At 71.1% G+C, this 55,561-nt stretch carries 58 protein-coding genes (2 of these 58 running past the window's edge); 14 read left to right on the top strand and 44 right to left on the bottom strand.

Going from position 1 to position 55,561, the window contains the following annotated elements; translation table 11 throughout:
- Both FLP10_RS12950 and FLP10_RS12945 read left to right on the top strand, forming a co-directional pair.
- On the top strand, positions 1-439 hold the final stretch of the coding sequence (locus tag FLP10_RS12950) for an MFS transporter (RefSeq protein ID WP_149161243.1). 971 nt of this gene lie to the left of the window's left edge; 439 of the gene's 1,410 nt are visible here — the last part of the coding sequence; the start codon falls outside the window, past its left edge; it ends in the stop codon at positions 437-439.
- Positions 436-1,287: a ChbG/HpnK family deacetylase gene (locus FLP10_RS12945; protein ID WP_168209197.1), complete on the top strand. Its 852-nt coding sequence runs from the start codon at positions 436-438 to the stop codon at positions 1,285-1,287. Before FLP10_RS12950 ends, FLP10_RS12945 begins: the two co-directional genes overlap by 4 nt.
- A 7-nt stretch (positions 1,288-1,294) precedes the next feature.
- Here the strand turns inward: FLP10_RS12945 and FLP10_RS12940 are convergent, their stop codons facing one another.
- The gene (locus FLP10_RS12940) at positions 1,295-4,318 is read right to left on the bottom strand and encodes a hypothetical protein (protein ID WP_149161241.1); all 3,024 of its coding nucleotides are present in this window, start codon (positions 4,316-4,318) and stop codon (positions 1,295-1,297) included.
- A 64-nt stretch (positions 4,319-4,382) separates the two neighbouring features.
- Here FLP10_RS12940 and FLP10_RS12935 point away from each other — a divergent pair, with 64 nt between their 5' ends.
- The gene (locus FLP10_RS12935) at positions 4,383-5,876 is read left to right on the top strand and encodes a pyruvate kinase (protein ID WP_149161240.1); all 1,494 of its coding nucleotides are present in this window, start codon (positions 4,383-4,385) and stop codon (positions 5,874-5,876) included.
- Here FLP10_RS12935 and FLP10_RS12930 read toward each other — a convergent pair.
- Positions 5,873-6,925 (bottom strand): glycerophosphodiester phosphodiesterase family protein, encoded by a 1,053-nt coding sequence (locus tag FLP10_RS12930; protein ID WP_149161239.1) that lies wholly within the window; start codon positions 6,923-6,925, stop codon positions 5,873-5,875. The two genes, FLP10_RS12935 and FLP10_RS12930, sit on opposite strands and share 4 nt — an antisense overlap.
- 182 nt (positions 6,926-7,107) lie before the next feature.
- On the opposite strand from FLP10_RS12930, the gene FLP10_RS12925 reads away from it, so the two are divergent.
- Complete coding sequence (locus FLP10_RS12925) at positions 7,108-7,914, top strand: Bax inhibitor-1/YccA family protein (protein WP_149161238.1); 807 nt, start codon at positions 7,108-7,110, stop codon at positions 7,912-7,914.
- Between the two features lie 236 nt (positions 7,915-8,150).
- On the opposite strand, the gene FLP10_RS12920 is transcribed toward FLP10_RS12925, so the two are convergent.
- The 6 genes from FLP10_RS12920 to FLP10_RS12895 all read right to left on the bottom strand — a co-directional run bounded on the left by FLP10_RS12920 (position 8,151) and on the right by FLP10_RS12895 (position 13,862).
- Positions 8,151-9,485 (bottom strand): RNA polymerase sigma factor, encoded by a 1,335-nt coding sequence (locus FLP10_RS12920; protein WP_149161237.1) that lies wholly within the window; start codon positions 9,483-9,485, stop codon positions 8,151-8,153.
- 19 nt (positions 9,486-9,504) lie between these two features.
- Positions 9,505-9,936: a YciI family protein gene (locus tag FLP10_RS12915; RefSeq protein WP_149161236.1), complete on the bottom strand. Its 432-nt coding sequence runs from the start codon at positions 9,934-9,936 to the stop codon at positions 9,505-9,507.
- 141 nt (positions 9,937-10,077) lie between these two features.
- Positions 10,078-11,028: an L-lactate dehydrogenase gene (locus tag FLP10_RS12910; protein ID WP_246150020.1), complete on the bottom strand. Its 951-nt coding sequence runs from the start codon at positions 11,026-11,028 to the stop codon at positions 10,078-10,080.
- Between the two features lie 51 nt (positions 11,029-11,079).
- Entirely contained in the window at positions 11,080-11,532 is a 453-nt protein-coding gene (locus FLP10_RS12905; RefSeq protein WP_149161234.1) for a nitroreductase/quinone reductase family protein, read from the bottom strand.
- Between the two features lie 207 nt (positions 11,533-11,739).
- Entirely contained in the window at positions 11,740-13,353 is a 1,614-nt protein-coding gene (gene guaA / locus FLP10_RS12900; protein WP_149161233.1) for a glutamine-hydrolyzing GMP synthase, read from the bottom strand.
- Positions 13,350-13,862 (bottom strand): DUF3817 domain-containing protein, encoded by a 513-nt coding sequence (locus FLP10_RS12895; protein ID WP_149161232.1) that lies wholly within the window; start codon positions 13,860-13,862, stop codon positions 13,350-13,352. Before FLP10_RS12895 ends, guaA begins: the two co-directional genes overlap by 4 nt.
- A gap of 144 nt (positions 13,863-14,006) precedes the next feature.
- Here FLP10_RS12895 and FLP10_RS12890 point away from each other — a divergent pair, with 144 nt between their 5' ends.
- Positions 14,007-15,416, top strand: coding sequence for a metallopeptidase domain-containing protein (locus tag FLP10_RS12890; RefSeq protein ID WP_149161231.1), 1,410 nt, complete (start codon positions 14,007-14,009; stop codon positions 15,414-15,416).
- On the opposite strand, the gene FLP10_RS12885 is transcribed toward FLP10_RS12890, so the two are convergent.
- Entirely contained in the window at positions 15,410-16,012 is a 603-nt protein-coding gene (locus FLP10_RS12885) for a TetR/AcrR family transcriptional regulator (RefSeq protein ID WP_149161230.1), read from the bottom strand. The genes FLP10_RS12890 and FLP10_RS12885 overlap by 7 nt on opposite strands.
- Positions 16,013-16,149: 137 nt before the next feature.
- Between FLP10_RS12885 and FLP10_RS12880 the strand changes: the two genes are divergently transcribed.
- On the top strand, positions 16,150-16,563 hold the full coding sequence (locus FLP10_RS12880; protein WP_149161229.1) for a VOC family protein: 414 nt from the start codon (positions 16,150-16,152) through the stop codon (positions 16,561-16,563).
- Here FLP10_RS12880 and FLP10_RS12875 read toward each other — a convergent pair.
- The 5 genes from FLP10_RS12875 to FLP10_RS12855 form a co-directional block, all read right to left on the bottom strand.
- The gene (locus FLP10_RS12875) at positions 16,544-17,323 is read right to left on the bottom strand and encodes an SURF1 family protein (RefSeq protein WP_168209196.1); all 780 of its coding nucleotides are present in this window, start codon (positions 17,321-17,323) and stop codon (positions 16,544-16,546) included. The genes FLP10_RS12880 and FLP10_RS12875 overlap by 20 nt on opposite strands.
- An 11-nt stretch (positions 17,324-17,334) precedes the next feature.
- Positions 17,335-17,823 (bottom strand): cation:proton antiporter regulatory subunit, encoded by a 489-nt coding sequence (locus FLP10_RS12870; RefSeq protein WP_149161227.1) that lies wholly within the window; start codon positions 17,821-17,823, stop codon positions 17,335-17,337.
- 88 nt (positions 17,824-17,911) lie between these two features.
- Positions 17,912-19,642: a glycerol-3-phosphate dehydrogenase/oxidase gene (locus FLP10_RS12865; RefSeq protein ID WP_210418402.1), complete on the bottom strand. Its 1,731-nt coding sequence runs from the start codon at positions 19,640-19,642 to the stop codon at positions 17,912-17,914.
- A 113-nt stretch (positions 19,643-19,755) separates the two neighbouring features.
- Complete coding sequence (locus tag FLP10_RS12860) at positions 19,756-20,880, bottom strand: GuaB3 family IMP dehydrogenase-related protein (RefSeq protein WP_149161226.1); 1,125 nt, start codon at positions 20,878-20,880, stop codon at positions 19,756-19,758.
- Between the two features lie 9 nt (positions 20,881-20,889).
- Positions 20,890-21,471, bottom strand: coding sequence for a TetR/AcrR family transcriptional regulator (locus FLP10_RS12855; RefSeq protein ID WP_149161225.1), 582 nt, complete (start codon positions 21,469-21,471; stop codon positions 20,890-20,892).
- Between the two features lie 113 nt (positions 21,472-21,584).
- Here FLP10_RS12855 and FLP10_RS12850 point away from each other — a divergent pair, with 113 nt between their 5' ends.
- On the top strand, positions 21,585-22,106 hold the full coding sequence (locus tag FLP10_RS12850) for a DoxX family protein (protein WP_149161224.1): 522 nt from the start codon (positions 21,585-21,587) through the stop codon (positions 22,104-22,106).
- A gap of 36 nt (positions 22,107-22,142) precedes the next feature.
- On the opposite strand, the gene FLP10_RS12845 is transcribed toward FLP10_RS12850, so the two are convergent.
- Positions 22,143-23,843 carry an ABC-F family ATP-binding cassette domain-containing protein gene (locus FLP10_RS12845; RefSeq protein ID WP_149161223.1) on the bottom strand — a complete coding sequence of 567 codons (1,701 nt, stop codon included), beginning with the start codon at positions 23,841-23,843 and terminating at the stop codon, positions 22,143-22,145.
- 126 nt (positions 23,844-23,969) lie between these two features.
- On the opposite strand from FLP10_RS12845, the gene FLP10_RS12840 reads away from it, so the two are divergent.
- The gene (locus FLP10_RS12840; protein WP_149161222.1) at positions 23,970-25,121 is read left to right on the top strand and encodes a MalY/PatB family protein; all 1,152 of its coding nucleotides are present in this window, start codon (positions 23,970-23,972) and stop codon (positions 25,119-25,121) included.
- A gap of 179 nt (positions 25,122-25,300) precedes the next feature.
- Here FLP10_RS12840 and FLP10_RS12835 read toward each other — a convergent pair whose 3' ends face one another.
- The 5 genes from FLP10_RS12835 to guaB form a co-directional block, all read right to left on the bottom strand.
- Positions 25,301-25,714, bottom strand: coding sequence for a DUF7878 domain-containing protein (locus FLP10_RS12835; RefSeq protein WP_149161221.1), 414 nt, complete (start codon positions 25,712-25,714; stop codon positions 25,301-25,303).
- Positions 25,715-25,763: 49 nt separating this feature from the next.
- Complete coding sequence (locus tag FLP10_RS12830) at positions 25,764-26,267, bottom strand: DDE-type integrase/transposase/recombinase (protein WP_425457645.1); 504 nt, start codon at positions 26,265-26,267, stop codon at positions 25,764-25,766.
- A gap of 550 nt (positions 26,268-26,817) precedes the next feature.
- Positions 26,818-27,228, bottom strand: a complete 411-nt coding sequence (locus tag FLP10_RS12825) for a hypothetical protein (protein WP_149161219.1) — start codon at positions 27,226-27,228, stop codon at positions 26,818-26,820.
- Positions 27,229-27,262: 34 nt separating this feature from the next.
- Positions 27,263-27,850, bottom strand: coding sequence for an ECF transporter S component (locus FLP10_RS12820; protein ID WP_149161218.1), 588 nt, complete (start codon positions 27,848-27,850; stop codon positions 27,263-27,265).
- Positions 27,847-29,349 carry an IMP dehydrogenase gene (guaB, locus tag FLP10_RS12815; protein WP_149161217.1) on the bottom strand — a complete coding sequence of 501 codons (1,503 nt, stop codon included), beginning with the start codon at positions 29,347-29,349 and terminating at the stop codon, positions 27,847-27,849. The genes FLP10_RS12820 and guaB overlap by 4 nt, the downstream gene beginning before the upstream one ends.
- 373 nt (positions 29,350-29,722) lie before the next feature.
- On the opposite strand from guaB, the gene FLP10_RS12810 reads away from it, so the two are divergent.
- The 4 genes from FLP10_RS12810 (at position 29,723) to FLP10_RS12795 (ending at position 33,705) form a co-directional block, all read left to right on the top strand.
- Positions 29,723-30,961, top strand: coding sequence for a branched-chain amino acid ABC transporter permease (locus tag FLP10_RS12810; RefSeq protein WP_149162249.1), 1,239 nt, complete (start codon positions 29,723-29,725; stop codon positions 30,959-30,961).
- A 5-nt stretch (positions 30,962-30,966) separates the two neighbouring features.
- Positions 30,967-31,947, top strand: a complete 981-nt coding sequence (locus FLP10_RS12805) for a branched-chain amino acid ABC transporter permease (protein WP_149161216.1) — start codon at positions 30,967-30,969, stop codon at positions 31,945-31,947.
- Between the two features lie 106 nt (positions 31,948-32,053).
- Positions 32,054-32,968, top strand: a complete 915-nt coding sequence (locus FLP10_RS12800; RefSeq protein WP_246150386.1) for an ABC transporter ATP-binding protein — start codon at positions 32,054-32,056, stop codon at positions 32,966-32,968.
- The gene (locus FLP10_RS12795; RefSeq protein ID WP_149161215.1) at positions 32,965-33,705 is read left to right on the top strand and encodes an ABC transporter ATP-binding protein; all 741 of its coding nucleotides are present in this window, start codon (positions 32,965-32,967) and stop codon (positions 33,703-33,705) included. The genes FLP10_RS12800 and FLP10_RS12795 overlap by 4 nt, the downstream gene beginning before the upstream one ends.
- A gap of 400 nt (positions 33,706-34,105) precedes the next feature.
- Here FLP10_RS12795 and FLP10_RS12790 read toward each other — a convergent pair whose 3' ends face one another.
- The 3 genes from FLP10_RS12790 to groES all read right to left on the bottom strand — a co-directional run bounded on the left by FLP10_RS12790 (position 34,106) and on the right by groES (position 37,032).
- A complete protein-coding gene (locus FLP10_RS12790) occupies positions 34,106-35,389 on the bottom strand; it encodes an ABC transporter substrate-binding protein (protein WP_149161214.1) in 1,284 nt (427 codons plus the stop codon).
- Between the two features lie 228 nt (positions 35,390-35,617).
- The gene (rarD, locus tag FLP10_RS12785) at positions 35,618-36,565 is read right to left on the bottom strand and encodes an EamA family transporter RarD (protein WP_149161213.1); all 948 of its coding nucleotides are present in this window, start codon (positions 36,563-36,565) and stop codon (positions 35,618-35,620) included.
- A 170-nt stretch (positions 36,566-36,735) separates the two neighbouring features.
- Complete coding sequence (gene groES / locus FLP10_RS12780) at positions 36,736-37,032, bottom strand: co-chaperone GroES (protein ID WP_149161212.1); 297 nt, start codon at positions 37,030-37,032, stop codon at positions 36,736-36,738.
- A 138-nt stretch (positions 37,033-37,170) separates the two neighbouring features.
- On the opposite strand from groES, the gene FLP10_RS12775 reads away from it, so the two are divergent.
- Positions 37,171-38,358 (top strand): class I SAM-dependent methyltransferase, encoded by a 1,188-nt coding sequence (locus tag FLP10_RS12775; protein WP_149161211.1) that lies wholly within the window; start codon positions 37,171-37,173, stop codon positions 38,356-38,358.
- Positions 38,359-38,373: 15 nt separating this feature from the next.
- On the opposite strand, the gene FLP10_RS12770 is transcribed toward FLP10_RS12775, so the two are convergent.
- From FLP10_RS12770 to glmS, 10 genes are all read right to left on the bottom strand, one after another.
- A complete protein-coding gene (locus FLP10_RS12770; protein WP_149161210.1) occupies positions 38,374-38,880 on the bottom strand; it encodes a Bax inhibitor 1 family protein in 507 nt (168 codons plus the stop codon).
- 154 nt (positions 38,881-39,034) lie between these two features.
- Positions 39,035-39,784, bottom strand: coding sequence for a DUF4190 domain-containing protein (locus FLP10_RS12765; RefSeq protein WP_149161209.1), 750 nt, complete (start codon positions 39,782-39,784; stop codon positions 39,035-39,037).
- A 34-nt stretch (positions 39,785-39,818) separates the two neighbouring features.
- Positions 39,819-40,259 (bottom strand): DUF4190 domain-containing protein, encoded by a 441-nt coding sequence (locus tag FLP10_RS12760; RefSeq protein WP_149161208.1) that lies wholly within the window; start codon positions 40,257-40,259, stop codon positions 39,819-39,821.
- Between the two features lie 162 nt (positions 40,260-40,421).
- Positions 40,422-41,474, bottom strand: coding sequence for a tRNA (adenosine(37)-N6)-threonylcarbamoyltransferase complex transferase subunit TsaD (gene tsaD, locus FLP10_RS12755; RefSeq protein ID WP_149161207.1), 1,053 nt, complete (start codon positions 41,472-41,474; stop codon positions 40,422-40,424).
- Positions 41,471-42,043 (bottom strand): ribosomal protein S18-alanine N-acetyltransferase, encoded by a 573-nt coding sequence (gene rimI, locus FLP10_RS12750; protein ID WP_149161206.1) that lies wholly within the window; start codon positions 42,041-42,043, stop codon positions 41,471-41,473. The genes tsaD and rimI overlap by 4 nt, the downstream gene beginning before the upstream one ends.
- A complete protein-coding gene (gene tsaB, locus FLP10_RS12745; protein WP_149161205.1) occupies positions 42,040-42,660 on the bottom strand; it encodes a tRNA (adenosine(37)-N6)-threonylcarbamoyltransferase complex dimerization subunit type 1 TsaB in 621 nt (206 codons plus the stop codon). The genes rimI and tsaB overlap by 4 nt, the downstream gene beginning before the upstream one ends.
- Positions 42,661-42,683: 23 nt before the next feature.
- Positions 42,684-43,223 (bottom strand): tRNA (adenosine(37)-N6)-threonylcarbamoyltransferase complex ATPase subunit type 1 TsaE, encoded by a 540-nt coding sequence (gene tsaE / locus FLP10_RS12740; RefSeq protein WP_149161204.1) that lies wholly within the window; start codon positions 43,221-43,223, stop codon positions 42,684-42,686.
- A complete protein-coding gene (gene alr, locus FLP10_RS12735; protein WP_149161203.1) occupies positions 43,220-44,422 on the bottom strand; it encodes an alanine racemase in 1,203 nt (400 codons plus the stop codon). Before alr ends, tsaE begins: the two co-directional genes overlap by 4 nt.
- Positions 44,419-44,793 (bottom strand): holo-ACP synthase, encoded by a 375-nt coding sequence (locus tag FLP10_RS12730; RefSeq protein WP_149161202.1) that lies wholly within the window; start codon positions 44,791-44,793, stop codon positions 44,419-44,421. Before FLP10_RS12730 ends, alr begins: the two co-directional genes overlap by 4 nt.
- 77 nt (positions 44,794-44,870) lie before the next feature.
- The gene (gene glmS, locus FLP10_RS12725) at positions 44,871-46,724 is read right to left on the bottom strand and encodes a glutamine--fructose-6-phosphate transaminase (isomerizing) (RefSeq protein WP_149161201.1); all 1,854 of its coding nucleotides are present in this window, start codon (positions 46,722-46,724) and stop codon (positions 44,871-44,873) included.
- Positions 46,725-46,801: 77 nt separating this feature from the next.
- Between glmS and coaA the strand changes: the two genes are divergently transcribed.
- On the top strand, positions 46,802-47,752 hold the full coding sequence (gene coaA, locus FLP10_RS12720; RefSeq protein ID WP_246150019.1) for a type I pantothenate kinase: 951 nt from the start codon (positions 46,802-46,804) through the stop codon (positions 47,750-47,752).
- Positions 47,753-47,880: 128 nt separating this feature from the next.
- On the opposite strand, the gene glmM is transcribed toward coaA, so the two are convergent.
- From glmM to FLP10_RS12665, 11 genes are all read right to left on the bottom strand, one after another.
- A complete protein-coding gene (gene glmM / locus FLP10_RS12715) occupies positions 47,881-49,242 on the bottom strand; it encodes a phosphoglucosamine mutase (RefSeq protein WP_149161200.1) in 1,362 nt (453 codons plus the stop codon).
- A 15-nt stretch (positions 49,243-49,257) separates the two neighbouring features.
- A complete protein-coding gene (rpsI, locus tag FLP10_RS12710; protein WP_149161199.1) occupies positions 49,258-49,743 on the bottom strand; it encodes a 30S ribosomal protein S9 in 486 nt (161 codons plus the stop codon).
- 35 nt (positions 49,744-49,778) lie between these two features.
- Complete coding sequence (gene rplM / locus FLP10_RS12705) at positions 49,779-50,225, bottom strand: 50S ribosomal protein L13 (RefSeq protein WP_149161198.1); 447 nt, start codon at positions 50,223-50,225, stop codon at positions 49,779-49,781.
- Between the two features lie 135 nt (positions 50,226-50,360).
- Positions 50,361-51,311 (bottom strand): tRNA pseudouridine synthase A, encoded by a 951-nt coding sequence (locus FLP10_RS12700; RefSeq protein ID WP_149161197.1) that lies wholly within the window; start codon positions 51,309-51,311, stop codon positions 50,361-50,363.
- A gap of 252 nt (positions 51,312-51,563) precedes the next feature.
- Positions 51,564-52,124, bottom strand: coding sequence for a 50S ribosomal protein L17 (rplQ, locus tag FLP10_RS12695; protein ID WP_149161196.1), 561 nt, complete (start codon positions 52,122-52,124; stop codon positions 51,564-51,566).
- Between the two features lie 43 nt (positions 52,125-52,167).
- Positions 52,168-53,154: a DNA-directed RNA polymerase subunit alpha gene (locus tag FLP10_RS12690; RefSeq protein WP_149161195.1), complete on the bottom strand. Its 987-nt coding sequence runs from the start codon at positions 53,152-53,154 to the stop codon at positions 52,168-52,170.
- A 129-nt stretch (positions 53,155-53,283) separates the two neighbouring features.
- Complete coding sequence (gene rpsK / locus FLP10_RS12685) at positions 53,284-53,682, bottom strand: 30S ribosomal protein S11 (RefSeq protein ID WP_022889749.1); 399 nt, start codon at positions 53,680-53,682, stop codon at positions 53,284-53,286.
- A gap of 32 nt (positions 53,683-53,714) precedes the next feature.
- Positions 53,715-54,095, bottom strand: coding sequence for a 30S ribosomal protein S13 (rpsM, locus tag FLP10_RS12680; protein ID WP_149161194.1), 381 nt, complete (start codon positions 54,093-54,095; stop codon positions 53,715-53,717).
- Positions 54,096-54,270: 175 nt separating this feature from the next.
- The gene (gene rpmJ / locus FLP10_RS12675) at positions 54,271-54,384 is read right to left on the bottom strand and encodes a 50S ribosomal protein L36 (protein ID WP_056734976.1); all 114 of its coding nucleotides are present in this window, start codon (positions 54,382-54,384) and stop codon (positions 54,271-54,273) included.
- Between the two features lie 71 nt (positions 54,385-54,455).
- Positions 54,456-54,677, bottom strand: a complete 222-nt coding sequence (infA, locus tag FLP10_RS12670; protein ID WP_149161193.1) for a translation initiation factor IF-1 — start codon at positions 54,675-54,677, stop codon at positions 54,456-54,458.
- A gap of 217 nt (positions 54,678-54,894) precedes the next feature.
- Positions 54,895-55,561: the 3' portion of a mannitol-1-phosphate 5-dehydrogenase gene (locus FLP10_RS12665; RefSeq protein WP_149161192.1), read on the bottom strand. It continues 491 nt past the right edge of the window; the window shows 667 of its 1,158 coding nt (coding positions 492-1,158); the start codon falls outside the window, past its right edge — the gene reads right to left on this strand; the stop codon is at positions 54,895-54,897.

The following is a 55,561-nucleotide window of genomic DNA, read 5'->3' as shown; positions in this document are numbered from 1 at the left end:
GCTGTTCTTCGCGAACAGCCTGCTCACCGCGATCCTGGCGGGCGCGCTCGTGGGCGTCGGATACTCGGGCATGCTCGCGACGAACGACCTCATCGTCGCGCGCGTGCTCGACGACGACGCGCGCCGCCATGGCGAGCACCGCGAGGGACTGTTCCTCTCGGCGTTCGGGTTCTTCGGCCGGCTCAACGCGATCGTCACCGGCCTCGCCCTCGCCTCGCTCGGCGTGTTCTTCGGGTATTGGTCGGGCGACGACCCCGGCACGGCGCCCGACCTCGCGTTCCGCGTGTTCCTCTGCGTCTACCCGTTCGTGCTCACGGTGATCGGCGCGGTGCTCGCCCGGTTCATCCGGGTGCCCGACGGACTCGACGAACGGCGCGCCGACACGAGCACCGACCTCGCCGAGACCGCGGCCCGCGCCGCCGAGGAGGTCGACGGGTGACGCGTCGCCTCGTGCTCACGGCCGACGACCTCGGCCGGGACGGGCCGACGAGCGCCGCGATCGCCGAGCTCGCCGCCGAGGGGGCGATCACCGCCACGACCGCGATCGTGGTCTCGCCGTTCGCCCGCGGAGCGGTCGACGCGGTGCGCGCCGCGGGCCTCGAACCGCGCCTGCACGCCACCCTGTCGAGCGAGCGCGGCGTGCCCCCGTGGCATCCGCTCACCTCCGGCCGCTCGCTCGGCGACGCCGACGACGCATCCCTGCCCGAGGACGCCCGGCGGGTGGGCGAGCGCGCCGAGCCCGACGAGGTCGCGGCCGAACTCGCCGCGCAGCTCGACCGGCTGCGCGCGCTCGGTGCCCGGCCCGCGGCGATCGACTCGCACGCGGGCACCCTGTACGGCCTCACCGGGCGCTCGTTCCTGCCCGAGGCGCTCGCGCTGTGCGCGCGCGAGGGGCTCGGGTTGCGACTGCCGCGTTCGCTCGCGCCGTACCTCGCCGCAGGCGGCGGGCGCCCCACCGAGGTCTCCGCGGAGGTCGCGCACGCCCACGCCCGCGCCGTCGAAGCGGCGGATGCCTCGGGCGTGCCGATCCCCGACGCAATGATCACCAACCGCCGCGACGCCAGCGACCTCGGCGGCTATCCCGCCCTGTTCGACGAGGCACGCCGGATGCTCGCCGACCTGCCCGAGGGCACGAGCGAGCTGTTCCTGCATCCCGCGCCCGGCGGCGCGGTCGCGGGCGACGCGGGCATCGTGCGCTCGTGGGAGCTTCGGCTGCTGCGCGATCCCGCCTTCCTCGCCGCGATCCACGCCGAGGGGTTCGAGCTCGTAGCGGGCTGGGGATCCTGAGCGATGCTCAGTCCGCGATCGCGCGGGGCCGCCGCCACCGCACCGCGAGCAGCGCGCCGACGAGCGCGACGAGCGCCCCGAAACCGGCCGCGTACCAGGCCGACTCCTCGGGGATCTCGAGGAAGGTCGTGATGCCGAGGATCCGTGACATGCCCCACGGCAGCAGCCCCATCTCGTCGTTCCACAGCGTCAGCGCCTGCTCGAGCCCGACGATCGCGACCACCAGCGACGGCAACGCGAGACCCGCGCCGACCGCGGCCAGCACCGACCCGGTCGCCCGGCGCACCCCGATCTGGGTCGACAGCGCCCACCCTGCCGCGACGAACACCCACACGAACAACGCGAAGGCGATCGCGATGTACGCCACCCGCTGCACGGGGTCGGTCCAGAACGCGTACCAGTAGCCCCCGGGGCCCGTGAACGACAGTGCGACGAGCGTCACGACGCAGCGCAGCACCACCACGCCGCCGACCGCGGCGATGACCGGCCACGGCGAGCGCCGCCAGACGAACAGCCGCACGACGATCGCGAACACCACCCACGCGCCGAGCACCACCGCGAGATGGGTCCACGACAGGAACGAGGTCTGCACCGCTCGAGTCGCGACGAGCAGCGCCACCGGCACGAGGAACAGCAGCCAGAGGTCGAGCGAATCCAGGCCCAGGGTCGCCTCCCGCGCCCGCCACGGGCGGGTCGCCGCGAGCCACGACGCCCGGGCGCCGGCGGCACCGGGCCTGCGGACGAGCCGAGTGCGCACCGATGCGGCGCCGACCACGACCCACACGAGCGCCAGGACCAGCAGCACGCGGGCCGCCCAGGCCATCGCGAGGTCGCGGTCGCCGCGGTCCACGCCGAGCTGCGCGGCAGTGAGGTTCCACGCGGGGTGGTCGACGTCGCCCTCGTACGCCGCGAGGTGCGCCGCGGCAGCGGCGACGTAGTCGTCGCGAGCGGCGCGCCACGCGCCGTGGGCCTCGTCCGACTCGGTGTCGTGCCAGCGCGCCTGCTCGAGGAACATCTCACGGTACGCGCCGAGCAGGCCGAGCGTGTCGACCTCGTAGCCGATCGCCCCGATGAACGCCGAGCGCTCAGCGGGATCACGCCAGCTCGCGGCATCCGTCGCTTCGATCGCCGACCGCATCCGCTCGGCGGCCGCGACCGCCTCGTCGGCCTCGCGGATCGACTCCTCGCGCCGATCCCCCACGATGGTCGCGATCACGTCGAGCGTCGCGGTGTCGCCCGTCAGGATGTCCCACTGGAAGAGCAGCATCTGGGGCGGAGGCTGCAGGCCGAGCGCCGTCGTGTGCTGCTCGGCGAACGCGCTGAGGTAGAGGCCGTGCTCGATCGGCTCGCGCGAGATCGCCATGGCCTCGGCGATCGCCGAGACGGTGGCCGGGTCATCCGAGAACTGCTTCGCCCAGTCGATCGTGACCTGCGAGACATGCGTGCCGGGGTCGCGCGCGAGCGCGAGCGAGAGCCGCGTGTTCAGGTCGGCGAGCTGCCAGAACCCGGCCTTCAGGTGCAGGGTCATGGGGCCGGCGCGCCACGGACCGCCGTCCTGTGTCCAGGTCCAGACGCCCTCGATGTTCGGGTTCGCCGCGAGCAGCTCGCCGAGCGCCCACTGGAACTCTGGCCCGAGGTCGTTCGGGAACGCCCCGAACCCCTCGAACTCGCGCCGGCTCTGGAACTCGACGATACGTCGCTGGTCGCCGATCTTCAGTGTCTCGTTCAGCGGGTGCCAGCTGAAGAAGTCGCCCGCCATGTACTTGGTCGACACGATGAGCGCCGGCGACGAGATGCCGTCGAGCACCCGCTGGTACGACGCGGGATCGGTGTGCATGTCGCCGACGTCGCCGATGCCGACGCTCCAGGTGCGGAAGATCACCTCGCGATCGGATGCCTCGGCCTGCGTCGTGAGCGCGGTGAGCATCGCCCGCACGGCGGCGACCGAGCGCACCGCGAGCTCGGATGTGAAGTCCCAGCCGGGCGTCGCGTAGATGTCGCCGCCCTCGCCGATGCGGATCATCACGCCCGACAGCGACGGCTGCTCGGCGTACAGCGCATCGAGCGCGTCGGCGTAGACCTGCCAGAGTTCGGGATCCTCGGTGTCGGCGCCGCCGAACCGGCGGTCGAAGTACGCGTCGAGCTCGGGGCTGAGGGCCAGCATGTCGGTGCGCAGGTAGACCTTCGCACCGAGCTCGGCGGCGCGATCCCAGAACGGCCCGAACGCCTCGCGCAGCGCCGCCGCTCGGGCGGGATGCGGGTCGCCGTCGGCGTAGACCGGTCCGTCTTCGGCGTCGGCGAAGTCGACGTACTCGATGAATCCCGGCCACGCGACCGCGTTCGCGCCCTCGGCGACCGACCGGCGCAGGAACGCGTCCCAGTCGTCGTACGCCTCGGCGAGCGCGGCCTCGTCGACATACGGCGCGTCGGCGAGGTACACGTCGCGGAACGCATCGGACACGTGCGAGTAGTCGTCGCCCCGCTCCCATTCGGTGGGGTCGGCCTCGACGCCGACGGCGCCGAGATCGACGAGGCGCACGGGCAGTGCGGATGCGTCGTGCTCGCCGAGCTCGGCGGCCACTGAGCGCCCCGCCCGCACGTGCGCGGCGAGGTCGTAGATCGCCCGTGTCGCGCCGGACTCGGTCGCGGCGATCACCCGGAGGCTCGAGGCGTCGCCCTCGAGGCGGTAGGCGTCGTCGGCGTCGGTTCCCGTCGGGGTCGCGGTGGCCTCGACCTCGACGGCGAGCGCGAGCTCGCCCTCGCGGGTCGGCGCGGCGGCGACGGCATCGAGCAGCTCGTCGACCGCGACCCCCACGCGCGCAGTGGTGGGCACATCGAGCGACGCGATCGCGGGCGGCGGAACGGCCGCCTCGACGGGCGACACGTCCGGCTCGGCCGGATGCATCCGATCGGATCCCTCGACGCTGATGCCGAGCGCGTCGCCCACGACGACACCGATGCCGGCGCCGAGGGCCAGCAGCGTCGCCGCGACCACCACAGCGAGGATGCCGCGCCGGGTCGCCTTCGTCATCCGCACATCCTATTCGCGCGGCTGACGCGTCTGCGTCGGCGCTAGGCTCGGCCTCGGGGGCTGCATGGACCACGACGCCATCACCGCACTGCTCGGCGAGATCCGCGCGCTGCGCGCCTCGATGCTCGACGCCGAGCTCCGCGCCGCGTGGCGCATCGACCGCGTGCGCGAGCGCCACCGGGCGAGTGCGCGAAATCTCGTGCACTACGTCGAGCTGCGCCGCCACGACCTCGGCGACATCCAGACCGGGCTCGCTCGGCTCGCGCTCAGCTCGCTCGGCCGCGCCGAGTCCGACGTGCTCGGCTCGGTCGACCGGCTCATCCGGGTGCTCTCGGCCATCGCGGGCGAGGGCGCCTACGAGCCGGATGCCTCGGGCGAGGCATCCGGCGGCGACGCGCGCTCCGAACTCGACGACAACGCCGAGCGCATCTTCGGCCCGCCCCGCCCGAAGCGACGCACCCGCATCATGGTGACCATGCCGCGCGAGGCGGCGACCGATGCCGACCTCGTCCGCACGATGGCCGAACGCGGCATGGACGTGGCACGCATCAACTGCGCGCACGACGGCCCCGAGGCGTGGTCGGCGATGATCGACCGCCTGCGCGCGGCCGGGCGGGCGACCGGTCGACCCGTCGTCGTGACGATGGACCTCGCGGGGCCCAAGCTGCGCACGGGCGAGTTCGAGGCGGACGCGGCGACGCTGCGCGTGCATGTCGGCGACACCATCCGGCTGGTGCCCGACGATGTGCCGCAGCCCGTCGGCCCCGGCCCCGAGCACCTCGTCGGGTGCACGCTGCCCGAGGTGTTCGCCGACGTTCGGCCGGGCCACCGGGTGTGGTTCGACGACGGCAAGATCGGCGGCGTCGCGACCGAGGCATCCGAAGCATCCGTCACCGTGCGCATCGACCGGGCCGCTCCCGATGGAACCAAGCTGCGCGCGCAGAAGGGCATCAACCTGCCCGACAGCGAGCTGCGGGTGAGCGCGCTCACCGACGACGACCTCGCCGCGCTCGCGTTCGTCGACGCGCACGCCGACGCGGTCTCGCTGTCGTTCGTGCGCACGCCCGACGACGTGCGCGCCCTCAGCGACCGCCTGGCCCGCGACGACCTCGACCTCATCCTGAAGATCGAGACCGTGGCCGCGTTCCGCGCGCTGCCGCAGATCCTGCTCGAGGCGATGCGGTGGGAGGACGTCGGGGTCATGATCGCCCGCGGCGACCTCGCCGTCGAGGCCGGGTTCGAGCGCATGGGCGAACTGCAGGAGGAGATCCTCTGGCTCTGCGAGGCCGGGCACGTACCCGTCATCTGGGCGACGCAGGTGCTCGACACGCTCGCGAAGACCGGCGTGCCGTCGCGTGCCGAGGTCACCGACGCCGCGATGGGCGAGCGCGCCGAGTGCGTGATGCTCAACAAGGGCCCCTACATCGTCGACGCCATCACGACCCTCGATGACATCCTCACCCGCATGCAGCGCCACGCCCGGAAGAAGCGCAGCCTGCTGCGACGACTGAAATCGTGGGACCTCGCGGGCGACGCGCCCGCTGCGCTGCCTGGCTAGGCCTGCGACTCCTCGCGGGCGATGACGCCGAGGTCGGGATGGTCGACGAACACCCCGTCGACGCCGGTGTCGATGACGTCGCCGAACTCCCCCGCCCAGTCGCCCCACGCCGCACGCACCGAACCGCGACGGCTCGCCGGCGCGAGGAACCGGTTCTCGGGCCGCAGCGTCCAGGTGAACACCGCGAGCCCGGCGCCGTGCGCGGCATCGACGAGTTCAGCACCGGTGAGCACGCCGTCGACGCCCGACCTGCGTCGCGGCATCGGACCGACGAGCCGTGCCTTGCCCACGCTCACCCCGTCGAACCGGCCGGCCAAGCCGAGCAGCCCGGCCTCGGTCGCGAACATGTCGTACGGCAGAGCGGGCTCGGCGCCCGGCGCGGCCGCAGCGACGAGGTCGGCCGGCGCGCCCGTGCCCTCGATGAGGAACACCCGCTGCCCGCGGACTCCCAGATCGCGAAGACGGTCGAGCACGGTCGGCTCGAATGCCTCCATGATGAGCCGCTCATCGCCGCGGCCCCACCCGGCCGCATCGAGCTCGGCCGCGAACAGCTCGTCGAGCGGCAGGCCCAGACCGTCGAAGTAGGTCACGTGCTTGAACTCGGCGACCATGCGGAGCATCCGCCCCTGCTCCTCGGACGCCCGCTCGATCACCTCGAACAGGTCGCGCAACCGCATGAGGGGGTATCGCCCGTCGAACGACGCGCTCGCCTGGCGCAGCGGGCCGAGACGCTCGCGTGCGCGCAGCGTCGCGAGCTCGGCCCACGTGAAGTCCTCGGTGAACCAGCCCGTCAACTCGACGCCGTCGATCACGCGCGTCGTGCGGCGGCTCTGGAACTCGGCGCGGGTCGCGACATCCGTGGTGCCCGAGATCTCGTTCTCGTGCCGAAGCACGATCACGCCGTCGCGCGTGGCGACCAGGTCGGGCTCGACCGCGTCGGCGCCGAGCGCGAACGCCAGCTCGTAGCTCGAACGCGTGTGCTCGGGCCGGTACCCCGGCGCGCCGCGATGCCCGATGACGAGCGGATGCTCCGCATGGTCGCGCTCCATCCTCCGAGCGTAGCGATCGCGCGGCGAGGCGCGCCGACGGGAACAGCGCGGGGATTCTCGGCGTTGTCACGGGTTGAGACGGGCGGGCGAGGCACCCTGCCCGGTAGATTGGAGCCTGCGGATGCTCCATCCGCGGGGATTCCCCTCCAACCGACGATCGCCGAAAGCAGAGGAACCATCCGATGGCACTCGACAACCCCGCCTTCTCACGCAACGAGGCGTTCTCGAGGCAGGGCGCCGTGGCCACCGCGCAGGACATGTCCGCGCAGGACCTGAAAGAGCTGTTCGACCAGCCCGCCACGCTTCCCGACCGCGAGGTCATGACCTACGACGACGCCGTGATGAAGTCGGCGCTCTCCTTCGGGCTGCTGCTCGTCGGCGCGGCGATCGGCTGGTTCACGGCCGCGACGCTTCCCGGGCTCTGGATCGGCGCCGGCATCGTCGGCTTCGTGCTGGCGCTCGTCAACATCTTCAAGAAAGAGCCGTCGCCCGCGCTGATCCTCGCGTACGCGGGTGTGCAGGGCATCTTCCTCGGCGCGATCTCGGCCTGGTACGAGGCGGCGTTCGGCGGCGGCATCGTCGGCCAGGCGGTCATCGCCACGCTGGTGGTCGTCGGCGTGACGCTCGCGCTGTTCGCATCGGGCAAGATCCGAGCGTCGAAGAAGGCGACCAAGGTCTTCCTCATCGCGATGGTCGGGTACCTCGTGTTCTCGCTCGTGAACATCGGCCTCATCATCTTCGGTGCGACCGACGACCCGTGGGGCCTGCGCGGCGCCGACATCGCCGGCATTCCGCTGGGCCTGATCATCGGCGTGCTCGTGGTGATCATGGCCGCGTACTCGCTGGTGCTCGACTTCGACTTCATCCAGCAGGGCGTGCGCAACCGCGCCCCCAAGAAGTACAGCTGGACGGGCGCCTTCGGCATCATGGTCACCGTCATCTGGCTCTACCTCGAGATCCTGCGGATGCTCGCGATCGCGCGCGACTAGCCGCAGCCGCTCGTTCGAACGGGCCGTCGTCCTCAGGGGCGGCGGCCCGTTCTCGTGCCCCGTGCCCGTGCCCCCCTCCCCGCCCCGCCCCGCCCGAGTGTTTCCGTTCGCGCCGACTGTTTCCGCCCGCCCGGAAACGCGGGGCACGAACGGAAACACTCGGGCGGTCGAGCGGTCGGGCGGTCGGGCGGTCGAGCGGTCGGGCACGCGCGGGGAGACCGCACGGGCGGCGTGCGTCAGGAGCCCCGGGACGCGGCCTTGGCGAGCAGCACCGCGCGCTCGCGGGCGTTCTGCGCGAGCTGCGCGGCGCGCTCGAACTCGGCGCGGGCCTCGTCGTCGCGGCCGAGGCGGGCGAGCAGCTCGCCGCGCACGCTCGGCAGCAAGTGGGATGCCGCGAGCCGGCGATCGCCCGCGAGGTCGTCGACGATCGCCAGCGCCGCCGACGCTCCGCCCTCGGGCTCGGGCGCCATCGACACCGCGACCGCGCGGTTCAGCGCGACGACCGGTGACGGCGCGAGCCGCGCCAGCCCGTCGTACGCCGCGACGATGCGCGGCCAATCGGTCGCGTCGACCGATGGCGCGACCGCGTGGCACTCGGCGATCGTCGCCTGCAGCGCGTACGCGCCCCGTCCGGTGCCGCGTCGCTCGGCGAGGGCGCTCGCGCGGGCGAGCGCCGCGCGGCCGTGGGCGATGAGCGTGCGGTCCCATCGGGCGCGGTCCTGGGCGTCGAGCGGGATCGGCTGCCCCGAGGCATCCGTTCGGGCCGGGAACCGCGCCGCGGTGAGCTCCATCAGCGCGACGAGACCCTGCGCCTCGGGCTCGTCGGGCACGAGCGCCGCGAGCACCCGGCCGAGCCGCATCGCCTCGCGGGCGAGGTCGGGGCGCATCCACTCGTCGCCGCTCGTCGCGGCGTGCCCCTCGGTGAAGACGAGGTACACCACGGCGAGCACGCCCGCGAGCCGGGCCGCGAACTCGTCGCGCTCGGGCACCTCGAACGGCACGTCCGCGGCCGCCAGGGTCTTCTTCGCGCGCACGATGCGCTGCTGCACGGTCGACGTGGGCACCAGGAACGCCCGTGCCACCTCGTCGGTCGTGAGTCCGCCGACGACACGGAGCGTGAGCGCGACCTGCGCCTCGCGCGACAGCACCGGATGGCACGCCGTGAACACCAGCCGCAGCACGTCGTCGTCGATGCGATCGGGATCCCACGGAGGGGCATCCGTCGCCTGGTGCTGTTCGGCCTCGAGGTCGTGCGCGATCGCGGCGAGCCGTTCGTCGTAGCGCTCGCGACGGCGCCAGCCGTCGATTGCGCGGCGCTTGGCGACCGCGGTCAGCCAGGCACCGGGGTTGCGGGGCACGCCGGTCGACGGCCATTGCTCGAGCGCCTCGGCGAGCGCCTCCTGCGCCAAGTCCTCGGCCAGGCCGAAGTCACGCGTCAACCGGGTGAGCGTCGCGACGATGCGCGCCGACTCGATGCGCCACACCGCCGCGACGGCGCGCCGCGCGGCCTGGTCGTCGGTCGATCCCGACGATGAGGCATCCGCGCGGCGCGCGCCCGTGACATCCGTCATGCGATGCGGTGACCCGCGCTCAGCCCTTGGCCGCCCGCTCGGCCTGCTCCTCGCGCCAGCCCTCTTCCTTCTGGATCCACTCGTTGTCCTGGGGGAAGTCCTCGGGGCCGTTGACGCGGCGCACCTCGAGGTAGGCGCCGGGCCCGAGCGGAGCGCGCGACGCCCACTCGGCCGCCTCCTCCTTCGAGGCGACCTCGATGATCCAGAAGCCGTTGAACAGCTCCCTGATCTCGCCGTAGGGTCCGTCGGTGACGAGCGGCTCCTCGCCCGAGAAGTCGACGACGAAGCCCTCGCTCGCGTCGCTCAGCCCCTCGCCGGCGATCAGCACGCCCGCGTTCATCATCTGCTCGTTGTAGCGGCCCATCGCCTCGATGACCTGCTCGAACGGGATCTGCTCGTACGCCCGCACGCCGGTCTCGTCAGCGCGCATGATGAGCATGTACTTCGACATGGTGTCGTCTCCTCGTGTGTTCGGGTCGCGTTTCGACCCTCTCACCCGATGCGTCGAACGGGAAGGGCCCAGATCGACACGCGCGCGAAGTTTTCTTCCGCGCCCCTCGCCGCTGTCGGGCGGGCGAGCGCGGACCCCGCCTCAGGCGCCAGCGCCGACCGACGCGAGCGTCGCGCGGATCGCGTGCGCCGACGCGCGCAGCTTCTGGTCTTCGGCGTACGAGAACGACGTGCCGACGACCGGGGTCGGCCCCTGCGCGCCGACCAGGCACGGCACACTGAGCGCGACGCCCGAGATGCCGCGGTAATCGTCGAGCACCGTCGAGACCGGCATCACGACCTGCTCATCGTCGAGCACCGCCTCGACGATGCGGGCGACGGCGAGCCCGATCGCGTAGTTCGTCGCGCCTTTGCCGGCGATCACCCGGTAGGCCGCGTCGCGCACCTCGGCGGCGATCTCGTCGAGGTCGCCGCTCGAGAGCTGGTTCGGCCCCTCCCATTCGAGCAGCGGCACCGGGCCGATCATGGCAGTCGACCACAGCGCGAACTCGGTGTCGCCGTGCTCGCCCACGATGTCGGCGTGCACGCTCGCGGTGCCGACCCCGAGTCGGCGCCCGAGCAGCCACCGCAGTCGCGACGTGTCGAGCACGGTGCCCGAGCCGAACACGCGGCCGCTCGGCAGCCCGGTGATCTGGTGGGCCGCGACGGTGAGCACGTCGACCGGGTTGGTGACGAGCATGATGGTGGCCTCGGGCGCCCGCTGCTGGATCTGCGGCAGCAGCTGTTCGAGGATGCGGATGTTCGTGCCGGCGAGCTCCATTCGGGTCTGGCCGGGTTGCTGCTTCGCGCCCGCCGTGACGACGACGAGGTCGCTGCCTTCGAGGACGACTGGGTCGGCTCCGCCCGTGACGGATGCCCCGGTGAACTGCGTGCCGTGCGCGAGGTCGAGCACCTCCGCCTCGACCTTCTCGGCCGCGATGTCGTACAACGCGACCTCGCGCGCCGACCCGCGGATGAGCGAGGCGTAGGCGATGCTCGTGCCGACCGCTCCGGCGCCGATGACCGCGACCTTCGAACCCTTGTGTTCCGTCACGGTCTCATCCTCTCGCATGCGCGGGCGTGGCGGGTCGGCGAACGCTGCGGGTCAGTCTCCGGAGACGGTCGTGATGCGAAAGACGGGAAAGCCGGATGCCGCATCGAGCAGCCGTTCGTCGGGCGAATGCTGGTCGAGGTCCTCGAAGAACCGGCCGACCTCCCACGCCCACACCCGCAGGTACTCGCGAAGCACGGGCGGCTTCTCGGCGTCGGCGATCTCGACCGCGGTGAACTCCTCGATCCGTCGCCCGTGCTGCAGGCGGCCCGCGCCTGCGGCGCGCAGATTGCGCACCCACTGCGTCGTGCCGCGCGGCGCCACGAGGTACCGGTCGCCGCCGAGGTGCAAGGGGTTCACGGGCGTGGTACGCCACTCGCCGCTCGTGCTACCGCGCACCGCCAGCACCCGGCTGCCGGCGAGCGGCAGGCCGACTCGCGTCGAGAGCGCCACGAGCCCGTTGACCACGCCGTCGACGCGGGTGGGCCGAATGTACGTGGCGCGCATGCGGTCACCCTACTGCTCCACCGCCGGGCCACGTCGCCCCGACGAGACGTCGGATCCGCCGCGCGACACGCCACCGCGCGCACCGCTGTCACGGCGTGTCGCGCGAAGCATCCTACGTTCTGCCCGCACCGCGAGCCAGGGCCGCGGCGAAAGCCGCTCCGAAAGCCGCTCCGAACGACGAAGGGCGCCGATCCGGCGCCCTTCGACTCACTCCCACTCGATCGTGCCCGGCGGCTTCGACGTGACGTCGAGCACGACTCGGTTCACCTCGGCGACCTCGTTCGTGATGCGGTTGCTGATGCGGGCGAGCACGTCGTACGGCAGGCGGGTCCAGTCGGCGGTCATCGCATCCTCGGATGACACGGGCCGCAGCACGATCGGGTGGCCGTAGGTGCGGCCGTCGCCCTGCACGCCCACCGAGCGCACGTCGGCGAGCAGCACGACCGGGCACTGCCAGATCTCGCCGTCGAGGCCGGCCGCGCTCAGCTCTTCGCGCGCGATCGCATCGGCCTCACGGAGCAGAGCGAGACGATCACGGGTGACCTCGCCCACGATGCGGATGCCGAGGCCTGGCCCCGGAAACGGCTGGCGGCCGACGATCGCCTCGGGCAGCCCGAGCTCGCGGCCGATCGCACGCACCTCGTCCTTGAACAGGGTGCGCAGCGGCTCGACGAGTTCGAACTGCAGGTCTTCGGGCAGGCCGCCCACGTTGTGGTGGCTCTTGATGTTCGCGGTGCCCGTGCCGCCGCCCGACTCGACGACGTCGGGGTAGAGCGTGCCCTGCACGAGGAACTTCACCTTCTCGCCCGACGCAGCCGCCGACGCGATCACGTCGAGCTCGGCCTGCTCGAACGCGCGGATGAACTCGCGGCCGATGATCTTGCGCTTCTGCTCGGGGTCGCTGACGCCCTCGAGCGCGTCGAGGAACGTGTCGGCGGCGTCGACCGTGACCAGGTTCACGCCGGTCGCGGCCACATAGTCGTTCTGCACCTGCTCACGCTCGCCCTTGCGCAGCAGCCCGTGGTCGACGAAGACCGCGGTGAGCTGGTCGCCCACGGCGCGCTGCACGAGCGCCGTCGAGACGGCCGAGTCGACCCCGCCCGACAGCGCCGAGATCACGCGCGCCGAGCCGACCTGCTCGCGGATCCGCTCGATCTGCTCGGCGATGACGTTGCCCGGGTTCCAGTCGGCGGCGATGCCGGCGGCGCGGTGCAGGAAGTTCTCGAGCACCCTCTGGCCGAACTGCGAGTGCTTCACCTCGGGGTGCCACTGCACGCCGTAGAACTTCTTCTCGTCGTTCGCGAATGCGGCCACCGGCGTCGACGCCGTCGAGGCGAGCACCTCGAACCCCTCGGGCGCGACCGAGACCGAGTCGCCGTGGCTCATCCACGTCACCTGGTGCTCGGGCTGCCCGCCGAGCAGCACATTGCCGTCGTCGGCGCGCACGGTCGTCTCGGTCGACCCGTACTCGCGCAGGCCGGTGTGCGCGACCTCGCCGCCGAGCTGGCGCGCCATCACCTGGAAGCCGTAGCAGATGCCGAGGGTCGGCACGCCGAGCTCGAGGATCCCCTCGTCGAGCGACGGCGCCCCCTCCTCGTACACCGACGACGGCCCGCCCGACAGCACGATGCCGATCGGGTTCTTCGCCGCGACCTCTTCGGCGGTGATCGTGTGCGGCACGATCTCGGAATAGACGGATGCCTCGCGAACGCGCCGCGCGATGAGCTGCGCGTACTGGGCGCCGAAGTCGACGACGAGCACCGGCCGGTGGCCGGTACCCTGCTCGGGGCCGGTGCCCTGCTCGGTCTGGGGTTCGCTCACTGGGCTGCCTCCACGGACGGCTGGTCGGAATCGGATGCCTCGGCGCCGGCGTTCGGCGCGGGCGCCGCCGAGGCATCCGCCTCACGACGCTCGAGGTAGGTGCGCACCTCGCGGCCGATGCGCGCCTCGAGGATGAACGACAGGAACGGGATGATGCCGCCGAGCGCGATGAGGATGAACCGGCCGAACGGCCAGCGCATGAGGCTCCAGAGCCGGAAGTCGCTGAACAGGTACACGACGTAGAACCAGCCGTGCACGATGAGGATGCCGGTCGAGAGGTTGACCCCGTCGCCGGTCGACTCGAGACCGTTCGCCGTCTCGAGCACCGGCTGGAAGCTCAGGAACCCGCCCGACCCGAACGCGAACAGCTCGAGGTGGAAGGCGTACTTCAGGATCATCTCGGCGCAGAGCAGCAGCAGGAGCACGCCGGTGATCACCGACGCGACCTGGTAGAGCTTCAGCGCCCCGCGGATGCGCGGCAGATCGGCGGTTTTCGGCTCGAGGGGCATGGATCCATCCTACGTGCCCGATCCGAGAGCCTGCCGAGCCCGGGCGCGGGCCGGGAGACCCCCGATCGCCCGCCGTCCCCCGCGTTGGGGGTGCCGCCCGAGCCGGCCCCGGCTCTACGCTGGCGGGAGTCTGGGGGGACGCCGATGATGGGTCGATTCGCGATGCGCATCGCCGTCGGCGTCGTCGTGGGCGTGATGCTCGCGTTCGCCCCCGCGCTGCCGGTGCTCGCGGTCGGGCCTGACGAGACCGCAGCGCGCACGCTCGAGGACTGCCGCATCGGCGCGTTCGGCGACTTCACCGAGGGGTTCCCCCGCCCGCCGACCGCCGCGCCGTCGACCGGTGCCCTCACGGTCGACATCGTCTTCGTCGACTTCCCCGACAGCTCGGGCGGCGAGGCGATCGAGCGACTCGTGCCCCAGCTGCCCTCGGTCCAGGCTCGCTTCGCGGCGCTGTCGTCGGGTCGCTTCGAGCTGCGGATCCGCACGCACGCCGAGTGGCTGCACCTGCCCGACTCGATCACGACGTTTCCGGCCGAACCGAACGGCACCATGTCGGCGGCGGGATTCGACGACCTGATCGGAGCCGCGGTCGCCGCGGCCGACCCGTCGGTCGACTTCGGCGAGACCGGTGTCGTCTGGGTCGTGTACGGCACGTCGGGAGCGCCCGAGATCAGCCGGGCCGCCGCGAACAACACGCTCGCGATCCCGACCGATGAGGGGACGCTCACCCGGGCGGTCGGCGTTCCGAGCATCGGCGCCGACGCGTTGATGAGCCCCGTGCTGGTGCACGAGACCTTGCACACCCTCGGGCTGCCCGACCTGTACGACTCCGACGCCGCCGACGGCGGCCGATATGACGCGATCCACGCCGGGTCGTGGGATCCGATGAGCGACGCGAACGTCGGCCTCGACCGAGACCTGCTCGGCTGGCATCTCTGGCTGCTCGGATGGCTCGACGACGACGCCGTGCGCTGCCTCGACCCCACGTCGTCGACCGAGCTCGCGCTGCGCCGGCTCGACGCGCGCGCCGGTCCGGCGATCGCCGTCGTGCGCGTCGACCTCAACGAGGTGGTCGTGGTGGAGTCACGCCGACCGGGCGCGTTCGACGAGTACCTCGGCCGTTCGGGCGCCCTGGTCTCCACCGTCCGCGGCTTCCAGGGCAGCGCAGGCCCGGTGACGGTGATGCCGGCCGAGGGTCGCCCGGCTCCCGTCGACCGCGACGGATTCGAGCAGATCGCCCTGCAACCCGGGGAACGGCTGGTCTGGAGCGGCGACCACCCGGGCGCGCCCGCTCCGTTCGCGGTGACGGTACGAGCGGCCGACGACGCCGGAGACACCGTGCTGGTCGCGCCGCTCGCCGACGAGCCCGTCGACCCCGGGCCTGGGCCGGGCCCCGGGCCAGTGCCCGATGGGTCGAGCGGCGCCGGAGTCGACACGGCCCGAGCCCCCGCGATGCTGCCGCCGACCGGCGCACCCGTCACCGTGCTCGGGTTCGGCATCGGCGCGCTCGTGCTCGGCGTGGTGCTCGTGGCCGGCCGCAAGCCCGCTCACTGAGCTGCGGCGGGTGCGAGTCCGACCAGCATGCGGCGGAGCGTCGCGATCGCGGCATCGGTGCCGGCGTCGGGGTCGGACGCCTCGGCGCTCACGAGTGCGGCCTCGTTCAGGGCGCCCGACAGCATCGCGGTCACGATGCCGAGGTCGAGCCCGTCGCCGTCGACGACGCCCGCGGCGGCGAGCTCGGCGACGCCCGCGTCGAGCAGGCGCACGCTCGTCTCGAGATCGCCCTCCCGCCACTCGCCCCAGCCGAGCACCGCCGGGCCCTCGACGAGCAGGATGCGCCGCACGGCGGGCGCGAGGCTCGCCTCGAGAAAGGCCCGGCAGCCGGCGAGGAATCCCTCGAGCGTGTCGTCGTGCGCGTCGGCGGCGGCTTCGACGGCTTCGGCCACTCCGCGCTGCGCGGCGTCGACGACCCCCTGGAAGAGCCCGAGCTTGCTGCCGAAGTGGTGGTACAGCGCACCGCGGGTGAGGCCCGCCTCGGCCACGAGGTCTTCGAGGGCGACGCCCGCGTACCCCGACTCGGCGAACCTCCTGGTGGCGATGCGCACGATCTCGGCACGCGTGCGGTCGCGTTGCTCGGCCTTCGTCGCCATACGTCCTCCATCGGGGCGGAACGGGACATCCGCACTTGACATACAGACTGTATGTCATTCACGCTGAAGATACATACACACTGTATGTATCTCAAGCGGAATGCATCTCAGCCCATCGACCATCCCGAGGAGGACTCATGCTCACCAGCAGCTATCCCGTGCTCTGCACGACCGACGTGGCCGCGAGGGCCGCCTTCTACCGCGAGCACTTCGGGTTCGAGGCCGTGTTCGCGGCCGACTGGTACGTCAGCCTGCGGCATCCCGCGTCGTCGACCGAGCTCGCGCTCCTCGACGCGGCGCATCCGTCGATCCCCGCGGGCTACGGCCGACCGGCCGCGGGCGTGCTCGTCAACCTCGAGCTCGACGACGTGGACGCCGCGGCCGAACGGCTCGCCGCGGCCGGGGTTCCGGTCGTGCAGCCGCTGCGCGACGAGCCGTTCGGCCAGCGGCACGTGATCGTGCGCGATCCCGGCGGAGTGCTCGTCGACGTCATCACCGAGATCGAGCCCTCGCCCGAGTTCGCGGCGGCGTTCAGCGGCTCGGCGGAGTAGCCGCCTCGGCCGCGAGCTCGGCCTCTTCGCGCTCGCGCTGCACGGCATCGCGCACGAGCCGATACCAGAGGAAGATCGCGAAGCCCGCGAACACCACCCACTCGACCGCGTAGAAGACGTTCAGCCAGTTCAGCTCGGCCTGCTCCTCGGGCGGCGGCGACGAGATCGCCTCGAGCCCTGGCGCTGGCTCGGCCGCGGTGACGTAGCCGAAGTAGACCGGCCGGTCGTCGAAGTCGGCCCACAGGTTGATGAGCGCCGCGACCGACACGGTCGACATCGCGTGCGGGTCGCCGTCGTGGTCGGGGTCGGTCGGCGGTTCGCTGGGCAGGAACCGCCCGATCACGCGCACCGGTTCGTCAGGGTCGACGGATGCCTCGAACCGATCCAGTGCCGACTGCGCCGCTACGATGTCGGGCGCCCACCCGAGTGCGATCGGCAGGCCGCCCGGCGGAGCATCCGTCACCTCGAGGTGTGCGACCACCCACGTGCCGAGCACGCCGTCGTTGAGCCGGCCGTCGACGAGCACCGTGTCGCCGGGCACGAAGGCGCCCTGCACCTCGACGCGTTGCCCCGTCGCGACCTGCAGGGTCGGCCCGTCGGGCTCGGCGACCCCGTCGAAGGGCCGCACCTCCTCGGTGGGGCGCTCGATCACGGTCGCCTGCTCGACGGCTCGATCGAGCTGCCACTGCCCGAGCAACGCGAACCCGGCGGCCACGGCGAGCGCGGCGATGAGCGCGAGCACCCATCGCGGGCGCAGCATCATTCGGAGCATCAGACTTCGGCGTCCTCACCGGAGCCGTGCATGATCGCGTGGAACACCTGCTGGATGCCCTCGTCGGGCCCGACCGCGACGAGGATGTCGCCGGGCTCGACGACGAAGTCGACGGGCGGTGCCGGAATGGCCCGGCGGCCCCGGACTACGGCGACGAGCGACACTCCGTCGACCGTCGGCAGCGAGGCGATCGGCTTGCCGCCGAGCACGTCGTCGTCGTCGATGATCGCCCACGCGATCGGGACTCCGGGAACGTCATCGAGTTCGGCGATCGACTCGACGATGCGGGTGCCGCCCAGCAGGTCGGCGACGGTGCGCGCCTCGCTCTCTTCGAGTCGCACGTTGGCGATCGCGTTGCCCGCGACCTTCGCGATGAGGTCGCGCGCGCCCATGCGGTGCGCGATCACCGAGAGCTCGACGCCGTCGAGCGTCGTGAACGAGTGCAGCATCCCGACCCCGGGGAGCACGACCCGCCGCACCTCGACCATGCGTCGAGTCTAGTCGCGACGAACGCCCGCGCCGTCGCGCCCGCCGAGTCAGTCGAGGTCAGTCGAGGTCAGTCGAGGTCAGTCGAGGTCAGTCGACCTTCACGATATCGGGCGCCTCGAGCCGTACCCGGTCGGCGGACTCGTCGTCGGGCTGCAGCTGCGATTCGCGCTCAGCGGCGACCCGCTGCAGGTACCGTTCGACCTCGAGTTGCTCGCGCTCGGCGTCCCAGCCGAGCGACTTCGCCATGAGCTTCGCCGCGACCGGCGCGGCCGAGACGCCGCGATCCCACGCCTCGATCGAGATGCGGGTGCGACGCGCGAGCACGTCGTCGAGGTGCAGCGCGCCCTCGTGCGTGCAGGCGTACACCACCTCGGCTGCGAGGTAGTCGTCGGCGCCCGGCAGCGGTTCGCCGAGCTTCGGGTCGTTGCGGATGAGGTCGAGCAGATCGTCGGTCAGGGTGCCGTAGCGGTTCAGCAGATGCTCGATCCGCACCTTGTGCACCCCGAACGCGCGCGCGATCTTGCCGCGCTTGTTCCACGCCGCCTGGTAGCCCTCGGCCCCGAGCAGGGGGATGTCCTCGGTGGTCGACGCCGGCACGCGCCCGTCGAGCGCGTCCGCGGCCGCGTCGATCGCGTCCTTCGCCATGACCCGGTACGTCGTCCACTTGCCGCCGGCGACGACGACGAGGCCCGGCACGGTGTGCGCGACGATGTGCTCGCGCGACAACTTCGACGTCTGGTCGCTCTCGCCGGCGAGCAGCGGACGCAGGCCGGCGTACACGCCCTCGACGTCCTCGCGCGTGAGCGGCACCTGCAGCACCCGGTTCACGTGCTCGAGCAGGTAGTCGATGTCGGCGGCGGTCGCCGCGGGATGCGCCTTGTCGAGGTGCCAGTCGGTGTCGGTCGTGCCGATGAGCCAGTGCCGGCCCCAGGGGATGATGAACAGCACGCTCTTCTCGGTGCGGAAGATCATGCCCATCGCCGAGTGGATGCGATCGCGCGGCACCACGAGGTGGATGCCCTTGGACGCGCGCACGTGGAAGGTGCCGCGCTCGCCGACCATGCGCTGGGTGTCGTCGGTCCAGACGCCGGTCGCATTCACGACCTGCTTCGCGCGCACCTCGAAGTGCTCACCGGTCTGCAGGTCGTGCGCCCGAACGCCGCCGACCCGCTCGCCCACCTTCAGGAACCCCTCGACCTTCACCCGGCTGGCGATGTGGGCGCCGTAGAACGAGGCGGTGCGGGCGAGCACCGCCACGTAGCGCGCGTCGTCGACCTGGGCGTCGTAGTAGGTGAGCCCGCCCACCAGCGCGTCGGGTGCGAGCGACGGGATGGCCCGCTGCACCTGCCGCTTCGAGAGGTGCCGGTGGTGCGGCACGCCGGGCGGGCGACCGCCCGTCCAGCTGAAGATGTCGTACAGCATCATGCCGCTGCCCACGTAGAACCGCTCGATGACACGGGTCTGCAACGGGTAGAGGAACCGCACCGGCTTCACGAGGTGCGGCGCGAGACGCTGCAGCAGCAGACCTCGCTCGATGAGCGCCTCGCGCACGAGCCGGAAGTCGAGCTGCTCGAGATAGCGGATGCCGCCGTGCACGAGCTTCGACGATCGGCTCGACGTGCCCGACGCCCAGTCGCGGGCTTCGAGCAGACCGGTGGACAGACCCCTGGTCACGGAGTCGAGCGCCGCGCCGGTGCCGACGATGCCGCCGCCCACCACGAGGATGTCGAGTTCTTTGTCTTTCAGCCGCTGGATCGCGGCGGCCCGCTCGTCGGGCCCCAACTTGTTCGAACGTGCCACCGACTTCAGACGCGCCATGTCGCTCCCCGTTCCGCAGCTTGCGGCGGCGGGCCGCGCTGCCCCTTCCACGCTACCCGAGCGGTACGACGGATGCCACGGAGCGCGCCGACCGCTTCGGGACGTCGAGGGCGCTACGCGCCCTGATACGGCGCGACGACGACCTCGACCCGCTGGAACTCCTTCAGGTCGGAGTACCCGGTGGTCGCCATCGAGCGCCGCAGTGCGCCGACGAGGTTCGCGGTGCCCTCGGCGACCGACGCCGGGCCGTAGAGGATCTCCTCCAACGAGCCGACGGTGCCCACCTCGACGCGGTTGCCGCGCGGCAGCTTGGAATGGTGCGACTCCGCGCCCCAGTGCTGGCCGCCGCCCGGGGCATCCGTCGCGCGAGCCAGCGCGGAACCGAGCATCACCGCATCGGCGCCGCATGCGATCGCCTTCACGATGTCGCCCGACGTGCCGAGCCCGCCGTCGGCGATCACGTGCACGTACCGCCCGCCCGACTCGTCGAGATAGTCGCGGCGCGCGCCCGCGACATCCGCGACCGCCGTGGCCATCGGCGCGTGGATGCCGAGCGCCTTGCGCGTGGTGGACGCCGCTCCGCCGCCGAAGCCGACGAGCACGCCCGCCGCGCCCGTGCGCATGAGGTGCAGCGCCGCGGTGTAGGTGGCCGCGCCGCCGACGATGACGGGCACGTCGAGTTCGTAGATGAACTTCTTGAGGTTGAGCGGCTCCTGATTCTTGGAGACGTGCTCGGCCGACACCGTGGTGCCGCGGATCACGAACAGGTCGACGCCGGCGGCGACGACGGTCTCGTACAGCTCTTGCGTGCGCTGCGGCGAGAGTGCGCCGGCCACGGTGACCCCTGCGGCGCGGATCTCGGCGAGCCGGGCGGTCACCAGCTCGGGCTTGATCGGCTCGGAGTAGATCTCTTGCATGCGCCGGGTTGCCCCCGACTGCGAGAGCCCGCGGATCTCGGCGAGCACGGGCTCGGGGTCGTCGTACCTCGTCCACACGCCCTCGAGGTCGAGCACGCCGAGGCCGCCGAGCTGGCCCATCATGATCGCGGTCTGCGGCGAGACAACCGAGTCCATCGGGGCGGCGAGGAACGGGATGTCGAATTGATAGGCGTCGATGCCCCATGCGACCGAGACGTCCTCGGGGTCGCGGGTGCGACGGCTCGGGACGATCGCCACGTCGTCGAAGGCGTACACGCGGCGGCCGCGCTTGGCGCGTCCGATCTCGATCTCCTGGCTCACCCGCCCAGCCTATCGAACCGGGGTGTCGCCGCCCCGGCTCGCTCGGGTGACCCGCTCGGGCGAGCCGAACAGGCGCACGGCGATCACGCGCGCGAGTTCGTCGGGCGCCTGCCCGTCCGCGTCGATCGCGCCCGAGTTCCAGAGGGTCGCGAACCCGTGCACGAGCGACCACGCGGCGAGCGCGTTGGCCCGCGCGTCGCCTGCCTCGGCGCCGGCTCCGGCGCGCAGCACGGCGCCGGCCCGCTCGCGCGCCGCCGCGAGCGCGGGGTCGTCGTCGCGCAGCAGCTCGGTGCGGAACATCACCTCGAACCGGCCGCGTTCGGCGGTCGCGAACCGCACGTAGGCCACGCCGGCCTCGGCGAAGTCGCCGCCGGATGCCTCGAGCACCGCGGTGAGCCGGTCGAATCCGTCGATCGCAATGGCGGTGAACAGGCCCGTGCGGTCGCCGAAGTGGTGGGCGGGCGCCGCGTGCGACACCCCGGCGCGGCGTGCGAGGTCGCGCAGGCTGAGGCGGTCGACGCCGTCGGCCTCGATCGCGGCGACGGCCTCGTCGATGAGCGTCTCGCGGAGTCGACCGTGGTGGTAGGCCATGCGTCGATGCTATTCGGCAATCTAGCCATTGACAAGTTCAGGTGCGAGGTGCAATCTAGGCACTGACAAGTTCAGCCGCGTCTCGACGTCGATCCGTCTCGAAGGAGCCAGCCATGACCACCACGGCACCCACCGCCCGCGCCTCGGCACCGAGGCGCAATCCCTGGGCGCAGACCTTCCTCTCGCCCGTGCCGATCGCGTTCGTCGGGGGCATCGCCGGCACCTCACTCGCCGGCGCGATCCTCGCCGGGTTCGGCACCACCGTGCTCACCGGCTGGCAGGCCGCACTCACGGGCGGCCTCGTGCTCATGTTCCTGATCGGGGCATCCGGCCGTCTCAACCCGAAGCTGCGCCGCGGACTCGCCGCGATGGTGCCGCCCGCGCTGCCGCGACCCGACCTCATCGTCGCCGCGACCGGGGTACTCGAGGCGGCCGGCGCGATCGGCCTGCTCGTGCCGGCGACGCACCGCATCGCCGCCGCCTGCCTCGCCCTGCTGCTCATCGCGGTGTTCCCGGCGAACGTGCGCGCAGCTCGGCTCGGCGACCGCCTCGGCAGCCTGGCGTCACCCCTCGTTCCGCGCACGATCGAACAGATCGTGTTCGTGGCATCCTGCGTCGCGGTCGCGATCGGGTGATCCTGGACGCCCGGTCCGCCGGACAGGCGCGCGCACTCAGCGCGCCCGCACCACCCGCCCCTCGTCCCACACCGGGGCATCCGCTTCGACGACCTCGCCGTCCTCGCGGAAGACCAGGTACCGATCGAACGACCGGGCGAACCATCGATCGTGGGTGACCGCGAGCACGGTGCCGTCGAACCTGCCGAGCGCGTCCTCGAGCGCCTCGGCCGAGACCAGATCGAGGTTGTCGGTCGGCTCGTCGAGCAGCAGCAGCGTCACGCCCGAGAGCTCGAGCAGCAGGATCCGGAACCGCGCCCGCTGCCCGCCCGAGAGCGATTCGTACGGCTGCTGGGCCGCCAGGGCCAACCCGTACCGGTCGAGCGCACCGCTCGCGGCCTCGCGAGGCAGGCCGTCACGGTGCTCGTCGCCGCGGTGCAGGATCTCCAGCAGCGTGCGCCCGTCGAGGCCCGCCTGACCGTGGCTCTGCGCGAACCAGCCCGGCACGATGCGCGCACCGAGCACGGCGCGACCGCGATGCGGCACCCGATCGAGGGTTCGCCCGACGGTCGTGAGGTGCCCCTGCGACGGGTCGGGGTCGCTGCCGCCGCCCGCCAGCAGCCGCAGGAAGTGGCTCTTGCCCGACCCGTTCGCCCCGAGCACCGCGACGCGGTCGCCGTACCAGACCTCGAGGTCGAACGGGCGCATGAGCCCGGTGAGCTCGAGCCCCTCGCAGACGACCGCGCGCTTGCCGGTGCGGGCGCCGCGCAACCGCATCGACACCGCCTGCGCGGGCGGTCGCTCGTCGGGCGGCCCGGCCTCCTCGAACCGGCGCAGCCGGGTCAGCGCGGCCTGGTACCGCGAGGCCATGCCGTCGTTGTAGGTCGCCTTCTGCTTCATCGTCGCGACGAGGGTCTTCAGCGCGGCGTGCTGCTCGTCCCAGCGGCGGCGCAGCTCGTCGAGGCGCTCGAAGCGGGTCTCGCGGGCCTCGTGGTACCCGTCGAAGCCAGCGCCGTGCACCCAGGCGGAGCTGCCCGCGGGCGACGCCTCGAGCGTCACGATGCGGTCGGCCGCTCGCGCCAGCAGCTCACGGTCGTGCGACACGAGCAGCACGGTCTTCGGTGTCGCGCGCAGCTCGGCCTCGAGCCAGCGCTTGCCCGGCACATCGAGCGAGTTGTCGGGCTCGTCGAGCACCAGCACCTGCTCGGGCCCGCGCAGCAGCGCCTCGAGGGCGAGCCGCTTCTGCTCGCCGCCCGACAGCGTCGCGAGTTCGCGCCAGCGGGCGCGCTCGAACGGCACGCCGAGAGCCGCCATGGTGCAGTGATCCCACACCACCTCCTGGTCGTACCCACCGGCCTCGGCGTAGTCGGCGAGGGCGCTCGCGTAGCGCATCTGGCTCGCGGTGTCGTCGCGTTCGATGATGGCCAGTTCGGATGCCTCGAGCTCGATCGCGGCCGCACGCACGCGTTCGGGCGCCACCGAGACGAGCAGGCCCGCGACGGTCGGCTCGGTGCCTGCGGCTGTGACGCCGGTGCCGATGAACTGGTCCATCACGCCGAGGCCGCCGTCGACCTGCACGCTGCCGTGGTCGGGGCGCAGGTCGCCGCGGAGGATCCGCAGCAGCGTGGTCTTGCCGGCCCCGTTCGCGCCGACGAGCGCCGTGGTGCGCCCCTCGGGCACGCGGAACGCCAGATCGGCCAGCAGCGGCCGGCCGTCGGGAAGTGAGTACGAGACGCCGTTGACGTCGATGAAGCCCATGGTCGATGCATCCGATCGGTGTGGGCGGCCGCAGCCGCGCCGCCCGTCGGGCAGCCGACCAGCTTAGCCCAGCGCACGATGCGGCACACGCACCCGCGGCGTCGCGGCCGCTGGCAGACTGGGTGGATGCCTCGTGTGACCGCCGACCCGATCGACCTGCTCCGCACCCGCACGAGCGAGAAGTGGCACGCGTACCCCGCCGACGTGCTGCCGCTGCCCGTCGCCGAGATGGACTTCCCGCTCGCCGAACCGATCGCCCGGGCGCTGCACGCGGCGGTCGACCGATCCGATACCGGGTACGCACCGGGCAGCCGGCCGATCGCCGAGGCGTTCGCCGGCTTCGCCGCAGACCGCCTCGGCTGGCGGGTCGACCCCGCGCGAGTCACGGCCACCGGTGATGTGAGCATGGGCATCGTCGAGGTGCTGCGCCAGGCGATCGCGCCCGGCGACGGCGTCATCGTGACGGCGCCCATCTACCCGCCGTTCTTCGACCTCGTCACCGAGGGCGGCGGCACCGTCGTCGAGGTGCCGATGGCCGGCGGTATCGACGAGGGCTGGTCGCTCGACCTCGACGGCATCGACGCCGCATTCGCCGCGGGCGCCCGCGCGATGCTGCTGTGCAACCCGCACAACCCGATCGGCTGGGTGCCCGACGCCGACGCGTTGCACGCCCTCGCCGAGATCGCCGCGCGGCACGGCGCGACGATCATCGCCGACGAGGTGCACGGCCCGCTCGCCCAGCCGGCGACCCCGTACACGCCGTTCCTCACCGTTTCCGACGCAGCGCGCGAGCACGGCGTGGCCGTCACCGCGGCATCCAAGGCCTTCAACACCGCCGGGCTGAAGTCCGCGCTCATCGTGACCGCCTCCGAGCGCGGCGACCGCCTGCGCGCCGCGATGCCGTACGAGGTCGAGTGGCGCATGAGCCAGTTCGGCTCGATCGCCTCGGTCGCCGCCTTCCGCGAGGGCGGCCCGTGGCTCGACGGTGTGCTCACGAGCCTCGACCAGAACCGGCGACTCCTCGCCGACCTGCTCGCCGACGAACTCCCGGGCGTGCGCTACCGCGTCCCCGACGCGACCTACCTCGCCTGGCTCGACCTGTCGGCGCTCGGCTGGGGCGACGACCCCGCCGCGTATGCCCTCGAGCACGCGCGCGTCGCCCTCGGCAATGGGCCGCAGTTCGGGGCATCCGTCGGCCGAGGCCACGCGAGGCTCAACTTCGCCTGCTCGCCCGAGGTGCTCTCCGAGGCGATCACGCGGCTCGCGGAGGCGCGCTGAGCTGCCCGGCTGTCGACCGCCGGTAGGTGCGCTGGGTCGTGGAGCAGTGCGCCGGGTAAGTAGCCCGGGAGCGCGGGCGACGCCGACCGATTTCGAGTCCGTTGTGGCAACCGAACTGGCCCTCGATGCCTAGCCGAATCTGTCACCATTCCGTGCAGCAGACCCGTCGCCATCTTTCATCACCTGAGTACGTCGCCGGGATCGAGCCCCAACCCATCCAGATCAGCCTCAACCCGCGCGATGAAGTGCCGGCAGCATTCGTCTACGGCCCGCCATTCGGCTGGATTGGTCCAGACGCTTGGTGCGAAGACGGATCCAAATACCCACCCCGCGGGGGTGTTGCGGATCGCGATCGCACCCGGTTCCTCATACGACATTGAGTCGAACTCAAAGTCGCTTTCCCCCGGATCTCCTAGCCAGATACGTAGACTTCGGGCAAGTTCGACAACCGGGAAACCTGCCTCGTCGTAGATAACCTCGTCGCCCTCCAATAGGCGGATGTGTGCGTCGAAGGCGACCAGATAATCCGCCTGCGTCGTACCACGCAGGTCGTCAGTCCGCAGGCGATCGTATACAAGTTCCACTTCCGTCACCTCACGTTTACCGGAAAGGCGTTGATGACGCGGCCATCGCCAGTCACGATCACGCGGATGAACTCCTGACCCTTGGTGCCGACGACGCCACCGCCCGGCACAACAATTCGGAACGTGTCGTCGAGTTCGTGAAGCACGGGGCACCGGTCGAGGAGGCCCAGGAGGCTCCGGCATCGGAATGCTGAATCACGCCAGTGACGTCCTGACCCGCTCGGTCGCGGATCCACAACGCCATCTCGAGCGCATCCAACGGCAGATCGGTCGGCATCCGGCTCATTGTCCGCCAACCCACGATCCGGCGTGAGAGCACGTCAGTCACGAACGCGGTGAACGCCATCCCCGACCACGTCGGAACACCGGTGAAATCGACCACCCAGAGGCGTGTTCGTCCGGTCCACGAGAACTCGCGCTGCACATGGTCCGGCGGACGCGTCGACACCTCGTCAGGGCGGATGGTGACGACCTGCTTGCCACGGCGCACGCCACGCAGCCCGAGCTCACGCATGAGGCGCTCTACCGTGCAACGCGCTACGTCGAAGACCGATCCGCACATCCTCTCGGGAATCAGGCCCTCCACGAAACCCGGGGCGCTTCAGTGTGTACTGCCGGAACACCCAACGCTGGCCCGCGTGCGCCCGTGACTCCCAGACTGTCAGCCGGAACACCTCATTGAGTCGGAGCGTCGATCCTCGTCAGTTCGTGCAGATGGGGATTCTCTACCGACCCGTACTGAATCTGGAGACGCCGTTCCCCTTGAGAACCCACAACTGGAATGCGAACGTGCAGATCGTCGACGACGAGTTATAATGCCCAACCCTTCCCGTAGTCACCTCGGCCAACTGCCCAAGTGCCTTCCGCCGACTCAATCGAAACAACCTCGTCGGCATCTGCGGACTCGCCTGGACGGAGCGAGAAGTGCGGAAGGCTGGATTCAAAACTCCCATCGCGGTTGAACTCAATGAACGCCTCCTTGAGGCTTTCTGGCCCGCCTTCTACAACCCATCGTCCAACAACTTCTGCCTGGGTGGGCCTTGCGTTCTCCACGGCGGAGCAGCCCACGAGAGCGATCAAGGCCACTGCGATCAACGCCATCCACGCACGCTTCAAGGCTCAATCCATTCAGTCCACATGATTGTCTGATTTGCAGGACGACCGATTCCTGTCCCCCACGAAACATCCCCGACCGAGGCACTGAGCGGCTCATACCAAGGTTCATACCCGATGAAGGGGATCCGCGTGAGCGACGGCAGCGAGGTCGTGTTTCTCGCCACCATACTGACCTCAAAGGTGCCGTTGTCAACGCCGGTAACCTCAACCTCGAGGCTGTGCGAACCAAGGAACGTCAGTTCCAGGTCGTTCCCTGCCGCGCCGAAGGAACTAAGAGCCACGCCGTCGCTCAGGTAGATCGGGAGCCCATCCGTTCCGCTCAAGGTGTAGTCATAGCGCGCACGATAGCCAACGTAGGGGCCCAGGTGACGCACGCTGGTTCGCGAGGTCTCGAGACGCGTCGTCACTGCGCGAAGGCGCTCCTCGACCAGCGGAACGAGGCTACCCGGCGGCGCGCGCCGCGCGCCGCTGCGCGATGCGCTTGCGCGTCGTGGTGCCCACCCCACGTGCGATGAGCGCGTCGGCGACGACCACGCCGAGCCACGCGCCGAGCGCGCCGCTCACCGTCGGGATGAGGATGGTCGCTGCGACGACGCCCGGCACCATCGACGCGGTGTCGAGCGCGAGCGCCACCGTGACGCCCCAGATCGCGCCGTTCAGCGCACCGGCCGCGACGAACAGCCAGGTCTTCCAGACCCGGTACAGCGTCACCGCGAAGACGATCTCGAAGAAGAACGCGTACCAGAGGTTGACGTACACGGCACGGAACCCGTCGGGCTGGAACGGCCCCATCACGATGCCGGCGAACAGCGCCACGAGCAGCGTCGTGCCGGGCAGCTGCAGCAGCCTGAGGGCGAGCGCGAACGGCAGCACCCAGAGTCCGAGCGTCACGCCGTTCAGCCACGGCACGGCCGCGGTGGCGTACGAGATCCAGTTGCCGCCGATGAGCAGGATCGCGGTCGCCGCCGCGATGGCGGCGGCCGTCAGCAGGTACGAGGTCGAGTAGGCCCCGGGCCGACGGGCGCTCACCGAGTGTAGTTCGGTGCCTCGACGACGAACTGCACGTCGTGCGGGTGCGACTCCTTGAGGCCGGCGGGCGTGATGCGCACGAACCGACCCTTCGTCTTCAGCTCCTCGATCGTGCGCGCACCGACGTAGAACATCGACTGGCGCAGGCCCCCGACGAGCTGATACGCGACGGCGCCCACCGGGCCGCGGTAGGGCACCTGGCCCTCGATGCCCTCGGGGATGAGCTTCTCATCGCTCGGCACGTCGGCCTGGAAGTAGCGGTCGCGCGAGTACGAGGTCTTCGTGCCGCGAGTCTGCAAGGCGCCGAGCGACCCCATGCCGCGGTACGCCTTGAACTGCTTGCCGTTCTGGTAGACGAGGTCGCCGGGGCTCTCGTCGGTGCCGGCGAGCAGCGATCCGAGCATGACCGTGTCGGCGCCCGCGACGAGCGCCTTGGCGATGTCGCCCGAGAACTGCAGGCCGCCGTCGGCGATGAGCGGCACGCCCGCGGGGAGGGTCGCCTTGGATGCCTCGTAGACGGCCGTGATCTGGGGAACGCCGACGCCCGCGACGACCCGCGTGGTGCAGATCGAGCCCGGGCCGACGCCCACCTTCACGGCGTCGGCGCCCGCGTCGACGAGCGCCTTCGCGCCCTCGTACGTCGCGACGTTGCCGCCGATGACGTCGATGTGGGCGAAGCTCGGATCGGCCTTCAGTCGACGGATGATGTCGAGCACGCCGGCCGACTCGCCGTTGGCGGTGTCGACCACGAGCACGTCGACACCCGCGTCGCGCAGCGCCTCGGCGCGCTCCCACGCATCGCCGAAGAAGCCCATCGCGGCGCCCACGCGCAGGCGCCCCTCGGCGTCCTTCGTGGCGTTCGGGTACTGCTCGCTCTTGTCGAAGTCCTTGACGGTGATGAGGCCGGTGAGCCGGCCGGCGTCATCGACGAGCGGCAGCTTCTCGATCTTCTTCTCGGCGAAGATCGCGAGCGCCTCGTCGGGGTTCATGCCGACGTGGCCCGTGATGAGCGGCATCTTCGTCATGACGTCGGCGACCTTCGTCGTCGGCTTCTCGAAGTCGGAGACGAAGCGCATGTCGCGGTTCGTGATGATGCCGACGAGCACTCCGTCGTCGTCGACGACCGGCAGGCCGCTCACGCGATAGGTGCCGCAGAGGCGATCGACATCGGCGACGGATGCATCGGGCGTGGTCGTGACCGGATTGGTGACCATGCCCGACTCGCTGCGCTTCACCCGGTCGACCATGTCGGCCTGCTCGGCGATCGAGAGGTTGCGGTGCAGGATGCCGATGCCGCCCTGACGTGCCATCGCGACCGCCATGCGGGCCTCGGTGACGGTGTCCATCGCCGCCGACAGCAGCGGCGTCGAGACCGTGATGCGCCGGGTGAGACGCGACGAGGTGTCGGCCTCGCTCGGGATCACGTCGGTGTGCCCCGGCAGCAGGAGCACGTCGTCGTAGGTCAGCCCGGTGAAACCGAACGGGTCGTGCTGGTCCATGTGCGCGCGCCTCTTCTCCACGTGATCGCCATCGGGATGCACCGCGCGCGGCCGCCCGCCTCCACGGTGTCTTCCAATTCTAAGGCGCGCACGGCTGGGAGTATTCCCCGTGGAACGCGGGCTCGAGGCATCCGAATTCTCACGATTCGGCTGCGATGGCGCAGGACCTTCGAAGACGAGGCATCCGAAATGCCGTTGACACATTACGCTTCTAGGGTCTCCCTCACAGCCGACGAGACCCACGGACGGCTGTGGTGTCCCAACTGGAGGTTCTGTGAGATCCCCATCCCATGTCGTCGCGTCCCCGCCCGGGCGACGCATCCCCCGACTCGTCGGCCTGTTCCTGGCGGCCGTCGCCGCGGCGCTCGCGCTGATGTCGATCGCGCCAGTGGCGGCCAACGCCGCCGACGGCGACCCGTTCCGCATCAGCGGCAACGTGCAGCTCGACGGCGCACCGCTCGAGGGGGTGGTACTCGTCATCGACGGCCCCGGCGGCACGCAGGAGGTCGAGACCGACGCCAACGGGCAGTGGCGAGTCAGCGTCCCCGAGAAGAACGCCGAGTACACCGTCACCCTCGATGAAGAGACCCTTCCCGAGGGGATCGCGGTGGTCGACCCCGACGACGACTCGCCGAACGAGAAAGAGGTGACGGTCGGCCCCGGCGGCCGCGTCACCGTCAACTTCTTCATCGGCGAGGGCACGCGCAACACGACGAGCCTGCTCGATCAGGTCGTGCAGCGCACGGTGCAGGGCATCAGCTTCGGCCTCATGCTCGGGCTCGCGGCCGTCGGCCTGTCGCTCGTGTTCGGAACGACCGGCATCTCGAACTTCGCGCACGGTGAGATGGTGACGTTCGGCGCGGTCGCCGCGGCGTTCCTCGCGGGCAGCATCGGCACGCTCGCGTTGCCGCTGTGGGTCGTGATCCCCGTGGCGATCGTGCTGAGCGGTGTGTTCGGCTACGTGCTCGACGTCATCCTCTGGCGGCCGTTGCGCCGCAAGCGGGTCGGCGTCGTGCAGCTCATGATCGTGAGCATCGGCCTCTCGCTCGCGCTGCGGTACATCTACCAGTTCTTCATCGGCGGCGGCACCATTCAGCTGCCGTACGCGTCGTCCGAGAAGATCCCGCTGTTCGGCATCGTGCAGCTCAGCGTCATCGACATGGCGAGCCTCGCGATCTCGATCGTCGTGATCGTGGCGTTCGCGATCTGGCTGACGTACTCCCGCATCGGCAAGGCGACTCGCGCGATCAGCGACAACCCGTCGCTCGCCGCAGCGTCGGGCATCGACGTCGACTACGTGGTGCGCATCGTCTGGATCGTCGGCGGCGCCCTCGCGGGCCTCGCGGGCATCCTGTACGCGTACTTCCGGCCCGGCATCAAATGGGACATGGGCGCGCAGATCCTGCTGCTCATGTTCGCTGCGGTGACCTTGGGCGGTCTCGGCACGGCGTTCGGCGCCCTCATCGGCGCGATCATCGTGGGCCTGCTCGTCGAGGTCTCGGGTCTGTGGATCCCCCAGGACCTGCGGTACGCGGGCGCCCTGGTCGTGCTCATCGTCATCCTGCTGTTCCGGCCACAGGGCATCCTCGGCCGGCGAGAGAGAATCGGGTAGGCATCATGGACTGGCTTCAGATCCTCTCCAACACGGCGTCGTCGATCCTCAGCCCGGCGACCATCGGTTACGCGCTGGCCGCGCTCGGCCTCGCGGTGCACTTCGGCTTCGCGGGCCTGCTCAACATGGGTGTCGCCGGCTTCATGGCGATCGGCGCCTACGGGTACGCCATCTCGACGCTCACGTTCGGGTTCCCCTGGTGGCTGGCGATCATCGCGGGCCTCGCGGCCGCGGCAGTCTTCGCGCTCATCCTGGGCGTGCCGACGCTGCGGTTGCGCGGCGACTACCTGGCGATCGTCACGATCGCGGCCGCCGAGGTCGTGCGTCTGCTGTTCCTCACGACCGCGTTCGAGGATGTCACCGGCTCCGCCGACGGGCTCTCGGGCTTCCAGCGCGACTTCCGCGACTCGAACCCGATTCCCCCGGGCCGGTACGGCTTCGGCCCGTGGATCTACAACGAGAACGAGTGGTGGACCCGCATCCTGGGCCTCGTGACGCTGCTCATCGCCGTGATCGTCGTCTTCATGCTCATGCGCAGCCCGTGGGGCCGTGTGCTCAAGGGCATCCGTGAAGACGAGGACGCGGTGCGCGCGCTCGGCAAGAACGCGTTCGCCTACAAGATGCAGGCGCTCGTGCTCGGTGGCGTGCTGATCGCCGGCGGCGGCATCGTGTACGCGCTCGATCGCGCGGCGAGCCCCGGCGTCTACGTCACCTCGCTCACGTTCTTCGTGTGGACGGCGCTGCTGCTCGGCGGTGCGGCGACCGTGTTCGGTCCGCTGCTCGGCTCGTTGATCTTCTGGGTGATCCAGACGTTCCTCAGCAACTTCCTGCCCGCACTCGTGCAGGCGGGTGTGCTCCCGTTCATGACCCAGATCCAGGCCGGCACGCTGCGCTTCATCCTCGTGGGCGTCGCGCTCATGCTGCTCGTGATCTTCATGCCGCAGGGCCTCCTCGGCAACAAGAAGGAGCTGACCTTTGTCAAGTGAGATCCCGGCTCCGGGCGAGCCGAACACCGACGCGACGGCGCCCCCCACCGGCCTCGTCGCCCGCCCCAAGACGACCGGACTCCACGTCGGCGACGCTGCGCCGGGCGTGAAGAAGGTCGACCCGATCATCGTCGCCGACGGCGTGCGCCGCCAGTTCGGCGGTCTCACCGCCGTCGACGTCGAGCACCTCGAGATCCCGCGCGGGGCGATCACCGCCCTCATCGGCCCGAACGGCGCCGGCAAGACGACGCTGTTCAACCTGCTCACCGGCTTCGACAAGCCCAACGAGGGCACCTGGACCTTCGACGGCCGCTCGCTGTCGGGCGTGCCCGCCTTCAAGGTGGCCCGCATGGGCCAGGTGCGCACGTTCCAGCTCACGAAGGCGCTGGGACTGCTCACGGTGCTCGACAACATGAAGCTGGGAGCCACCGGGCAGCGCGGCGAGCGGTTCTGGGCGGGAATGATCCCCGCCGCGTGGCGGAAGCAGGATTCTGCGATCGAGAACCGCGCGATGGAACTGCTCGCGAAGTTCAAGCTCGACGCCAAGGCGGGCGACTTCGCCGCGAGCCTGTCGGGTGGCCAGCGCAAACTCCTCGAGATGGCCAGGGCGCTCATGAGCGAACCGAAGCTCGTCATGCTCGACGAGCCGATGGCGGGCGTCAACCCGGCGCTCACCGAGTCGCTGCTCGATCACATCCTCGACCTGAAGGACCAGGGCATGACAGTGCTCTTCGTCGAGCACGACATGCACATGGTGCGGCACATCGCCGACTGGGTCGTCGTCATGGCCGAGGGCCGCGTGGTCGCCGAGGGCGACCCGTACTCGGTCATGCAGGACCCGGCCGTGATCGACGCCTACCTGGGCGCGCACCAGGAGCTCGACCTCGGCGTGGTCACCGGGCGGTACGCCCCCGAGGAGGCGGATGTCACGACGGATGCCGCGGCATCCGCTGAGACGGCCGCAGCTCAAGAGGAGATCCTCGCCGAGGCCCTCGCCGAGATCGAGGAGGAGGAGAAGTGAGCACCTCGACCACCGTCGGTACCCCCGTCGTCGTCATCGACGAGGTCCACGCCGGCTACCTGCCGGGCGTGAACATCCTGAACGGCTGTTCGCTCGTCGCCAACCAGGGCGAACTCATCGGCATCATCGGCCCGAACGGCGCCGGCAAGTCGACCCTGCTGAAGGCGATCTTCGGGCAGGTGAACGTCCGCAGCGGTACCATCACGCTCGAGGGGGACGACATCACCGGGCTGAAGGCGAACAAGCTGGTCGCCCGCGGCGTCGGGTTCATCCCCCAGACGAACAACGTGTTCCCGTCGCTCACCATCGAGGAGAACCTGCAGATGGGGCTCTACCAGCGCCCCGGCGTCTACAAGGAGCGCCTCGAGTTCGTGACCGGCATCTTCGCCGAACTCGGCAAGCGGCTGAAGCAGCGCGCCGGATCGTTGTCGGGCGGCGAGCGCCAGATGGTCGCCATGAGCCGCGCGCTCATGATGGACCCGAAGGTGCTGCTGCTCGACGAGCCGTCGGCGGGCCTGTCGCCCGTGCGACAGGATGAGGCGTTCATCCGCGTCTCCGAGATCAACAAGGCCGGCGTGACCTGCATCATGGTGGAGCAGAACGCCCGCCGCTGCCTGCAGATCTGCGACCGCGGCTACGTGCTCGACCAGGGCCGCGACGCCTACACCGGTTCCGGACGCGACCTGCTCAACGACCCGAAGGTCACCGAACTGTACCTCGGTTCGCTCGGCGCGTAACGCCGCCCGAAGGGGGCGGGGCCGGCACACGCCGGCCCCGCCCCTTCTGCATGCGCGCGGCGTCCGGGCTCGCGCCCCACGGGCCCCGCGCCACTTCCGCGCCCCGCGCCACCTGAGCTGGCGCACCGCCGAGGAAGTGGCGCAACGGGGCGACGAAGAGCATGCGGTCCGGTCGCCTCCGGCCGCCACACGCGACGTCATCCAGGCGACCGCCACCGCCCGTCCACCCACGCGCTCCGCGCCACTTCGGCGCCCTCCGCGCCAGCTCAGGTGGCGCAGACCCCGCGGAAGTGGCGCAACGGCACCAAGCCCACCCGTCAGCACGCACACGCGGGCACGCGAAAGGGCCCCGGCTCGCGCCGGGGCCCTTCCGCTGTGAGGTTGTTCGGGTCGAACCTGCTCAGCCCTCGTAGGCCGCGTAGGTGTTGTCCTCGCCGAACTGGTAGATACCGATCGACGCCTCGGTGGGGTCGCCCACCTCGTCGAAGGTGATCGGACCCGAGACGCCGTCGTAGTCGGCGACGTCACCGGCGAGGATGATGTCGGCGCACTCCGCGAACGAGGTGCACTTCGTGCCGTCGCCCGAGCCGCCCGAGACCTCGATCAGCTTCTCGGCGATGGCCGCCGAGTCGGTCGAGTTCGCCGCGAGCGCGGCGAGCGAGAGCAGCACGGTCGCGTCGAAGGACTCGGCCGCGTAGCTGTACTCGGACAGCGGCTCGCCGCCGGTCTCCGCGAGGAACGCGTCGAGCTCACCCGTGAAGTCGGAGATCGAGTCGATCGACAGACCGGGCAGGGTGCCCTTCGCGCCGGTGAGCGAGCCCGCCGGGAACTGGTCGCCGAAGTTCGACAGGTTGCCGTCGACGAAGTAGAGCTTGTCGGCGGGGAACTGACCGAACAGGCTCGGCAGGATCGTCTTGACCTCTTCGAACGTGATCAGGGCGATCGCGTCGGGGTCGGCCGCGAGGACCTCGCTGATCTGCGAGTCGAACGTGGTGTCACCGGTGTTGTACGTCGGGGCCGCGACGACCTCGCCGCCGGCGGCCTCGAAGGCCTCGGTGACGTACTTCGCCAGGCCGGTGCCGTACGAGTCGTTCAGCACGATGAGGCCGAGCGTCTGGTTGCCGTCTTCGGCGATCAGGTTGCCCAGCACCTCGCCCTGCAGCACGTCGGACGGCGCGGTGCGGAAGTACAGCCCGTTGTCGTCGTACGTGGTGAACGCGTCGGAGGTGTTCGCCGGCGAGAACTGGATGACGCCCGCACCGACGACCTGGTCGATGAACTGGAGCGACGTACCCGACGACGCGGCACCGATGATGGCCGAGACGTTCTCGCCGAGAAGGCGGGGGATCTCGGTCTCGTAGGCCTTGTTGTCGGTGTCGCCCGAGTCACCGAAGACGACCTCGAGGGAGAGGCCGCTGGTCTCGGCGTAGTCGTTGACCTGCTGGGCGGCGAACGCGACGCCGGCCTCCTCGGGCGGGCCGAGGAACGCGAGGTTGCCGGTCTGGGGAAGCGCGGTGCCGATGGTCAGGGCGAGGTCTTCGCGAGGGCCCTGCGCCTCCTCGGTCGACTCGGGCTCGCCGCTCGCGCACGCGGACAGGAGAAGGGCGCTCGTCGCGGTGAGAGCGACCCCCGTCCAGACCTTGCCGCGCGAGCGAGCGGGCCGGGACTTGCCGAATACGCTCATGTTGCTCCTTGGGACTGAAGGATGAATCGAATGCCCGACGAAACGGGCTGTGGATCGACAGTATGCGGCGGTTCCCGTGCAGACAATGCAAACCCGGTCACAACCGCGTAACACCTGCGATTTCGTGACCGTATCGTCACCAGAACGGGGGTGGATGGCGATTTCCGCGCTCCGGATCGGCAGCGAACGCAATGATCCGTCATACCGCGGATGCCTCGGCGGCGCCGGTCACGCGGGTTCGACGACGGCGCGGCGAGCGGCCCGCGCCCCGCGGACGAGGTCGAACGTGAGGATGACGAGCGCGACCCAGACGAGCGCGAACCCGATCCACCGTTCGAGCGGCATCGGCTCGCCGAGCACGAACACGCCCACCACGAACTGGATGAACGGCGCGAAGTACTGGATGAACCCCATCTGCGTGAGCGGCAGGCGCCGCGACGCGGCCGCGAACAGGATGAGCGGAATCGCCGTGACCGCCCCCGCCGAGAGCAGCAGCGTGGTGTGCCATCCGCCCGCCGTGCCCATCGTGAGGCCCGTCGTGGCCGCGACCACGGCCAGTTGCACGCCCGCGACCGGGGCGAGCCAGAGCGTCTCGAGCGTGAGGCCCGACACCGCGTCGACCCGCGGCCCCACCCGCTTCTTGATGAGCCCGTAGACGCCGAACGAGAACGCGAGCAGCAGCGCGATCCACGGCAGCTGCCCGTAGCCGATGGCGAGCACGAGCACCGCGACCAGGGAGATGCCGACCGCGACCCACTGCGTCGTCGTCAGCCGCTCGCGCAGCACCAGCACCCCGAGGAACACCGTGACGATCGGGTTGATGAAGTACCCGAGCGCGGCCTCGACGACCTGATCGGTCATCGCGGCGTAGACGTACGTCTGCCAGTTCACGAAGATGAGGGCGCCGGCGAGCCCCATCGTGAACACCACGCGTCGATCGCGCAGCAGTGCGAGGAACGGCTTCCAGGTGCGCGCGACGGTCATGATGAGCGCGCAGAACACCACCGACAGCAGGATGCGCCACGCCACGACCTCGACCGGGCCGGTCGGCGCGAGCGCGATGAAGTAGACGGGAAGGAACCCCCACAGCACGTACGAGCCGATGGCGAAGAGCAGCCCGCTGCGGCTCGGGCCGCTGGAATCGAGGGCAGGGGCGACAGGAGCGGGCGACGGCACCGGATCAGCCTACGCGTCGCCTCCGACGCGACCGGATGCCGCGACTGCCGCGGACCGTCGAGATCCGGCCGATCGCGGTGCCACCGAACACCCGCGCCTGCACGGACGGCGCCGAGACGACGAACGGCCCGGATGCCGAGGCATCCGGGCCGTTCGATCGAGAACGTCGATCAGCGCACGACGACCGCGAGCACGTCGCGGGCCGACAGCACGAGGAACTCCTCGCCGCCGAACTTCACCTCGGTGCCGCCGTACTTCGAGTACAGCACGCGGTCGCCGACGGCGACGTCGAGCGGCACGCGGTTGCCGTTGTCGTCGATGCGGCCGGGGCCAACCGCCACGACCTCGCCCTCCTGGGGCTTCTCCTTGGCGGTGTCGGGGATGACCAGACCGGATGCGGTGGTCTGCTCGGCCTCGACCTGCTTGATCACGATGCGATCCTCGAGCGGCTTGATGGAAACCGACACGGTTGACCTCTTTCTCAGACGAAGACTGGTTGGCAGCCTCTTGGCGAGAGTGCCAACACGAGTGTAGGCATGTTCTGGCACTCGTGCAACGTGAGTGCCAACGGCCGCGCCTCGCCGGCGGGCTGCTACCGTACCCGAGTGGACCGCGCCGAACTCGTCGAACTCCTCTCGCCCGAGGGCCTGCGACTGCTCGACGCGCTTCCTCCGTGGGACTCGAAGGCCGACGTGCTGCGCACCGTCGAGAACCTGCGCAAGCAGGGCCACTCGCCCGCCCTCGTCGCCGCCGTGCTGAGCCAGGCGAAGCTGCGCGCCCGCGCACACGTCAAGTTCGGTGAGTTCGCCGAGCGCATGCTGTTCACCGAGGCCGGCCTCGAGCAGGCCACTCGACTGCGGGTCGCCGCGCTGCACGCGGGTCGGTTCGCCCGCGCCGGCATCGGTCACGTCGCCGACCTCGGCTGCGGCATCGGCGGCGACGCGCTCGCATTCGCCGCGCTCGGCCTCGAGGTCACCGCGGCCGACGCCGACGAAGTCACGGCGGCGATCGCCGCGTTCAACCTCACCCCGTTCCCGCATGCCCGCGTACTGCACTCGCGTGCCGAGGAGGTGCCGCTCGGCGGCATCGGCGGCGCCTGGCTCGACCCTGCGAGGCGCAGCACGGCCGGGGGGCGCACGCGGCGGTTCGCCGACCCCGCCGACTACTCGCCGCCGCTCGACTTCGCGTTCGGGCTCGCCTCGCGCATGCCCGTGGGCGTGAAGCTCGGCCCCGGTACCGACCGCGAGGTGATCCCCGCCGACGTCGAGGCGCAGTGGGTCTCGGTCGACGGCGACGTCGTCGAACTCGGTGTGTGGACAGGCCCGCTCGCCCGGCCCGGCATCCGCCGCGCCGCGCTCGTCGTGCGCGGCGACGAGGCATCCGAGCTCACCGGCGCCGCCGACGCCGAGGACGCGCCCGACGGCCCGCTCGGCGAGTACCTGTACGAACCCGACGGAGCGGTCATCCGCGCGCGCCTCATCGGCGACCTCGCACGGGCGAACGGTGCGTGGATGTGCTCGCCCGGCATCGCCTACCTCACGGCCGACCGCGCGTTCGACTCGCCGTTCGCGCACCGCTTCCGCGTCGTCGAGCGCCTGCCCGCCGAGGAACGCCGGCTGCGTCAGGCCCTCGCCGAGCGCGGCATCGGCGTGCTCGAGATCAAGAAGCGCGGCGTCGACATCGACCCGGCCGCGCTGCGCACCCGGTTGAAGCTCAAGGGATCGGAGTCGGGCACGCTCGTACTCACCCGCGAGCAGGGGCGTCACGTCGCGCTGCTGGTCGATCGCGAATGATCGGATGCTGCGTGCTCAGCTCGGCAGCGCGCCGAACACGATCGCGTAGTACCCGATCCAGACGGCCGAGAAGACGAGGCCCGTGAGGCCGGTGCCGATGCCGACGAACGCCAGCGTACGGCCGTGCTCTTCGCGCCGCAGGCCGAGCACGCCGAACACGATGGCCGCGAGCGCGAGCGGCAGCATCCAACCGACGAACAGCGACGCCGCGGCCCCCAGCACGCCCAGCACCGCCGCCACCCAGCTGTAGACCCGACGCTGCGCGTCGTCTTCGGCCTCGTCGGCGGCGATCGCAGGCACCGTGTCGGGGCGGTGCACGATGAGGAGCTGACCCGTCGGCAGCTGGTGGATGCGCCCGGTGTCGTAGACCTCCTCGAACTCGAGGGGCGGCACCTGAGCCTCGCGGATGGGCGCCTCCTCGACGACCGCCGGGTCGGCTCGGAACGTGGGCTCGGCGGGGCGGAACGGCGCGAGGGGGTCCTCGCCGGGCACCTCGCGGGGCGGCACGGGCAGCGGCGACACGGGCGGCGGCTCCGCCTTCCCCGACTCGGGCTGCGACGGTCCGGATTGCGACGGGTCGGCTTGCGACGGGTCGCCTTGCGACGGGTCGCCTTGCGACGGGTCGGGGGTCCCGCCGGCCGGCGGGACCCCCTCGCGTTCGGACATCCGTGCGGCCTCAGTACGTGGTGTACGTGCCGAACGTGGCGAACGCGATCACCCAGAGCAGGATCGACAGCAGGCCGATCACGATGCCCACGAATCCCAGGATGATGCCCGTCAGCCACATCGCCTTGGCCTGCGGCTCCTTCTTCTTGCCGATGAAGCCGAGCACCACGGCCGCCGCGGGAATGAACAGCTGCAGCACGCCGCCGATGATCGGGATGAACACGACGGCGAGCGACCCGACCACCCCGACGATGCCCGCGATCAGCGAGATGATGCTGAACACGGGGCTCTTGGCCGCGGGTGGGGCGCCGTACCCGGCCTGCGTTTGCGTGCCGTACGCAGGCTGCGCGGGTGCACCGTATGCGGGCTGCGACGGCGCGCCGTACGGCGAGCCGGCCGCCGCGCCTCCTGCGGCGACCCCGCCGGCCGCGACCCCGGCGCCCGCAGCAGACGCATCGGTGCCGTACGACGGCGGAGCGGGCGGAGCAGGCGGGGCCGGCGGAGCGGGCGGAGCCGGCGGGGCCTCCGGGGCGGCCGGCGGCACCGGCACCTCGGGCGCCGACGGCGCGGCGGGCGGCGCAGGCGGCTCGGGCGCCGATGGCGCCACCGGCTCGGCGGGCGACGGCACCGTCGGCTCGGCCGGGGTGGGCACGGTGGGCTCGTCGGGCGTCGGAACCGTCGGCTCCTCAGGCGAGGGCGCGGTCGGCTCGACCGGCACCTCGGGCACCGACGGCTCTTCGGGGTTGTTCGGATCGGTCATTGTCTGCCTCCTCCGATGCGATCGGTCGAGCCGATCAGTACGTGGTGTAGTAGCCCGACGACGCCGCGGCCGCGATGAGGATGATCCAGACCACGATCACGATGAGGCCGACGACCAGGCCGATGTAGCCGAGCACGAGGCCGGCGATCGCGAGGCCGCGGCCCTGCTCGCCCGTCTTCTTGATCTGGTTGAGGGCGATGTGCCCGGTGATGATCGCGACGAGCGAGATGAAGAACGCCGAGACGAGCGAGACGATCGCGAGGACGTTCGTCTTCGCCGCGGGCGGGGCGCCGTACGCGGGGGCACCGTAGGCGGGGGCGGCCGGAGCGCCGTACGCGGGCGCCGCGGGCGGCTGGTAGGCGGGAGCGGCGGGCTGGGGGGCACCGTACGCCGGGGGCTCGGGGGCGGCCGGCGGCACTGGCGGGACCGGAGGCACCTGGGCGCCGGACTGGTCGGGAGTGTTGGGATCGGTCACTGATGGGTCCCCTCGTGAGGCGGGATGGCGTACTCGCAGCGGGGCGCCGGGCGGCGCGCCTCATCCCGGTGTGTTTTCGCTCACCATACCGCGCGCGTCGTGCACGGCGCGAGGGCAGCAGGCCCGCGTGACACCGCGCGGCGCATGCCGTGGCATCCGCCCTCAGACGCGGATGTCGGTGACCGGCAGCGTCGAGTCCGCGCCGAACCCGAGCCCCGACGCCTCGTGACCCGCCATGATGAGCTTCGCACCCAGCGCGGCGATCATCGCCCCGTTGTCGGTGCAGAGCGAGAACGGGGGGATGCGCAGCGAAATGCCCGCGGCATCCGCACGCTGCTCGGCCACCTGCCGGAGCCGCGCGTTCGCGACCACGCCGCCGCCGAGCAGCAGCCTCGGCACGCCGAGATCGACGCACGCGGCGATCGCCTTGCCGACGAGGACGTCGACGACCGCCTCGCGGAAGCTCGCCGCGACATCCGCCAGCGGCACCTCGTCGCCGGCGGCCTCGGCCCGCTCGACCCAGCGCGCAACCGCGGTCTTCAGCCCCGAGAAGCTGAAGTCGTAGCGGTGGCGCTCGAGGTCCTTGGGCTTGGTGAGCCCGCGCGGGAAGCGGATGGAGTCGGGGTCGCCGCCGATCGCGGCGCGATCGATCTCGGGCCCGCCGGGGTACGGCAGCCCCAGCAGCCGCGCGACCTTGTCGAACGCCTCGCCCGCCGCGTCGTCGATGGTCTCGCCGAGCAGTTCGACATCGGAGACCAGGTCGCGCACGAGCAGCAGCGAGGTATGCCCGCCAGACACCAGCAGCGCGACGGTCGGGGTCTCGAGCGGCGCGCGGTCGTCGAGCAGGTCGGCGCCCACGTGCCCGACGAGGTGGTTCACGCCGTAGAGCGGCACGCCGAGCGAGATCGACAGCGCCTTCGCCGCGCCGACACCGACCATGAGGGCCCCGGCGAGCCCCGGCCCGCTGGTCACGGCCACGGCGTCGAGGTCGGCGAGCGAGACGGATGCCTCGTCGAGCGCCTGCCGGATCGCCGGGCCGAGCGCCTCGAGGTGCGCGCGCGCGGCGACCTCGGGCACGACGCCGCCGTACCGGGCGTGCTCCTCCATGGACGAGGCGATCGTGTTGGCGAGCAGGTCGGTGCCGCGCACGATGCCGACGCCGGTCTCGTCGCACGACGTCTCGATGCCCAGCACCAGGGGGGCGGCGCGGTTCATCGGGTTCCCTCCGGGGCGTCCGGGTCATCCGGGGTATCCGGGGCATCCGGGGCATCCGCGCGTTCGCTCGCGGCACCGAGTGCCGCGCCGCCAGCAGGCCGCGTCACCGCCGCCGGCACGTCGGCGCGCATGTGCACGGCGTCGATGCCACCGCGGTAGTACCGCCGCCGCACGCCGATCTCGGCGAAGCCGAGCGAGGCGTACAGCCCGCGCGCGACGGGATTGTCGGCGCGCACCTCGAGGAAGATCGACTCGACCCCGCGCCGGCGCGCCTCGGCGATGAGCGCCTGCATCAGCGCGCGCCCGAGCCCGGCGCCGCGCCGGCCGGCCTCGACCGCGATGGTCTGGATGTCGCCCTGATCGCCGCCCTCGGGCGCGAGCAGCCCGGCGTACGCGAACACGTCGTCGGGCGAGTCGTCGTCGACCGCGACCAGGTAGTAGGCGTGGGGGTTCGCGAGCTCGCGGGCCATCGCGTCGACCGGCCAGGCGTCGTCGACGAACGTCGCGCGCTCGAGCACCATGATGGCGTCGAGGTCGTCGGGCCGCGCGCGGCGCAGCAGCACGCTCATCGCAGCACCTTCTTACCCGCCGACGGGGTGACATCGGGCGCGCGCAGGTAGAGCGGCTCGTCGTCGGTGAGCGGAAGCCGGCCGGCCGCGTAGGCGAGCTCGGCGATCATGCCGACACCGGCGGCGGGCACGACGGATGCCTCGACTCGCGTGCCGGCCGCGGCCGGTACGTCGTCGCGCGGCGTGAGTCGCGGCCCCTCGACGCGCACGGGCAGACCGTCGTCGTCGAGCCCGTCGTAGTCGGCGACCGCGGCCTCGCGGCGGCGCGCGTCGGTGACGACCTGCACCGGCCCGTGCCCGCCGTCGCGGTACCACGCCCACGCGACCGCGTCGTGGCTCACCACGGGCACGACGGGGCGCGCGATGCCGATCGCGAACGCGTGCGCGGCCGCGATGCCGACGCGGAGCCCCGTGAAGGGGCCGGGGCCCATGCCCGCCGCCACGCCCGACAGCTCGGACGGGGAGACGCCCGCGGCGTCGAGCGCCTCGCGGATGAGCAAGCCGACGACTTCGGCGTGACGCATCGGGTCGTCGCTGGACGCCTCGGCGAGCACGCCGCGGTCGTGGTCGACGACGGCGACGCTCGTGCCGGTCGACGTGTCGATCGCGAGCAGCATGATTCCAGCCTAGGCGGTGTCGTTCACGCGCCCGGCGCGTACGGCGTGCCCGCCCAGCGCGGGCCGAACCCCGTGATCGTCACGGTGCGAGGCTCGTCCGCGTCGAGATCGGCGTCGAGGTCGGCGCGGTCGGCGTCGCGATCGGATGACGCGGGCCCCGAGTCATCCGCCTCGCCCCCGATGCGACGAGCGATAACCACCTCGAGCCGGCTGTCGGCCGCGTCTTCGATGAGCCCGGCACCCCACTCGGCGACCACGACCGACCGATCGAAGTCGAGGTCGAGATCCCACAGCTCGGTCGCCGTGCCGAGCCGGTAGGCGTCGACGTGCACGAGCGGCGCGCCGCCGACCAGGCTGGGGTGGGTGCGCGCGAGCACGAACGTCGGCGACTGCACCGGCCCCCGCACGCCGAGCCCGTCGCCGATGCCACGCGTGAGCGTCGTCTTGCCCGCCCCCAGCGGACCGGTCAGCACGACCAGGTCGCCGGCGCGCAACCGCTCGCCGAGCTCGCGTCCGAGGTGCTCCATCGCGGCGGTGTCGGGCACGTCGATGCGCACGCTCATGCGTCGACTCCGCCGGGCGCGACGTCGCCACTGGGCGCGACGGCACCGCCCGCCTCGCCGACGTGCGTTCGCGCGACGCGGGCGCCCACGCGGGTCACGATCTCGTAGCCGATCGTGCCCGCCGCCTCGGCGAGCTCATCGGCACTCGGCGCGCCCGTCGCCGGGTCACCGAAGACGACCACCTCGTCGCCGATCTCGACGGCCTGATCGCCGACATCGACGACCACCTGGTCCATCGCGACCCGACCCACGATCGGACGGCGCTGCCCGCCGACCAGCACCTCGGCGCCGCTGCCGGTCGCGTGCCGCGGCATGCCGTCGGCATAGCCGATCGGCACGAGCACGAGCGTCGTCGGCCGATCGGTGCGCCAGAGGTGCCCGTACGAAACGCCGGTGTCGCCCGGCACCCGCCGCACCGCCACGACGCGGGCGCGGAGCGTCATGGCCGGCGTGAGCCCCAGGTCGGCGCTCGTCGTACCGTCGCCGAACGGGGTGAGCCCGTACATGCCGATGCCGATGCGCACGGCGTCGTAGCGCGACGACGGGTCGCGCAGCGCCTGCTCGGATGACGCGAGGTGCCGCAGTGCGGGGCGCAGCCCCGCCGCGTCGGCTGCGGCGAGCGCGCGCTCGAACGCGGCGAGCTGAGCGGCGTCGACCTCGCGCGAGGTGTTCGCGAAGTGGCTGAATACGCCCACGACGACGAGCCGGCCCTCAGCCTCGAGGTCGGCGGCCCGCGCGACGACGGCCGGCCATTCCTCGGGGGCGACGCCGTTGCGGCTCAGCCCGGTGTCGATCTTCAGGTGCACGCGCGCCGGTGCGGCAGGCGCGGCCGCATCGGTCGCCGCGTCGCTCGCCTGCGCCACGCGTTCGAGCTGGTCGAGGCTCGAGACGCCGATCTCGATGCCGCGCGCGATCGCGGGTGCGAAGTCGGCGACGGGGTCGTGCAGCCACGCGAGGATCGGCGCGTCGATGCCGGCGTCGCGCAGTTCATGCGCTTCGTCGAGATCGGCGACCCCCAGCCGCGACGCCCCGCCGGCGAGTGCGGCCCGGGCCACCGGTACGGCGCCGTGGCCGTAGGCGTTCGCCTTCACGACGGCGATCACCCCGGCGGGCGCCACCCGGGCCGCGATGGTGCTCACGTTGCTGGCGATGGCGTCGAGGTCGACGATCGCCTCGCGCAGCGGTCGCGTCGCGCTCATGCGGGCGTTCCGTTCGGTTCGGATGCCTCGAGCACCACGAAGGCGCTCGCGATCCCGGCGTCGTGGCTCATCGAGAGGTGCACGCGGTCGATGCCGAGCGCGGCGAGGCACACGCCGAGCGCACCGGTCAGGTCGAAGTCGGGGTTGCCCAGTTCGTCCTGCACGACGCGCATATCGTGCCAGCGCACGTCGACGCGGCCGCCGAGCGCCTTGATGAGCGACTCCTTCGCGGCGAACCGGGCGGCGAGCGACCGCACCGGCCGACCGCGTTCGCTCTCGGCGAACAGTCGTTCGACCAAGGCCGGCGTGCGCTCGAGCTTGCGCTCGAACCGCGCGATGTCGACGACGTCGATGCCGATGCCCCTGATCACCCGGTTCCCTTCGACCTGCACCCCCATCATGCTCCGCGACATCCGCCCGGAGCATCCGGCCGCCTGCGCGGACGTGCCTATTCGACCGTGACCGACTTCGCCAGGTTGCGCGGCTGGTCGACGTCGAGGCCCTTGGCCTCCGACAGCTCCATCGCGAACAGCTGCAGCGGCACCACCGCGAGCAGCGGCTCGAACAGCGGGCCGGCCAGCGGGATGCGGATGACCTCGTCGGCGAACGGCAGCACCGCCACGTCGCCCGCCTCGGCGATCGCGATCACCCGGGCGCCGCGCGCGCGGATCTCCTGGATGTTCGACACCACCTTCGGGTGCAGGCTCTGCGACCCGCGCGGGCTCGGCACGATCACGAACACCGGTTGCCCGGGCTCGATCAGCGCGATCGGGCCGTGCTTCAGCTCGCCCGCCGCGAAGCCCTCGGCGTGGATGTACGCCAGCTCCTTCAGCTTCAGCGCGCCCTCGAGCGCGATGGGGTAGCCGACGTGGCGGCCGAGGAACAGCACCGAGCGGGTATCGGCCATCCAGTGCGCGAGCTGGGCCACGCGCTCGGACTCCGCCTCGAGCACCTCGCCGAGCTGCCCGGGAACCTGCTGCAGCTCCTCGACGTACCCGGCCAGCGCCGCGTCGTCGAGTGTGCCGCGCACCCGCGCGAGGTGCAGGCCGAACAGGTACAGCGCCGTGACCTGCGCGACGAACGCCTTGGTCGACGCGACCGCGACCTCGGGCCCCGCGTGCGTGTAGACGACGCCGTCGGACTCGCGCGGAATCGTCGCGCCCTGCGTGTTGCAGACCGAGATCGTCTTGGCGCCGTGCTCGCGCGCGTACTTCACGGCCATGAGCGTGTCCATGGTCTCGCCCGACTGGCTGATCGAGACGACCAGGGTGTGCTCGTCGAGCACCGGGTCGCGGTAGCGGAATTCGTGGCTGAGCTCGACCTCGACCGGCACGCGCGCCCACTGCTCGATGGCGTACTTCGCGACCATGCCGGCGTAGGCGGCGGTGCCGCACGCGATCACGGTGATGCGGCGGATGTCGCGGAGCAGGTCGTCCCCGAAGGCGTCGAGCTCGGGGATGACGACCTGGCCGTCGACGACGCGCCCGAGGATCGTGTTGGCGACCGCGTCGGGCTGCTCCGAGATCTCCTTGCGCATGAACGACGACCAGCCGCCCTTCTCGGCGGCCGACGCGTCCCATTCGACCTCGAACGGCTGCACCTCGACCGGGTCACCCGCGAAGTCGCTGACCTCGACGCCGTCGGCGGTGATCGCCACGATCTGGTCCTGGCCGATCGCCAACGCGCGCTTGGTGTACTCGACGAAGGCCGCGACATCCGACCCCAGGAAGTTCTCGCCCTCGCCGAGGCCGATGACCAGCGGCGAGTTGCGACGCGCGCCGACCACGAGGCCCGGCTCGTCGCGGTGCACCGCGAGCAGCGTGAACGCGCCCTCGAGCCGGTTGACGGTGCGGCGGAACGCCTCGCGCAGGTCGTGCGTCTCACGCACCTCGCGACCGAGCAGCACGGCGGCGACCTCGGTGTCGGTCTCGCTCTCGAACGCGAAGCCCTCGTCGAGGAGTTCCTGCTTCAGCTCGGCGAAGTTCTCGATGATGCCGTTGTGGATGAGCGCGAGCTTGCCGTCGTCGCCCAGATGCGGGTGCGCGTTGCGATCGGTGGGGCCGCCATGGGTCGCCCAGCGCGTGTGGCCGATGCCGGTGGTGCCCGGAGCGAGCGGATGATGCTCGAGTTCGTCGGCCAGCACCTGGAGCTTGCCAGCGCGCTTGGCCGTCTCGATCCGCCCGTCGCCGTCGATGACGGCGACCCCCGCCGAGTCGTAGCCACGGTATTCGAGGCGGCGCAGGCCACCCATGAGCACATCGACGCTTTCTCGCGCGCCCACGTATCCGACGATTCCACACATGCGCTCGATTCTAGGGTGCCCCGGCTGAGCGCCCGGTCGGCGCGAGTCGCGGCATCCGACCGTCGTAGACTGGCCGGGTGCTGGATCGCCACAGTCCGTCGGCCCCGCAGCTCTCACCGTTCATCGAACTCGACCGGTCGGACTGGTCGGCACTCGCCCCGTCGGTGCCCGCCCCGCTCACCGAGACCGAACTCGTGCAGCTGCGTGGGCTCGGCGAACCCCTCGACCTCGACGAGGTCGCCGAGGTGTACCTGCCGCTCTCACGCCTGCTCAACCTCTACGTCGGCGGCACCAAGGCGCTGCACCGGGTCACCAGCGAGTTCTTGCGCGAGCGCAGCGAGTCGACACCGTTCGTGATCGGCGTCGCCGGCTCGGTCGCGGTCGGCAAGTCCACGATCGCCCGGCTCCTTCGCGAGCTGCTCGCCCGCTGGGAGCACACGCCGCGGGTCGAGCTCATCACGACCGACGGGTTCCTGTTCCCCAACGCCGAGCTCGAGCGGCGCGGCCTCATGGCCCGCAAGGGCTTCCCCGAGTCGTACGACCGTCGCGCGCTGCTTCGGTTCGTCAGCGAGATCAAGGCGGGCGCGGCCGAGGTCGTCGCGCCGTTCTACTCGCACCTGGCCTACGACATCGTGCCCGACGCGCAGATCACGGTGCGCCGCCCCGACGTGCTCATCGTCGAAGGCCTCAACGTGCTGCAGCCGCCGGGGCCCGGGCACCGCCTCGCGGTCAGCGACCTGTTCGACTTCACCATCTACGTCGACGCGCGCACGAGCGACATCGCGCACTGGTACGAAGAGCGGTTCCTGAAGCTCCAGCGCGGCGCGTTCGCGAACCCGAACTCGTACTTCCACCGGTACGCGTCGCTGTCCGAGGGCGAGGCGCGGGCGCGGGCGAGCGAGATCTGGCGCTCGATCAACGAGCCCAACCTGCTGCAGAACATCCGGCCGACGCGCTCGCGTGCGTCGCTCGTGCTGCGCAAGGGTGCCGACCACGCGGTGAAGAGCGTCCTGCTCCGCAAGCTCTGACCCACACTTCTCGGGAACGCGGTTCGAACCCGGTGCGTTTCTCAGGAGGAATTGCGCAGAACCCGGCCGGATGCGCCGGAAACTCCTGAAAAAGGCCGGAGGCGCCCGAAGAACTCCTGAAAAGCGCGTCAGAGGGCGAGGCGGGCGCGGACGACCTCGGCGAGACGGTCGGCGTGGCGGTCGGCGGTCTGCTGGTCGGATGCCTCGACCATCACACGCACCATCGGCTCGGTGCCCGACGGCCGCAACAGCACCCGGCCGGTGTCGCCCAGTTCGGCCTCGACCGCCGCGACGGCCGCCGCGATCTCGGCGTCGCCGTCGAGCGCGTGATGGTTCACGCCGCGCACGTTCACGAGCACCTGCGGGTACACCGTCATGGCCGACGCGAGCTCGGCGAGCGTCTTGCCCGTGCGCGCCACCTCGGCTGCCAGGTGCAGGCCGGTGAGCACGCCGTCGCCCGTGGTCGCGAACTCGGTCATGATCACGTGGCCCGACTGCTCGCCGCCGAGCGCGAGCGAGTGCTCGTTCAGGGCCTCGAGCACGTACCGGTCGCCGACCTTCGTCTCGATGACGCGCACCCCGTGCTCGGCCATCGCCTTCTTCAACCCCAGGTTCGACATCACCGTCACCACGAGGGTGTCATCGGTGAGCCGGCCGCGCTCCTTCATCGAGAGCGCCAGGATCGCCATGATGCGGTCTCCGTCGACCACATTGCCTTCGGCGTCGACAGCGAGGCAGCGGTCGGCGTCGCCGTCGTGGGCGATGCCGAGGTCGGCGCCGTGCTCGACGACCGCGGCCTGCAGTTGCTCGAGATGCGTCGACCCGACTCCGTCGTTGATGTTGATGCCGTCGGGGTCGGCGCCGATCACGATGACCTCGGCCCCGGCGTCCTTGAACGTCTCGGGCGAGACGCCCGCGGCCGCGCCGTGGGCGCAGTCGATGACGACCTTCAGGCCGTCGAGCCGGTTCGGCAGGCTGGCGAGCAGGTGCACGACGTAGCGATCTTCCGCGTCGGCGAACCGGCGGATGCGGCCGACTCCGTCGCCGATGGGCGCGAGCTTGGGCTTGCCGAGGAACGCCTCGATGCGGTCCTCGACGACGTCGGGCAACTTCGTGCCGCCGAACGCGAAGAACTTGATGCCGTTGTCGGGCGCGGGATTGTGCGACGCCGAGATCATCACGCCGAAGTCGGCGTTGACGTCGTCGATGAGGAAGGCGGTTGCGGGCGTCGGAATGACGCCGGCGTCGAGCACGTCGACGCCCGATGCGGCCAGACCCGCCGCCACGGCGGCGGTGAGGAACTCGCCAGACACACGCGGATCGCGCGCGACGACGGCCGTCGGGCGTCGGCCGGCGGCACGAAGCTCGTCGGCGTGTCGCCCCTGGGTGAGGACGGCGGCGGCCGCCTGGGCGAGGCCCAGGGCCAGGTCAGCCGTGAGTTCACGGTTGGCCAGGCCCCGGACCCCGTCGGTTCCGAAGAGCCGAGGCATCCTGATCTCTCGCGCTTAGCGCTTCGAGAACTGGGGAGCCTTGCGGGCCTTCTTGAGACCGGCCTTCTTGCGCTCGATGACGCGGGCGTCACGGGTGAGGAAGCCGGCCTTCTTCAGGGTCGGGCGGTTGTTCTCACGGTCGATCTCGTTGAGCGCGCGAGCGATCGCGAGGCGCAGCGCACCGGCCTGGCCCGAAGGGCCGCCGCCGGTGATGCGGGCGATCACGTCGTAGGAGCCCGCGAGCTCGAGCACGGTGAACGGGTCGGTGATGAGCTGCTGGTGCAGCTTGTTCGGGAAGTAGTCCGCGAACTCACGGCCGTTGACCGTGATGCTGCCCGAGCCCGGCACGACGCGCACGCGCGCGATGGCCTGCTTGCGGCGGCCGACGGCCGCACCCGAGACGTTCAGCACGGGACGCGGGGTGGCCGGAGCCGCCGCCGGGGCGCTCTCGGTCGTGTAGCTCTCGGGAGCCGCTTCGATCTGGTCTGCGATCTTCGCCATGGTGGTGTCTGAATCCTTTTCGCGCTGCGAGGTGCTTACTGGGCGACCTGGGTGAGGGTGTACGGCTTCGGCTGCTGAGCCGCGTGCGGGTGCTCCGGGCCGGCGTAGACCTTCAGCTTCTTGAGCTGGGCACGACCGAGCGAGTTCTTCGGGAGCATGCCGCGGATCGCCTTCTCGACGGCGCGGACGGGGTTCTTCTCGAGCAGTTCGGCGTAGCCGACCGCCTTGAGGCCGCCCGGGTAGCCCGAGTGGCGGTAGGCCTTCTTCTGCTCGAGCTTCTGGCCGGTGAGGGCCACCTTCTCGGCGTTGACGATGATGACGAAGTCACCGGTGTCCATGTGGTTCGCGAAGGTCGGCTTGTGCTTGCCGCGCAGCAGGGCTGCGGAGTGGCTGGCGAGGCGGCCGAGCACGATGTCGGTGGCGTCGATGACGACCCAGTCGTGCTGGATCTCGCTCGCCTTGGGGCTGTAGGTGCGCGTCACAGTAGTGCTGCTTTCTGATCGAGTGAGGGGTTCGTGAATCCCACTCCGGTGGGTGTTCGGTCGCGATGCGAGGCGAACGCCACGGTGGAGGGCTCAACTTCGGATGCCGCGCAGTGACGGCACCAAAGAGATAGCTTAGCCGACGACCCCGTCAACCCGCAATTCGCGTCGTGCGCGGGTCTGCGCGGCCCGCGCCGCGAGTTCGGCATCGGGCGGATAGCCCACCTCGGTGAGCACAAGCCCCTTCGCGGGCATCACCACGAACGCGCTCGAGCGCTCTGCAGCGTGCAGCAGGGCTTCAGGGCCGGATGCCGCGAGCCGGCCTTCACCGACGGCGACGCTCGCCCCGACCAGTGCGCGCACCATGGAGTGGCAGAACGCGTCGGCCCGCAGCGTGGCCGTGAGCACCCCGTCGTCGCCCCTCGCCCAGCCGAACGCCTGCAGGGTGCGGATGGTGGTGGCGCCCTCGCGCGGCTTGCAGTATGCCGCGAAGTCGTGCAGGCCGAGCAGCGACTGCGCCGCCGCGTGCATCGCCTCGACGTCGAGCGCGCGTGGGTGCCAGACCGTGCGTCGCCGCTGCAGCGGGTCGTGCAGCGCGCCCGCGTCCGCGATGCGGTACTCGTAGCGGCGCCACGTCGCGGAGAACCTCGCGTCGAAGCCCTCGGGCGCGACGTCGGCCGCGGCGAGCACGACGTCGGCGTCGCGTGAGCCCAGGATGCCGTTGATCCGCTTCGCGAGCACCGCGCCGACTTCGGCTGCCGCTCCCCCGACCTCCGACCCGGGCCCGGCGCTGCGCTTCGGCCGGGTGACCTCGACCAGCGCCGCCCGCGGCGCGTCGACGTGGGCGACCTGGCCGGTCGCGTGCACGCCCGCGTCGGTGCGGCCCGCCACCGTCAGCCGGGGCGCGACGCCCGCGCGTCGGAACAGTGTGCCCAACGCGTCCTCGAGGGTGCCCTGCACGGTCCGCAGCCCGGGCTGGCGGCTCCACCCCGCGAAGTCGGTGCCGTCGTACGCGATGGCCAGACGCAGCCGGACGACCTCGTCCGCGGCATCCGCGCCAGGTTCACCGCCCGTCGTTCCCTCCACCCGTCCAGCCTAGATCCCGCCCCGTTCTCCCCCTCCCCTCGTTCTCCCCTCCTCTCCCAACGCGGATCAGGAATTCCGGCGCGACGCGCCGCGCGCGAGTCGGCGACACGCCGACGGCGCCGCCACACTTCCTGATCCCGTGAACCGGGCGACCGCGTGAAACGGGTGGATGCCTCGGATCGGCGCTGACCCGGGCATGGCGAAGGGCCCCGATGCAGTGCATCGGGGCCCTTCGCGTGAGTGCGGCGAGGCTTACTTGGCCTCGGCAGGCTCGGCCTCCTCGGCGGGAGCCTCGGTCGACTCCTCCGACGCCTCGGCGCCGGCGGCCTCGTCGACCGCGGCCTCAGCCTCGGTCACGACCTCGTCAGCGGCGGTCTCCTCGACCGGCGCCTCCTCGGCGGGAGCGGCGGGCGCCTCGGCTGCGGCCGACTTGGCGGCGCGCTGCTTCTTCACGACCGGCTCGAGCACGAGCTCGATGACCGCCATGGGCGCGTTGTCGCCCTTGCGGTATCCGGTCTTGATGACGCGCGTGTAGCCGCCCTCGCGGTCGGCCACCTGCGGCGCGATCACGGTGAACAGCTCGTGCACGACCGTCTTGTCGCCGATGACGGCGAGCACGCGACGGCGCGCGTGCAGGTCGCCGCGCTTGGCGAACGTGATCAGGCGCTCGGCCAGCGGACGCAGGCGCTTGGCCTTGGTCTCGGTGGTCGTGATGCTCTTGTGCGTGAACAGGGCCGCGGCGAGGTTCGCGAGGAGCAGGCGCTCGTGCGCGGGTCCGCCTCCGAGGCGGGGGCCCTTCGTGGGCTTCGGCATGGTTCGTTATCTCCAGTAGTGGGGGTTGGTGCGGCGCTCGGGCCTAGTTCTCGTCGTCGTAGCCCGTGTAGAAGTGGGCGCCGTCGAACCCGGGAACCGAGTCCTTCAGCGACAGGCCCATCTCAGTGAGCTTGTCCTTGACCTCATCGACCGACTTCTGGCCGAAGTTGCGGATGTTCATGAGCTGCGACTCGCTCAGCGCGACCAGCTCGGACACCGTGTTGATGCCCTCGCGCTTCAGGCAGTTGTACGAGCGCACCGACAGGTCGAGGTCTTCGATCGGGATCGAGAGCTCGCTCGAGAGCACGGCGTCGACCGGAGCCGGGCCGATCTCGATACCCTCGGCCGCGGTGTTCAGCTCGCGGGCGAGGCCGAACAGCTCGACGAGGGTGCGACCCGCCGACGCGATCGCGTCGCGCGGCGAGATCGCGGGCTTGGTCTCGACATCGACCACGAGGCGGTCGAAGTCGGTACGCTCGCCCGCACGGGTGGCCTCGACACGGTAGGTGACCTTCAGCACCGGCGAGTAGATCGAGTCGACCGGGATCTGACCGGCCTCGCTGTACTCGTTGCGGTTCTGCGAGGCGGACACGTAGCCGCGGCCGCGCTCGATGGTCAGCTCGAGCTCGAGCTTCGCCGAGTCGTTGAGCGTGGCGATGACCAGCTCGGGGTTGTGCACCTCGACACCGGCCGGGGCCGAGATGTCGGCCGCGGTGACCTCACCGGCACCCTGCTTGCGCAGGTAGGCGGTGATGGGCTCGTCGTGCTCGCTGGAGACGACCAGGTTCTTGATGTTGAGGATGATCTCAGTGACATCCTCTTTCACACCCGGCACGGTGGTGAACTCGTGGAGCACGCCGTCGATGCGGATGCTCGTCACGGCGGCGCCGGGGATGGACGACAGCAGGGTGCGGCGGAGCGAGTTGCCGAGCGTGTAGCCGAAGCCGGGCTCGAGAGGCTCGATCACGAACCGCGAACGGAACTCCGAGATGTTCTCTTCGGTGAGCGTCGGGCGCTGTGCGATCAGCACGTTTGGATTCCTTTCGGCAGGGTGTCCGCTATATGACACCTGCGAGTACGGGGATCTTGAGTTATGAGAGAACGGATGTCCCGCGCGCGGCCGACACCGCGGCGTCGGCCGCGCGGGGACGACGGAGCGTCAGACGCGGCGGCGCTTCGGCGGGCGGCAGCCGTTGTGCGCCTGCGGCGTCACGTCGTTGATGCTGCCGACCTCGAGGCCCGCGGCCTGGAGCGAGCGGATCGCGGTCTCGCGGCCCGAGCCCGGACCCTTGACGAAGACGTCGACCTTCTTCATGCCGTGCTCCTGCGCCTGGCGGGCGGCCGACTCGGCGGCCAGCTGCGCGGCGAACGGCGTCGACTTGCGCGAACCCTTGAAGCCCACGCCACCCGACGAGGCCCAGCTGATCACGGCACCGTTCGTGTCGGTGATGGACACGATGGTGTTGTTGAACGTCGACTTGATGTGGGCCTGGCCCACGGCGATGTTCTTCTTTTCCTTCTTGCGCGGCTTGCGAGTAGCCGCCTTGGGTGCTGCCATGTTCGAAATCTCCTAGATCTGGCGACGAGCGGTTACTTGCGGCCGGGCTTCTTCTTGCCGGCGACGGTGCGCTTCGGACCCTTGCGGGTGCGAGCGTTGGTCTTGGTGCGCTGACCGCGGACCGGGAGGCCACGACGGTGGCGGATGCCCTCGTACGAGCCGATCTCGACCTTGCGGCGGATGTCGGCGGCCACTTCGCGGCGGAGGTCGCCCTCGACCTTGTAGGTGCCCTCGATGTGGTCGCGCAGCGCGACCAGCTGGTCGTCGGTGAGGTCCTTGACCCGGATGTCACCGCTGATGCCGGTGGCCTTGAGGGTCTCGAGTGCGCGGGTGCGACCCACGCCGTAGATGTAGGTCAGTGCGATCTCCACGCGCTTGTCGCGCGGAATGTCGACTCCTGCCAGACGTGCCATATCGGCGTTCTCCTGTGAGTGAGTGGAGGTGTGGAGCAATGCCGGTGCCCGGGCCTCCTCCCGAGGTGTCCTCCGCGGCCGCGAGGCGGCCGGCGGATTCTGGCATTGCCGAGTGGGTGTTCAATTGTGGAGCGTGCGCGAACGCGGATGCCTCATCGAGGCATCCGCTCGGCGACTAGCCCTGGCGCTGCTTGTGGCGCGGGTTCTCGCAGATGACCATCACGCGGCCGTGGCGGCGGATGACCTTGCACTTGTCGCAGATGCGCTTGACGCTGGGGTTGACCTTCACAGTCGTGGTTCCTTACTTCGCTGTCCTCGTACCCGCGGGACGCCGCGGGCCGTTACTTTCCGACAGGCCTGTTACCGGTAGCGGTAGATGATGCGACCCCGGGTGAGGTCGTACGGGCTGAGCTCGACGACCACACGGTCTTCGGGGAGGATGCGGATGTAGTGCTGCCGCATCTTGCCGGAGATGTGGGCCAGGACCTTGTGGCCGTTGGTCAGCTCGACGCGGAACATGGCGTTCGGGAGCGCCTCGATGACCGAACCCTCGATCTCGATGACACCGTCTTTCTTTGCCATAGCCTCACTATCGCTTGATGGGAACAGGTTGTCGGTCGTGCGATGATGGATGCACTTCCGGCGGCCTCGAGAGGCATGCCGAAGCTGGCGTGCAACACACCAAGGGTCTACTATATGCGATCCGGCTGCGAAGCGCCAGCCGAGGCAGGCTGCGCCGCCCCGCACCAGGCCCGCACCCAGCCCGCCGGCCCTGCTCGCTCGCCTCCGGCTCGGCGTGTCATCGACCGAGATCGGCCTGCGCCTCACCGACGACCGCGACGAGCGAGTCGAAGAGCGGGTGCCCCGATTCGACGCCCATCACGTCGCGCACGACGGCGGGCGCGGCCTCCGCGCGCAGCGCAGCCTGCAGGTCGACCGCCTCGGGGTCGGCGGCGACGTCGAAGCGAAGCGCCGCGCCGATCGCCGCGAGCAGCCCGTCGACCGGCATGCCGCGCTCGGCGAGATCGGTCGCCGGACCGACGAACCGCTCCTTGCGCGAGAGCTTCCGCAGCGGCTGACGTCCGACGCGCTCGACCGTGTCGGGCAGCTCGGGATTCGCGAACCGCTCGAGGATGCGCGCACGGTAGCCCGCCTGCTGCTCGGGATCGAGACCGTGCTTGGCGACCACGAGCGCCGACGTCTCGGCGAGCGCGCGCTCCACCCCCGCGGCGACGGCGGGGTCGGCGAGCGCGTCGCTGATGCGCTCGTAGCCGAGCCGGTAGCCGAGGTAGGCGGTCGCGGCGTGCCCGGTGTTCACGGTGAAGAGCTTGCGCTCGATGTACGGCGCGAGGTCGTCGACGAAGTGCGCGTCGGGGATGACGGGTGGGGCGTCGCCGAACGGCGGCCGCTCGATCGCCCATTCGAAGAACGGCTCGACGGTCACGTCGAGCCCGGTCTCGCCGGGC

The organism is Agromyces intestinalis, assembly GCF_008365295.1.
Classification (GTDB): domain Bacteria; phylum Actinomycetota; class Actinomycetes; order Actinomycetales; family Microbacteriaceae; genus Agromyces; species Agromyces intestinalis.
The sequence above is the reverse complement of the archived record's forward strand: the minus strand, read 5'-3'. Positions and strand labels throughout refer to the sequence as shown.

What these genes read in the sequence shown, in the direction of transcription:
- FLP10_RS12850 (WP_149161224.1), top strand. Translation starts at nt 21,585, where the DNA reads ATGACCACCACGGCACCCACCGCCCGCGCCTCGGCACCGAGGCGCAAT.
- FLP10_RS12870 (WP_149161227.1), bottom strand. Translation starts at nt 17,823, where the DNA reads ATGGTCGAGGTGCGGCGGGTCGTGCTCCCCGGGGTCGGGATGCTGCAC.
- FLP10_RS12880 (WP_149161229.1), top strand. Translation starts at nt 16,150, where the DNA reads ATGCTCACCAGCAGCTATCCCGTGCTCTGCACGACCGACGTGGCCGCG.
- rpsK (WP_022889749.1), bottom strand. Translation starts at nt 53,682, where the DNA reads ATGGCAGCACCCAAGGCGGCTACTCGCAAGCCGCGCAAGAAGGAAAAG.
- alr (WP_149161203.1), bottom strand. Translation starts at nt 44,422, where the DNA reads ATGAGCGCGACGCGACCGCTGCGCGAGGCGATCGTCGACCTCGACGCC.
- FLP10_RS12925 (WP_149161238.1), top strand. Translation starts at nt 7,108, where the DNA reads ATGGCACTCGACAACCCCGCCTTCTCACGCAACGAGGCGTTCTCGAGG.
- FLP10_RS12915 (WP_149161236.1), bottom strand. Translation starts at nt 9,936, where the DNA reads ATGTCGAAGTACATGCTCATCATGCGCGCTGACGAGACCGGCGTGCGG.
- FLP10_RS12830 (WP_425457645.1), bottom strand. Translation starts at nt 26,267, where the DNA reads ATGTGCGGATCGGTCTTCGACGTAGCGCGTTGCACGGTAGAGCGCCTC.
- FLP10_RS12855 (WP_149161225.1), bottom strand. Translation starts at nt 21,471, where the DNA reads ATGGCCTACCACCACGGTCGACTCCGCGAGACGCTCATCGACGAGGCC.
- FLP10_RS12840 (WP_149161222.1), top strand. Translation starts at nt 23,970, where the DNA reads ATGCCTCGTGTGACCGCCGACCCGATCGACCTGCTCCGCACCCGCACG.
- tsaB (WP_149161205.1), bottom strand. Translation starts at nt 42,660, where the DNA reads ATGCTGCTCGCGATCGACACGTCGACCGGCACGAGCGTCGCCGTCGTC.
- rpsI (WP_149161199.1), bottom strand. Translation starts at nt 49,743, where the DNA reads ATGGCGAAGATCGCAGACCAGATCGAAGCGGCTCCCGAGAGCTACACG.
- FLP10_RS12890 (WP_149161231.1), top strand. Translation starts at nt 14,007, where the DNA reads ATGATGGGTCGATTCGCGATGCGCATCGCCGTCGGCGTCGTCGTGGGC.
- FLP10_RS12895 (WP_149161232.1), bottom strand. Translation starts at nt 13,862, where the DNA reads ATGCCCCTCGAGCCGAAAACCGCCGATCTGCCGCGCATCCGCGGGGCG.
- guaB (WP_149161217.1), bottom strand. Translation starts at nt 29,349, where the DNA reads ATGGACCAGCACGACCCGTTCGGTTTCACCGGGCTGACCTACGACGAC.
- glmM (WP_149161200.1), bottom strand. Translation starts at nt 49,242, where the DNA reads ATGCCTCGGCTCTTCGGAACCGACGGGGTCCGGGGCCTGGCCAACCGT.
- tsaE (WP_149161204.1), bottom strand. Translation starts at nt 43,223, where the DNA reads ATGAGCGTGCGCATCGACGTGCCCGACACCGCCGCGATGGAGCACCTC.
- FLP10_RS12875 (WP_168209196.1), bottom strand. Translation starts at nt 17,323, where the DNA reads ATGCTGCGCCCGCGATGGGTGCTCGCGCTCATCGCCGCGCTCGCCGTG.
- rplQ (WP_149161196.1), bottom strand. Translation starts at nt 52,124, where the DNA reads ATGCCGAAGCCCACGAAGGGCCCCCGCCTCGGAGGCGGACCCGCGCAC.
- glmS (WP_149161201.1), bottom strand. Translation starts at nt 46,724, where the DNA reads ATGTGTGGAATCGTCGGATACGTGGGCGCGCGAGAAAGCGTCGATGTG.
- FLP10_RS12920 (WP_149161237.1), bottom strand. Translation starts at nt 9,485, where the DNA reads ATGACGGATGTCACGGGCGCGCGCCGCGCGGATGCCTCATCGTCGGGA.
- FLP10_RS12765 (WP_149161209.1), bottom strand. Translation starts at nt 39,784, where the DNA reads ATGACCGATCCGAACAACCCCGAAGAGCCGTCGGTGCCCGAGGTGCCG.
- FLP10_RS12905 (WP_149161234.1), bottom strand. Translation starts at nt 11,532, where the DNA reads ATGCGCGCCACGTACATTCGGCCCACCCGCGTCGACGGCGTGGTCAAC.
- rimI (WP_149161206.1), bottom strand. Translation starts at nt 42,043, where the DNA reads ATGAGCGTGCTGCTGCGCCGCGCGCGGCCCGACGACCTCGACGCCATC.
- FLP10_RS12865 (WP_210418402.1), bottom strand. Translation starts at nt 19,642, where the DNA reads ATGGCGCGTCTGAAGTCGGTGGCACGTTCGAACAAGTTGGGGCCCGAC.
- FLP10_RS12885 (WP_149161230.1), bottom strand. Translation starts at nt 16,012, where the DNA reads ATGGCGACGAAGGCCGAGCAACGCGACCGCACGCGTGCCGAGATCGTG.
- FLP10_RS12935 (WP_149161240.1), top strand. Translation starts at nt 4,383, where the DNA reads ATGGACCACGACGCCATCACCGCACTGCTCGGCGAGATCCGCGCGCTG.
- tsaD (WP_149161207.1), bottom strand. Translation starts at nt 41,474, where the DNA reads ATGAACCGCGCCGCCCCCCTGGTGCTGGGCATCGAGACGTCGTGCGAC.
- FLP10_RS12930 (WP_149161239.1), bottom strand. Translation starts at nt 6,925, where the DNA reads ATGGAGCGCGACCATGCGGAGCATCCGCTCGTCATCGGGCATCGCGGC.
- FLP10_RS12790 (WP_149161214.1), bottom strand. Translation starts at nt 35,389, where the DNA reads ATGAGCGTATTCGGCAAGTCCCGGCCCGCTCGCTCGCGCGGCAAGGTC.
- FLP10_RS12810 (WP_149162249.1), top strand. Translation starts at nt 29,723, where the DNA reads ATGTCGATCGCGCCAGTGGCGGCCAACGCCGCCGACGGCGACCCGTTC.
- FLP10_RS12845 (WP_149161223.1), bottom strand. Translation starts at nt 23,843, where the DNA reads ATGGGCTTCATCGACGTCAACGGCGTCTCGTACTCACTTCCCGACGGC.
- infA (WP_149161193.1), bottom strand. Translation starts at nt 54,677, where the DNA reads ATGGCAAAGAAAGACGGTGTCATCGAGATCGAGGGTTCGGTCATCGAG.
- rpsM (WP_149161194.1), bottom strand. Translation starts at nt 54,095, where the DNA reads ATGGCACGTCTGGCAGGAGTCGACATTCCGCGCGACAAGCGCGTGGAG.
- FLP10_RS12805 (WP_149161216.1), top strand. Translation starts at nt 30,967, where the DNA reads ATGGACTGGCTTCAGATCCTCTCCAACACGGCGTCGTCGATCCTCAGC.
- FLP10_RS12940 (WP_149161241.1), bottom strand. Translation starts at nt 4,318, where the DNA reads ATGACGAAGGCGACCCGGCGCGGCATCCTCGCTGTGGTGGTCGCGGCG.